This is a genomic window from Leptospira wolbachii serovar Codice str. CDC, assembly GCF_000332515.2.
In the GTDB taxonomy this organism is placed as follows: Bacteria; Spirochaetota; Leptospiria; order Leptospirales; family Leptospiraceae; genus Leptospira_A; species Leptospira_A wolbachii.
The window spans coordinates 682,672-740,342 of the sequence record NZ_AOGZ02000014.1; the positions used below are offsets into that span (position 1 = coordinate 682,672).

Below are 57,671 nucleotides of genomic sequence, written 5' to 3' on the forward strand. Positions count from 1 at the left end.
TCCGGATAAAATTGTTATTCACAATATCTCCGATTTTCAAAGGATAGTGAATCAGAAACGTAAACCTACGTAAAAGCTCCCATAGCTCAGGTGGATAGAGCACTAGTTTCCTAAACTGGGGACACAGGTTCGAATCCTGTTGGGGGCATAAGATATGGCGGAAGAACCCGGAACTCTACTTTATTACTTAAAGCGGTCTACAGAATTTCTGGAGAAAAAGGAAATTCCAAACCCACGTGTGGATGCGGAATGGATCCTTTCCGACCTACTAAACCTTCCTCGAATCAAACTCTACTCTCAATTTGAAATGCCTCTAGGCCAAAAAGAAATTGATCTCTACAGGATGAGAATTCTAGAACGAAGCAAACGAAAACCCGTAGCCTATATCACTGGCAAAAAAGGGTTTCATAAATTTGAATACTTGGTAACAGACGATGTCCTTATCCCGAGACCAGAAACAGAAGAACTTGTAGATTACCTTTGGAAAGGGAAGGAAAACTTAACAAGAAACGAAACTGGTGAAATCCAAATTTGGGATTTATGTTCTGGGAGTGGATGCATCGGCCTTAGCCTTGCCCAACTTTTAGAATCTAGTCTTGTGACTCTCTCAGACCTCTCGGAAAAAGCCATCGAAGTGAGCCGTCGCAATGCAGAAAAATACCATCTAACAGAAAAAACGGAATTTTATGTTTCCGATTTAGACTTATCTATCCCTAAAGAACTACAATTTGATTTGATTGTCTCCAATCCTCCTTACATTCCAGAATCAGAAAAACCAGAGATTATGCCCGATGTATTAGAATTTGAGCCTCACTTAGCTCTCTTTATTTCGGATTTTAAAGAATTCCACAAACAATTGTTAACTGCCATAAAAAGAAGGTTAAAACCTGGTGGAAAGTTGATGATAGAAACTCATCCTTTGTATATGGATGATGTGGAATCACTAGCAGAGGAACTTGGTTTTGTTAATTCAAAGAAAATTTTAGACAGTTCCAAAAAGGAACGTTTTTTCTTTGCAGAGGTGCCTCCTCTTTCTTAAAGTTTATTTTTCTTTCTCCGCCAGTTGGACAGAAGATTGGATTTTAAAAAGAAGAAGATATAAATCTTTTTCATTAACGTCACTTAAATCCTTTCGAAACACTTCATCTGCGGAGGATATGATAGGAAGGCCTTTCTCCCAAATCTCTTTTCCCTTTTTAGTAAAACGCAAAATATAGAATCGTTTGTCTTTTACGGATACTTCTCGTTTCACCCATGCTTTTTTGACCCAACCATCCACAAGCCTAGATACTGTGGTTTTGTCTTTTACCAAACGATCACTCAGGTCTTTCTGACTTACCGTTTCCGATTCTACTAAAGGAAGGAGCTGCATCCAATCTTCAAATCGCATCCCGATTCCTTTTTTCGTAAATTCATTCGCTAAAAACCGCCTCATCAGAAGCAAGGTTTCGCTCATATAAATTCCCAAATACGTAGAAAGCCCTTTCACAATTCCACTAACATACTTTTATTTGAGCCCATCAAGTCTTTTTTAGTTGCAAAGCGCAACCATATAGTTGCATATTACAACTACATGTATTTTTAATCCGAGGTTCCAAGAGGTTTATTATGAGTTGGACATACCAAACAATCGAAAGAGAGGGATTTGCCCTCCAAGTGGCAAAAAACAACATAGAGGGCCCTCCTCTATTTTGGATCGGAAGTGCCTTGTATTATCCCCGAGTCATCCCCAGGGAAATGGCGGAAAATTACCAAATCACTATCGTGGACCACAGAGGGTTTGCGAAACGAACCAATCCGCAAAAGGAAACTCGGGAAGATTATTCCTTAGAGAAATTATTAGATGATTTTGCTTTCGTCCAAACAGAATTAAAAATACCAGTCTGTCCCGTAATCGGACATTCGGGCCATGGGTATATGGCTCTTGCTTATGCGGCCGAATTTCCAAACTTGGTATCGAAACTTTGTATGGTCTCCACGGGTCCGAGCCATGGGAGTCACATGTCCGAAGCAGAAGTATATTTCCAAAAAGAAGCATCTGACTTGCGTAAGGCGGCTCATGCTCAAAACCAGGTTCAGTTCCAAAAAAATATAGAAACATCACCGGAAGATTTTTTTATACACTACTGTGTGAGTTTGGAGGCCAAAGGTTTTTACAAAATTCCTTTTCCGTCTAGAGAATTTTGGAAAGGAATTCACACAAACAAACTTGCATTTGATTATCTTTTTGGAGAAGTGTTTCGAGACATTGATGTTTCCGAATACTTTAGAAATGTTTCTGTTCCTGTTTGGATTTGTATGGGCAAAGAAGACTTCCAAGTGGCACCCTATTTCACTTGGGAACCAATCTTAAGTGGGTTTCCGAAAATCAAAATGACAGTTTTGGAAGAATGTAGCCACTTACCTTTTTTAGAAAGACCGGAAAGGTTTTTAGAAGCGATGTCGAGTTCAGATAGGAGGTAATAGCCTATTGTGTCTAGTCATTAGCTAATCAAATATCCATCTGGATCCGCTGCTAAATCAACCCAGCCACATAAAAAAACCCGCCACCTTTTCGGTTAGCGGGTCCTTCCAACAAATCGTTGTAGATCAGAAATTAACCAAGCATGTCTTTGACTTCGTTTCTTTCTTCTTTTAACTCATTGTGAGTGATATCAAATTTTTCCTTACCGAAAGCATTGATTTCAAGACCAGTTACGATCTCTACTTTTTTGCCATCAGACTTCAGTGGGTATCCAAAGATTAGTCCTTTGTCCACACCATACTCACCATTGGAATGGCAAGCGGCACTGAACCAGTCACCCGCTTTTGTAGGAGTCACAATGTTATGCACTGTGTCCACTACCGCATTTGCTGCAGAAGCCGCAGAAGATGCCCCGCGTGCAGCGATGATGGCTGCTCCTCTTTTTTGAACGGTAGAGATGAAATCACCCTTTAACCAGTCGTGGTCAGAGATCACATCAGTGGCTACTTTTCCTTTGATTTTTGCATTGTAAAAGTCAGGGTATTGAGTGGCAGAATGGTTTCCCCAAATGGCTACATTGGAAACATCTTTTACAAGAACTCCCGCTTTTTGGGCAAGTTGTGTTTTAGCACGGTTTTCATCAAGACCAGTCATCGCAAACCATCTGTCAGACGGAACACCTTTTGCATTGTTCATTGCAATGAGTGCATTTGTATTACATGGGTTACCAACAACGAGAACTCTTACGTCGCTTGCAGCATTCTTCTCGATTGCTTTTCCTTGTGTTGTAAAAATTCCACCATTGATTTTTAGAAGATCCCCTCTTTCCATTCCTGCTTTTCTCGGAACAGAACCAACAAGAAGTGCCCAGTTAATGTCACGAAACGCCTCATCAATGTTAGAAGAAACAGATACTTTTTCCAAAAGAGGGAAAGCACAGTCGTCCAATTCCATAATGACACCTTTAGCAGCAGGAAGGGCTTGTTCTAATTCCAATAATTGGAGTTCCACTGCAGTGTCAGGTCCAAACATTTGTCCTGAAGCGATACGAAATAGTAGTGCGTATCCGATTTGTCCGGCAGCACCAGTAACAGCAACTTTTACTTTTTTGCTCATATAATTTTCCTTTAAATTTATAATCTATTATTGTTTTAGTTCTTTTTGGATGATCTCATCAAAGTTTTCGAAAGGCAATGCTCCCGAAATGAAAATTCCATTGATAAAGAATGCTGGAGTTCCACTCACACCCACTTTTTGCCCATCTTGAATGTCCGCATCAATTTCTGCTTTTAGATTACTTGCATTTTTCATACAAGCTTGGTATTTGTCTTTGGGCATTCCTGCTTTTACGATGAGTGCATCTACATTCGCTTTTGCTAAGTTCCCGCTGTTTTCAAAAAGTATATTAAACACATCCCAATACTTTCCTTCCGAAATAGTGCAATTAGCAGCCATGTGGGCATACATTGCATCTTGGTGGAAAGGAAGCGGAAAGTCACGGAAAACCCAACGGATTTGGCCTTTGTATTTTTCACGAAGTTTTTGATTCACATCTTGGCTTCTTTTACAGAAAGGACACTCAAAATCAGAGAATTCTACAATGGTGATTTTTGCATCTTTAGGGCCAATGGAAGGGTTATTTTTTTCCTCCACAGTAACTCTTACTGCTTCTGCTTCTTTGATCAAAAACTCAACAGGGTATTTTGTAACGATGTCGCGGTAAACATTGCGGCTATGTTCTTGTTCTTGTTGGTTTTTTAAAAATCCAATAATTTTGTCCTTCGTCTCATTTAAAGATTTTCCACCTAATTGGTCTTTGTTGGACACATAGACATTCATAATATCTTCTTCTGATGGTTCTCTAGGAGTAAATCCTTGGGTCAATACTTCGGATGGTTTTATGTTTTTGTCTTTGGCAATGAGTTCAAATAGTTTGTCTTGAGCAAATTCACCAAGCGTGTTTTTGATAAGTGCCTTGTATTCCGATTGGAATTTAGAATAGGCAATGGGAGAAGTTTCTTTCACATCACTCAAGTCATATTTTTTTCCACCGATACTCACTGCATCTTGGGTAATGTATTCCCGAACAAAGGAAGGAATACTGACAATAAAGAGAAGGGCGAAAACGAGGTTAGTCGCAAGGACGATTTTGGAGATGGGGTTTTCCATCCACTTTTTAAAAATATTTTCCATCCCTGCCAGCTTCCCGGCCATAAAGCGAGCAATCAAACGGAAAAATCTGAAAAAAAATATCGATTTTCGCTAAAGCCTACCTCGAAATATCCGAAAATCTGAGGGAGGGAAAAGGATATTTTTTCTCAAAGAGCTGATCCTGAACACGGAGGTTTGGGAAAAATGAACACAATTAACATTCAAGGAAACTCGCACGTTTCGGTCCCCCCCACGATACCAACCCAAACTGGGAAACAATCGGAGGAAGGTAATGATTCGCTTTTCGAAAAGTCGCAAAATCTGCGGGCAACAAAAAAGGTAGAAGCGGAAAGAGAGGCAAAGTTAAAGCCGGAAGATTTGGTATTAAAACCAACTCCTGCTTCTCTGGAAGAAAAACTAAACCAAATCATTTCACCCGAAGAAGTGAAAGACTTACTTTCTCTCGTGACACGAACTCCCCTACCTTCCCCCAAAAGTCATAAGGTAGATACCAAAAGGTAAGTTTGTTCCTTAGCATTGCCATTCTTGACAGCTTTATCCTAGTTCTTAGCGGAGTATTGACCATTTCCGTTTTGGGACTAGGACTTGTTGTATACAATCAATTCATCCATCCTGTCATCTCAAGGAAAGAATCCGATCGGTTCATCCCCGTTCAAACGGGCGACAAATAAGCCGGTTTGCCACCTTTCAAATTGGATGTAAAACTGGGCAACTGGCAACCCGGTGTAATGCGATCTCGGAAGACCATCTTATCTTCCAATTCAAAAAAAGTCGTGATAGTGAAGATTATACCATTACTGTTTTAAAGAACGGACCCACTTTCTACAAACCACCGCGGATGGAACATTACGGAAAGATGGAATCTAAAGAAACCTTCGAATCCTATGAAGTCATTGGCCACCCTGCCGAATTTCGCATCTCCGATAAAATTGCCAAAGAACGGATGGTAAACTATATCGAAGTCTCTCTCACCTCCTCCTTTTATTTTAATAGGTCAGGAAAGGAACGAATGAAATTTACATTTGAAGTGGGAAAAATCCATCCGGGGATCAACAGGAAGGCAAGATTTCGTGGAGATGTATATGGATTTGGAAAAGAAGAAGGGGCCGAAGAAGATTAAACAAGAAACTATTTTGTTTGGATGCGAACTCCGAGTCCATCGGGTTTGACACGTTTGAATGTATATGCAATGTTTGCTGCGCCCATCACTTGAGATACCATCTTTTCCAATTCCGTTTGTTTGGTTTTCACTGACTTCCTTTCCAAAAATACAAGTAAACTTGGACCAGAACCAGACAAACAATACCCAATCCCTGCTTGTTTAAAACGATCCGCTAACGGATACAAAGGCGAAGACTTCGGAATTCTGTAGGGAGTGTGCATTTTATCTTCTAAACCAACGAGTAAATCACCAAACTTACGTTTGTCTAAAAAATGCATCCAAGCACCAATGCGAGATAAATTAAAAATGACATCGGCTGTTGCGTAGGTTTTCGGAAGTGCTTTCCTTGATTCCTCAGTTGAAACATGAAACTCTGGTGTTAGAACAAAAATAGCAACAGAAGAAGGAAATTTTTTACGGAAATATCTCAGCTTTTCACCAAACGTAGAATAGGCGAAAACAAATCCACCTAGATAAGCCGGCAAAGTATTATCAGGATGGCCTTCAAATTCCGCTAAATACTGAGTAAATGTTGGCTCTGTTGGTACTGTGGTTGGTTCCAATCTTTTGTGAACTTCCCTTGCCAAAGAGAGGCCCGCAACAATGGCAGATGCACTAGAACCAAGTCCCCCTTTTAAGGGTAAGGATAAACTCATTTTGCAATGGTAAGGAGGTGCAGTTCTGCTAGGTAAAAACTTTTCGAAATAGGAAAGATAAGACTGATAAACCAGATCTTCTTTTTCAGAAAACGGCAAGGGTTTGCCGTTTTTTAATTCTGTTTTTGATTCAGTAATTTCTTTTGAAAAACTAAATTCAAATTCATTACGAAGATCGAGAGCAAGACCCATAAGGTCAAAACCAGGCCCCAAGTTGGCGGAAGTTCCTGGCACTTGGATAAAAATCTTAGGAAGGCGAATCATCGTTTCGCCCAGGCTCTAAGAACGGTTTCCAAAATCAACCTCTCTTTCTTTCTAAGAATTGTTCCCCAAATCTGTAAGTCTACCTAGAAGACCGGAAGGGATCTTTGCTCTTTATTCGGACCAAAGTTTTTTCAAATCACTAGCAATGTTCTTTTGCATGGCTTCGTTCGTTCCGCCACCAATACTGAGTAAGATGGCATCTCTATGCAACCGTTCCACAGGATATTCTCGGCAATACCCATACCCACCTAAAACTTGGATGGCATTTCTTGAGACTCGCTCCGCCATTTGGGTCGCAACCAGTTTTGCGGAAGCTGCACCCAGAGAGTTTCTTACATCAGGTCCAAGTTCACTGGCCACATGATAAACAAGAGCTCTGGCAGCTTGGTAATCAGCATAAGACTCGGCAACCATCCTTTGGATTTGACCAAACTCCATCAGTTTTTTACCAAAGGCTTCCCTGTGACGGATAGTATAATCACACATGATATCGATACAACGACGAGCAATGCCTAAAGACTGGGCTGCAAGAGTCACACGTTCTATTTCTAAATTCCGCATCATGTGAGTGACCGCACCATTCTCGATACCGAGTAAATTTTCTTCTGGAACTTCCATATCTTCAAAAACTAGTTGGGTGGTAGGTGAAGAACGCATCCCCATCTTCTCTTCTTTTTTCCCGACCGAAAAACCCTTGTAAGACGACTCGATCACAAAAGAGGTCATTTTTTTCCCATTTTTTTCCAGCTTAGTATAGAGAACAAAAACTTGTCCGATGGATCCGTTCGTGATATATTGTTTTACACCGTTGATGACATAACGATCTCCCTTTTTGACAGCATGAGTTGTCATTCCAAGAACATCCGTTCCGGCACCAGGTTCAGTCATCCCCATTCCACCAATCCATTCGCCAGTAATGACCTTACTCAAATAACGGACTCTCTGTGAAGGGTTGGAGCTATAGAAAAAATTATTCACAAAAAGGACTTCGTGGGCCAAATAAGAAAGAGTAAAACCTGGATCAAACCGAGACATCTCTTCATGGATAATGACTGCGGCAAGTGGATCAAGTCCATGCCCACCATCGGCTTCCGGTACTGTAATCCCAAAAATTCCAAGTTCGGAACCCAACCGTTTGAAAAGCATGGTATTGAATGTTTCTTTTTCGTCATTTTCCTTTGCTTGTTCGTCCATCTCCCTTTCCGCAAAAGATGCCACAGACTCTCTAAGTGCCAGATGGTCTTCTGTAGGATTGAATAGATCTAGTGATGATTTTTTTGTCGAAAGCGTACTCATGGAGATAATTTTTTCGTACTTTTACTCAGCCTGTAAACGAAAAAACCAGCACTCATTACATTCTCTCAATTGAAATCGCTACAAAAACGAACAGTTTTTCATTTAAAGTGGCAAACAATAGTGGGAACTTTTATAGATACGCTAACGAGAGTTATTTTGCCTTATCTGCATTGACACAACTTACTTAAAGATAAAACAAAAACTACACGGACCAATAGAACAACTACTTATAACTAGTGATTATCCTATGAGGAAATTCCTATGTAACAAAAAGTAATAATGATTTTAAGGAATCGATTTACAATTTATTGATTCTATACAAACTTCACCATAATATCAGGAATATCTTTCGTCTTATAAACCAAAATTAGAATGAGCACTAACGATACAAACATAGTACCAAGAGAAAAGCTCGCCAAATTTGAGTTAACTGAAGAGTCTTTAAATAGTTTTCGCAAAAACAAAAACATTCCTCTCGATCTCTACAATAAAGATGGGCAAATCCTCATTCATAAAAAAAGGAACCCTTCAGAAGCCGATTTCGGTAAACTTCTTAAGTTTGAGATGCAAGGTGTTTACTTCCTGATCTCGGAGCTTCGAAAAACCAAACCCAATGGTGCTGAAAGTGCCTTTTTAGAACCAGGTCGGACCACTAAACTATTTGATCAGGAAAAAACATCTCGTTTCGCCAAACAATCCCAGGCTCTCATTGAAGATTTACGCAAAACATCCTTCTCTTCTGACCAAGCCGTCTTTGTCCAAAACTCAGTAAACGAACTTCTCACTGACTTCACAAGTAATCCTGACTACGAACTTGGTATCTTTAATATTTTAGAAATCCTTGGTGTTGCTGGCGTTTCCGTAGAATCGGAACTGATGACCAAACGCACAGTAGTTGCCATGGGAATGAAGGTTCGCACAAAAAAAATTGTGAATGAAGGGAAAGAAGAATCGAATAAAAAAGATCATCTAAGTCTTATGATGGCAAGTTATTTGGCAGACGTGGGGTATTCCCGGCTTGATATCAAAAACAATCCCAAACTCACAAAAGAAGAATATGCAGTAGTCCAACAACACCCTATCATCAGTTATTTGATGACCCTACCTGCCCCAGAAATTGATTCTCACGTACGCACACTGATTTTAAACCACCACAGACCTTATCGTGGCAATGGAGTGAACAATAACTTTCCAGATCCAAGATCACTTTTTACGAAACTTATGTCTGTCCGTGACAAGTATAATAAAGAAGTAGGTAAAGAAAGAATCACCCAAGATATCGAACTCCAACTCCACTTACAAGAAAACAATGTCACATCTTCTAGTTTTGAAGAAGATATCGCTATACTCTCACTTGCCAGTGAATACGCATCGCTTACGTCCAACCAACCCTGGAGACCTGCATTCAAATCATCCACCGCATTAAAAATGATTTTGAATGATTCATTTTTCTCTTATAGCAATAAAAATATCAGACATCTCCTCGACTATGTGGGAAGTTCTCTTACTAATAACGAAAACATTGTCAACTTTGGTGATTTTGTGATTACCGCTTCTGTGGATTCTGAAAGACGAGCCCATTTTGATATCTGTATTGTTCTCGATGTCGGCCGTTACCAAACACGCCCCAAACTCCAAAGAATTTGTAGCATCAACCCAGTGTTCCAAAAAGGAAACAAATTCAAAATTGCAGACTTTGATTTACACAGCATCAAAATTGATCGCAGAAAAGCCATTATGGATTTGGCTTTGCAAGCGGGTACCACCCGCGTCATTTATATCATAGACCCAGAATTAAACCCGGCCCTTCACGAAGCGGTTTACAAAATCAATATGGCCTCTTAAGCCACGTTTGGCGAATAAAGATGGATTTTTTGCTCTCTCCCGGATAGAGCTACAAATTCCTTTTTATCCCAACCGGTGGGAGAACCTATTTCTAACCAAACTGCTTCCGAAATTAAAAAAGATACACTCAGATCTTTACAGGCCGACTCAATCCGTGAAGCAGTGTTGACTGTATCGCCAATGACAGTGTATTCCATCCTTTCTTCCGAACCAATGCTCCCACAAAACACTTCCCCCGTGTGAATCCCAATTCCGATTTTAATCTCACTTAAACCTTCTGCGATTCGTTCTTTGTTCCACTGCATAAGTTCATCTAACATGGAATTTGCGGCAAGAACGGCATTTTTTGTATCTTCCCCTTCTGTTTCAGAAGGTGAAGGAGTTCCAAAAGTTGCCATCACCGCATCCCCGATGAATTTATCCAAACTTCCTTTATATTTAAAAATCGCTCGTACCATACGCCGACGAAACTCTGTTAAAAAAATGGAGAGTTCTTCTGGATCCATCGGTTCCGAAAACTGAGTGAACCCTCGGATGTCGCTAAATAGAACTGTTACCTTCTGTCTTTTACCCTTGCCGATGACTTCTGGTTCAGAAACAATTTCAGAAACTAAATCAGGGGAAAAATAACGAGATAAAGTAGTCTTTTGAGATTCCGCTGCCGCAAATTTCAATAACATTCGAAGACTTCGAAAAATTGCATAAGAGACAGCAAAAACTAACGTAAGATAAATGGCTGGTTTGGTAACCAGTGCATCTGCCATAATGATTTGGTCTCCTAAAACATAACGATACCAATCCAAACCACTGATTGCCTGCGAATCCATTAATGCAAAAATAATGAATCCGTAATAACTAATTAAAAAACAAACAAAAGAAAAGTTCGCAAGAGAAAATCTGTATTGGAACAAACTAAGAGACAATGGAAGAAGATAGAACACAACCAAGGGAGATTTGACAAGAAAGTTGGGATTTCCTTCCCCCTTCAAAAGATACCAACTGATAATAGTGATGGTGACAAGAAGGTTATCTATGAATAAACTAATATAATCATATTTTGTTTTCCAATGGCCCTTACTTTTTTTTAAAATTTGAGCATGAAGGAATGTATTGAGAAAGTAAAACCCTAGGGCAACAAAATTGATTAAAAAACCCGACAAAGAATCTGTATTACTCAAATTGGCTACCGCACTGGCAGCTAAGGCCAAACCAATCACATACCGAAATCGGACGGCAAATAATGCCCCCATTTGTTCTTCTTGGAATAAAAGCTCCGACATATACCGAGGGAACTGGTCTCGGATACAATACACAGATCGAATGGCCTGAACAATAGAGTGGAACATAGGCCAACATTCCATCATGGAAAGTTTTACTGGCAAGGGAATTTTCTTTTTGCCAATTAAGAATCCTTAATGTTTCAATGAATGATGTTCCAAAAAGGATTTTTTTTACGATTCGGAAAACTAAGTTCCTTTCTAGCTTTGGATGTGCTCCTCTCCCTTTCCGCCAACCTTTCTTTTTTTTCCCTGTATCTAAACGAAAAAATCCGCCCCACACTGTTTCTCTTTTATTTAAGTTCCGTTTGGGCCCTCTACTTAGCCGATCATTTATGGGACGCAAAAAGAGAAAAAGAACCTCTCTCCGAAAGAGGAGCCTTCTATTTACGATTCCGCTTTGCCATTGTTAGTTCCCTAATTTTATCTTCCTTTGTTTCCCTATTCATTGGAATCTCTTTTGAATTCTCTTTTCTTTGGAATCACCTTCCCTATTTACTTTCCTTTGTTTTATTTTTTGTTTTAATTGTGACGAAACTTTCCCCTATCCCCAAAGAAATTTTGGTATCAGGATTTTATACTCTGGGAGTGCTTCTCCCCTTTTCTTTGTTTGGTGGTTCTGACCCAATAGTTTGGATTTTTTTTCTCCACGTATTTGCCAATGTCCTTCTCACCTACAATACAGACCGCGAGTTTGACGAGCAGCAAAGAACCTTTACCTTAATCCAATACGGGAAACCAAAAACGATAAAAACCTTTGTGCATTGGCTTTTGGGAATTGGGACTTCTTTCCTCCTTTGGGCTTGGATTTTTCAAAACCACTCGGGTGGATTTCTTATCGGGATGGGAATCTCTTATTTCTGGCTCGGTGTTTGTAGTTTGCAAAAAGAGAAAGGTATCGGATTCAAGTCCCTTTGCGAACTTTCCTACCTTCCGATGTTCCTACCCCAGATCATTTTTTTCTTCTCCCTACTTCCTTAAAAATTAGGGTGGGTTTATGTGGTTACTCATCGTACATTTGTTTGCACTTTTCCTTTTTGCCTTCCTCTACTCTTTCCGATTTCGAAAATTAGTGCCAAACCCTAACCTAAATATCCTTTTGCAAATCCAAGCGGCCTCTAAAGACTGGAAATCCACTCCGTATTTGGTCCTCCTTATCGGTTTTGCCCTCTTCCTCCTCCTCCCTCTGACCTTGGGATTTTCCTTTTACCTCCGGACGGATGCAAACGTCGTGGTTGTCATCGTTTGGATCATTTGGGCCTACAATTGGAGTAAATACACGTTCTGGAGAGAATAATGTACTTCCCTTATGACTTCCCTCTCGTTTTCTGGTCTTAGGTAATCCACGATAACGGGGTTAAGGAATGAAAATTGTTGTTCTAGTAAAGCAGGTTCCGGACACGGAAACCAATATCAAGGTCGGTGACAAATCGATCAACGAAGCTGGCGTAAAATGGATCATCTCTCCTTATGATGAATTTGCAATCGAAGAGGGAATCAGAATTCGTGAAAAAAGCGGTGGAGAAGTCATCGCAGTGTCCCTCGGTCCAGACCGTGCAGTCGAAGCTCTTCGCACTGCTTACGCAATGGGTGTGGACAGAGCCGTTCATGTAAAAGTGGATGACTATGTAACTTTTGATTCTACATACACTTCCGAACTTCTAGCAAATCTCATCAAAGCAGAAAACGCAGATGTAGTCATCGGTGGTCGTCAATCAATCGACACTGACAGCTCACAAGTTGTTGTTCAAATTGCAGAGAGATTGAATGTTCCTCACGTAGCTATGGCCCTCAAACTTGAGTTTGACGGAAACAAAGTAACTGCAACAAGAGAAATCGAAGGTGGAACTGAAGTTGTAGAAACTTCTGCTCCTCTAGCAGTAACTGCTCAAAAAGGTTTGAATGAACCAAGATACCCAAGTTTAAAAGGTATCATGTCTGCGAAGAAAAAACCGGTAGATGTTAAAAAACCGGAAGAACTCGGAGCAACAGGATCTAAACTCGAAGTAGTATCTCTTGAACCACCTCCTCCACGTATCGCTGGTCGAAAACTGGAAGCGGCAGATGCACAAGGTTTTGCATCTCAACTTGTAAAAGCTCTTCGCGAAGAAGCGAAGGTCATCTAAGGAGACGAACATGGCTGATGTTTTAGTAGTTGGTGAATTAAAAAACGGCGAACTTAAAAAAATCTCAAAAGAACTTACCTCTGCAGGTCGCAAAATTGCGGACTCCATTGGTGGAAAAGTTCATACAGTAATCATTACTGACAACGTAGATGCGTTTGCTTCCGATTTGAAAGCGGTTGGTGCTGATACAGTCATCGGTGCAAACCTTGGTGAATTTTCTCCAGAAGGTTATGCAAATGGAATTTTTGCAATCATCCAAGAGAAAAAACCAGCAGTGGTATTGATTCCACACTCTGCACAAGGAAAAGAATACTCCGCGAGAGTAGCGATCAAGGCAAATGCTGGTATCGTTGCTGATGCAGTGGGTCTTTCTGTTGACGGTGGCAAAGTGGTAGCGAAGAAACCGATTTACTCTGGAAAAGCGTATGCAAATTTCAAAGTAACTTCTGACATCCAAATCTTTACAGTACGTGCAAACTCCCAAGAAGTAACTCCAAAAGATGGAGCGGGTGCTGTTGAAAAATCTGGTGCTTCCGCTGGTGAAGTAAGAACTAAGTCTCTTTCTAAAGATCTTTCTGGTGGAAACAAAGTACAACTTGCTGATGCTTCTATCATTGTATCTGGCGGACGCGGAATCAAAGGACCAGAAAACTGGCCTATCATCCAAGACCTAGCAGACACACTCGGAGCAGCACTTGGTGCTTCCCGTGCGACTGTAGATGCAGGATGGATTTCTCACTCCCACCAAGTAGGACAAACAGGTAAAACTGTCTCCCCTAACTGTTACATTGCTTGCGGTATCTCTGGAGCCATCCAACACTTAGCGGGTATGGGATCTTCTAAATACATCGTTGCCATCAACAAAGATGGAGACGCTCCTATTTTCAAAGTAGCGACTTACGGTGTAGTAGCTGACCTTTTTGAAGTAGTGCCTGCACTTACTTCTGAGTTCAAAAAAGTATTGGGTTAATTCCCAATACGAACCTTCGTCCTTTGAGGAACTTACTTCCAAAATTTACGATCGTTGTTCTTTTCTTTGTCCAAACGGGTTTCCTTTGGGCAGAGGAAGGAAGAGATCGTCTAAGCGCCGTCATCGGCAAAATGAATTCTCTCGAAAGTTTTCGCGCCTCTGTTACCATCAATGGTGGACTCACCGGTGTCGTTTCTTTCAAAAGCCCAAACCAACTCCATGTTCGCTTCAGTGACGGAAGGATCATATCCTCCAACGGTCGAATTTTGTGGTTTTATAATCCAGACTCATCCATTGCAGGAAAACAGGATTTACGAGGTGTTTCCGGGGGTCTAGGTGGACTTTTGTCTGGTTACGAAAATGTGTCAGTAAGTGGCAGAACTTTTCGTCTTACTTCTAATACCAAGAGGTATAATGAAATTATCTTGGTTGTTTCCGATAACGACCTCCCTCGTGTACTCAAAATGAAACGTTCCGATGAAGAAATTACTGAAGTGGCTTTCTCTGGCATTGCTACAAATATTGGTCTCGGAACTGGACTCTTCAACTTCCAACCTCCCACAAGCTCACAAATTGTTGAGAACCCTCTCAACCAAAAGGAGTAATTGTGACTCCGGTCTCTCGTACAGAAGCACACCGCGTATTTGCCGATTTGTATCGTAAAACACGTACGCCGGAACACCAACAACTGATCGATGAAGCCATTTTAAAATCAAACGACGTCTTTATCCGAATTGATCTCATCCGTAAAGTAGATGAGGATTATGAAGCCAAAAACAAACCTAAAAAAGAAGATGGCCGTGATCGTGGACTTCCCGAAAGAGAACAACCTCGCAGAGAAAATGCAAAACCATACGCAAGCCCAACACCGGATCCAAAACCAAAACGTTCGAGTGATTTAGTCACAATCGATAGTGCTAAACAAAAGCAGAACCCGGCAAAAAAAAGAGTCATCGAACCAAGACAAGGTGGCGGACTGCTTGCTGGTCTTTTTGGTGGTGGTGCGGGTAGTGTAAATAACTCTATCAGCAAATACGGAAGAGATACGGGAACGATAGACATTGGCCTTTTTGGTCGAAACCCCACCATCTCCAACAATGTGGAAAAACTTTTTCGTGGGATGAAAGAAGATGTTCTCATTCCTACCATCCAAGCCCTTCGTGTTTCCGAACAACAAGGTTGGAGGATTTGGACTCCACTGGTTTACAATATCATAAATAACTTTAATAAGTTCTTCAATGCCTTCGCCTCTTTAGATGCACTCATTTTGGACAAAATTTCTGCTGATATCTTTTTGGAACGTTCCCTAAAGATGCAGATGTTTTATGTAAGGTTTCTCCAAAGAAACGACGCAAGTGACATCATCCTATCCAATCTTCCTGACATTGTAAAAATGGATGATAAACTCACACCGAAACTGAGTAAAATTATGGAAGGTGTTGGTTACGCATTAAACCTCGAGAACACAAAACCCAAGTTATCTGAAGCAATCACCGCATTTTATATTGTAGCAAAGAAAAAAATGTTCACTTGGCCTGAGATTGTTGCTGACCTACGAGTGCCCATCATCCAAGAACATAAATTCCAGGCAGCGCGAGAAATCCAAAAGGAAGTTGAGATCACTGTTGCCAAACTCTCCGACGATATCAACACTCGTTCCTTCAAAATGGAAGAGTTACAAAATCTTAGATCTCGTTATTTCTCTATTGATAACAAAGGAAAAATCAGCTTTGATTTTTTGAATGTTGTCGTAGATGATTTTATGGCACACCACATGCCAGAATCGGCAAAAAGCCAAACGGTAAAAAACAGTTATAAATCACAACCACATAGACTTGTATACTTGTTACTCCGTGATTTACAAACCGTATACATTAACTTAATCGAAGGTTATATTCGTCTTGGTGATAAAAATCAAAATCAAGAACTCCTTCTCGTCCAACCGGGACTTTTTCGAAATGAAATTGACCAATTGAATTCCCTCGTTCGAACCATTGACAATTTTAATAAAAAATTCCCCAGTTTCCAATATAGTTTCCAACAGTATGGAATGGACTATAGCACCGGTAATGCGGCCAATGACCAGATTGCGGGAACCATAGTTCAGGCCTTACTCGAAGCTTCCGAGTTTTTTGGAAGTTTTGCAGGTAAACTCAATATCATTGTGGAAAACCATTTGATGGCAAAAGTTACCGAGTCTAAAGGGAAAACAAATGATAAAATTGCATCCACAAAAGACAAAGTCATCGAAGAAGTCAAAATCGCACAAAGATTCATTCCTCATTTTGATAAGTATGTAGTGGCGAAAGAAAGAATCAATGGGATGAAAGTAGAGGATGTTTTTATCCAATTCACCAAATATCTGTATAATTATGCGGTGATTTTCAAAGATCCGACAACAACATCAAAACTAACTGCTCACCGCAAAATCGAACAAGAACTGATCAAATTAAATAAAGAATATGAAAGACTCACTTACTCCAGCTTCCACAAAGAAGCAGGCAGTAACGTTGGAAGTTCAGAATCTTCCGAGAACCAAGAAAGTTCTGAACCTATAGATCTTTCTGAAACAGAAGGAGAAACATGAGAGTCCTTACTGGCTTGCAACCCTCTGGAAAACTTCACTTAGGTAATTATTTTTCTGCGATCAAAAAAATCTTGGATTATCAATCCACAGAAGACTTATTTCTTTTTATTGCCAACCTACATGCTCTCACAACATTCCGATCTAAAGAAGAATTGAGAGATTTTACTTTGGAATGTGCGATCGACTTACTCGCACTAGGTGTAAATCCAAATAAATCTGTGTTTTGGGTACAAAGCGATGTTCCTGAAGTCACAGAACTCACATGGTATTTATCACAATCCATTACGGTATCCCAATTACAATTGGCTCATTCTTTTAAAGACAAAGTAGCCAAAGGATTTGTTCCAGGCGCTGGACTTTTTACTTATCCGGTACTTATGGCCAGTGACATTTTACTTTTTTCTGCTGAAAAAGTTCCTGTAGGGAAGGACCAAAAACAACATCTCGAATTTGCTCGAGACATTGCCGAAAAATTCAATGCGCAATTTGGGCAAACCTTGACAATCCCTGAACCAGATATCGATGAAAACACGGCCACTGTCCCAGGAGTGGATGGTGCAAAGATGTCCAAGTCTTACAAAAACACAATCGACTTCTTTGGAACGGAAAAAGAGATTAAAAAGAAAGTGATGTCAATAGTCAGTGATTCCAAAGCAGTGGAAGAACCCAAAGACCCAGAAACATCTGTTATCTTCCAAATCCACTCACTCTTCCTAACACCCGCAGAAAAATCAGCACAAATGGAAAAATACAAACAAGGTGGGTCCGGATATGGAGATCTAAAAAAAGATCTTTTGGATTCCATCCTCAGTCATTTTGCACCTTACCGAAACAAACGCGAAGAACTCACACAAAACTTAGATTATGTGCACCAAGTTCTAAAAGAAGGAAAAGAAAAAGCAAAATCCGTGGCACAATCAAAACTAGAAGAAGTAAGAAAAACCTTAGGGATCTATCCTTTTTAATTTCTAAAGAACCAAAGTTCACTATTTCCCACCTATTCCTGTATGAAACAGGAGATCTATCTTCTTCCTAGAGCCGATTTTAGTTGGTTTTGTTTGGGAATTTGTGGGACAGCCTTTCTTTTAAAACTAGGAATGAAAGTTCCCGGGTTTCATTCGACACTCATTTTTTTCTTCCTCATACTTCTCATTCTATACACCATCCTACCTAAAACCTTTCCTCGTAACCTTGACAAGAGGGTTTACCTTTCTCTCTTAGCATCGATTTTATTTTTAATATTTGCCAACGTGCATTCAGGCCCACGCCAGAAAATCATCCATCCTCTCTTTCGCTCTTACTTAGAAACCCAACTAAAAGAATCTCCTCTTACCAAGTTTGAATCAAGGATTGTGATGGGTTTTGTGACGGGCTCCACAAAGGAAATTCCAGGAAGTTTCAAAGATATTGCAAAAGAATCAGGGATCCTTCATCTGTTTGCTGCCTCTGGGCTTCATTTAGGAATTTTTATCGGTTCCTTACAATTTTTAGGAAACCTTTGTTTCCGAAAAAGAAAATGGATCTCCCTCATCCTTTCGTTAGGTGTTGGTTTTCTCTATTTGGCGGCATTGGACTTTCCTGTTTCTTTTTTACGAGCTTACCTCTTTGTATTTTTATCCCTTGTGGCATCGTTGTTTTATAGAAAGATTGGGCCGGCCGATTTACTTGCGATCTCTAGCGCATGTATTGCATTTTTTCTTTTTCATGATTTTTTGAGCATTGGATTTCTATTATCCTTTGGTGCTGTGTTTGGAATTTTTTTCCTAAAACCAAGTTTTGACCAAATCCTTCTGCCAAAATCCAAATCCATTTTCAAAGAGAATCTCCACTTAACACTTGCTTGTTCTCTTAGCACTTTTCCTATTTTAGTTTATTACTTCCGATCTTTTTCTTTTGGAGGGATCTGGATCAATTTTCTTTTGGTTCCTATGGCGGGGATTCTTCTTCCCACACTTTATCTTAGTTTCTTTCTCCAGTCCATCCTTCCAGAGTTTTTTGTGGACCAACTTTCGTCTTGGATTTGGGTTCCTGCCTCTTTCGAATTGTCTATCTTCTTAAAACTATTTCATACATTGGCAACTTTTGGTAGAGGGTATAAAACTTGGGCTACTATTCCCATGGCTCTTTGTTTTATTTCGACCCTCCTTACCATTGGGTTCGCACTTTATCCCAAACTTCGTTTCTTAAAATTTCCCTTAGTCAAAACCCCTCTCTACCTTTTACCCACTATCTTTTTGATTGTTTCTTATTTTTTCCCGACGATCCACATCCCCGCACTTCAAACAAAACTCAGAAAAGGAAATCTTTCCATTCGGCACGGAGACCATTTGTATATTTTTGGAACTTGTTATTCCAAAGGATTAACAGAACCCACAGCAGGCCTCCCTCCCCCAAAATTCATTTCCTTTGAATCAGAATCCTGTCTCCGAGGAATTTTAGCCTCAATGAACAAATACCAAATAACAGATGTTTTCTGGCATGGGACAAAGAAGTCCCTAGAGTGGATTTCCAAGTTCCAACTTCCCATAAAACCAAAGGAAACAGAAATCCTTGGGGCAGGGATGAATCCATTATTTTCCATTATCCGGTTTGATGGAAATCCGAAGGAGGTGGGACGGTTTTTAAAACAAACAAAACTGGCAGACAAGTCCAGGACCGACCCCAAATGGAAGGGAGTCCTTCTTTTGGACTTTCCACCTTGGAAAAAAAAGGAAGCGAAAGAATGGATCCAATACCAAAAACTACTTGGGATTTCTACTGCCTGGAAAATGATACTCGTTGAGGAAACTTTTGAAATCCCCATACGCGACCATCTCCAATATACAAACCTTCTTTGAAGCCAAAGGCATTCGAGCGCAAAAGAAATTTGGGCAAAACTTCCTCATCGACCAAAACATAGTCAATTTTATCGTTAACTCCACTGAACCACTGCTAAATGACAAGTCAACTGTCCTTGCTGAAATTGGGATAGGTCTTGGAACTCTAACCTACCCTGTCCTCAGTCTAGACAAAAAAACATATCTTTTTGAAATCGACAACGCTTACATCCAATTAACCAAAGAAGAAATTTTACCTAAGTTTCCAAAAGCCGTACTCTTTGAAGGAGATGCTTTAGAAAATCTATTCTATATCTATAATGAAAAAGTATTTGTATTTGGAAATTTACCTTACCACCTAACTACAGAAATCATAAACACCCTTGTCATCCACTGCCGCCATTTCCAGGGTGGGATTTTTATGGTACAAAAGGAATTTGCCGAACGCCTAGTGAAAGAAACCTCTTCGTTATCTGTTTTTCTTTCTGCATTTTGTGAAGTGAAGTATTTAAAAACCGTCCATAAAAACTGTTTTTTTCCCATTCCCAAAATCCATTCCGCCCTCATCCTACTCAGTCCCAAAAAAGAAACAAAACAGAACCAGTGGAAACTCACAACCGACAGGGATGTGGAGCTCTGGTCGCGAATGCTTCGCACGTTATTTTGGGGAAAACGAAAACAAATCCAAGTAAGTCTCAGAGAATCTCCGTTTTCCGAAGATCCAGACTTTAGGGAAGCGTTAGGGAAAGCCATCCAATCGGCGGGGGTTCCTCCCACGGCAAGGCCGGAAGAATTGAACCGAGAACAATTTCTGACCCTGGGTCAACATTTACTTGACTATTTGTCAAAATGATGTCAAATTTACTCCGCCATGTTCGAGAATTTTACACCTCCGCCCATTGTCACTTATGCCATCCCTGTATTCTTCCTCCTGATTGGGATCGAAGTCTACATTGGTTACCGTAAAAACAAAGCCCTCTACCGGTTGAATGATTCCATTGCGGACCTAAGCACAGGAATTGTTTCGCAAATTTGGGGACTCTTCCAAAAGGGAATCGGACTCTTTGCATACTTCTATATTTATGAGCACTTTCGTTTTTTTGAATTTGCCATGACAAACCCTTGGGCTTGGATCCTTTGCATTGTGGGTCAAGACTTCTGTTATTACTGGTCCCATCGTTTAGCTCACGAAGTGAACATTCTCTGGGCAGGACATGTCATCCACCACCACAGTGAAGAATACAACTTAGTTGTGGCCCTTAGACAAACCGGACTTGGTGGAATCGTTACCTGGATTTTCTACGTTCCTTTGGCCCTCATCGGGTTCCATCCTTGGATGTATCTGGCCAGTGGACAATTGAACCTCATCTACCAATTTTGGGTGCATACAAAAGCCGTGGGTAAAATTGGAAAGATTGGAGAATACATTCTCTCTACTCCTTCCCACCACCGAGTCCACCATGCAATCAATCCCATCTACATTGATAAAAACCATGGTGGAATCTTTATCCTCTTTGATCGGATGTTTGGAACTTTCAGGGAAGAAACAGAACCTTGTGTTTATGGAACAGTCAAACCACTCAAAAGTTTTAATCCAGTTTATGCCAACGTCCATTATTATTGGGAACTTTTGAAACAAGCAGCAAGTGCGCCCTATTTCTTAGATAAAATTCGGGTCTTTTTCAAACCACCGGGTTGGTATCCCAGAGAAGGAACAAAACCTGCGGGATTTTTACCCATTCCGGAAGTGCGTCCTGAGACTTTCCATAAATATGATCCCAAACCACAACCAGAGGTGAGAACCTATACCACCACTTGGTTTGTTTTGGTTCTTCTTTTGTCCTTTTCCTTCCTTCTCTTTGTGGCCAAATTTTCTTTTCTGTCTCAAGTGCTTGTGACTATTTGGGTGACTTTCTCCCTTGTGGCGATCAACGCCCTCATTGAAGGAAAATCTTGGGCGGGGGCGATGGAAATTGGACGTTTACTCTTTGGTTTTCTCGTAATTGCCTACTTTGATGTGGGTTGGGCCTACTATGCCATTGGTATTGTTTGCCTGCTTGTGGCAGGAATCTACCTCTACCGAACGAATGGCCAAAAAGCCCAAGCCGTTTGAACCTAGATCTCACAAAGGAACACCAACTTTCTACCAGAATCTCTTCTGGTAGAAAGGATTGATTCCTATCGGCTGGAATCTGACCGTCAGAAATCCATTTACCCTCAACTAAACCTCGTTCTCTAATCAATTTCCTGAAAGAAAAACGGATGACCTGAAAACCAGTCTCAGTGTTATGTCACATAAATGCCATGTTTGGGGCGGATTTCCAGACCGTTCGCCTTGACCGGACGGGTGACCGTGAGAATTTGGCATTGCACCATAGTTTATGAGGCAAAATGAGATGAAGCGAAACCGTAGTTACTATATCATTCTGGTCTTAATCCTATTCGTAGTGACCTATTCCGCCTATGCGGCCTACCAAAAGCAAAAAAATGGTCCCGTATTTTTGGACAACCATGTCTTCCAACGTTACAATGAACAATGGGGCCTCTGGGTGGACCTAAATGCTGAGAAAAAAAGCCTTCTCGAGAAGGCCTCCGAGTTTGGAATCCTAGCCCAAGAGGTGATGGAGATCAACCAACTGAAGGAAGCAGATCTGGGACGCCTAAAACGCTCCATTTTCTTTCCTTATTCCGCAGAATACATGCGGGGGCTCCAAGAAAGAGAACTCTTTCGTGAAACCGTAGAGTCTCCCATCGACCAATTCATCTGGCCCGTCCTTCCTAATAATAAATCTAGAATTTCTTCGCGGATCGGAAGGCGTTGGAACACCTGGCACACGGGTCTCGACATCGCCATTCCTAAAAAATCCATTGTCCTTGCTGCTGCCGACGGAGTGGTCGAAGAAGCGGGCCGAGGTGGTGACTATGGTCTGGCAGTCAAAATTTACCACCATGACATGAACCACTTCCATACTGTTTACGGACACAACCAAGAGTTACTCGTAAAGCCGGGGGATGAGGTAAGAAAAGGACAAATCATTGCCTTTTCTGGAAACACAGGAAAGTCCACGGGTCCTCATGTCCATTTCGAAGTCCGATTTCATAATGTGTATTTAAATCCTGAAAACTTTCTCACTCCCTACGAAGAAGGAGTTGCCACAAGCATAGTCGGATTTGCAGACTAAGTATTAGTGACTAACCTGACAAAGAACAGTTGGACGGACGAAATTTACGACCGTCTGACAACCATCATACCAAAAAGTCCAGGCATTGCCTGTTTTGATTTTGATAACACCCTCATTCGCAACGATTTTGGTGAAAAAATCATGGAAGAACTCCTCCATGATGGACTTAAATTTGTTCCAAAAGATTTATCTGATTTTTTTCGTGATAAAGAACTTTGGAAAGACCATACGGAAATCAATACAGAGGAAAAAGAACGTTTGATTTGGGAAGAATATTCCTACCAGTTAAAGGAATACGGAATCGAAAGAGGATACCGTTGGACAAGTTTTATCTTCCAAGGAATGGACAAACAGGAATACTACGAAGTGTCCCGCCGTGCTTGGGAGAGAGTGAACATTCTCGATCGTGATTCCGGTGTGTTTCCGCAAGTGGAAATGAAGGACCTCATCGCTTATTTGAACCATCATGATTGGACTGTGTACATTGTGACCGCATCCCCGGAACCGGGAATTGCCGCCATTGCCCACCTTTTTCCTGTGGAAGAATCCAAGGTCATTGGAATGAGACAAGAGTTAGGTGAGAATGGGAAGTTCAGTCACCGACTGATTGAACCTTATACTTACGGAGAAGGAAAAGTAAAAGCCATCGAAGAAAGAGTTGGGGTATATCCAGACCTTGCTTTCGGAGATTCCTTCAATGATTTTCCTATGTTATGCCGTGCCAAACAAATGGCAGTGGCTATCAACCGAGACAATCCAGAGTTTGCCTCTGCCTGTGCCGCCAAAGGGATTTATATCCAACCCTACTTTGTTTACCAACCCGTACCCAGATGAACCGACTTTATTTAGTATCCAATTCCATTGGAAACGATGCCGACATCCCACCGCGCACCAAAACCTTGTTAGAGGAAGCCGACTGGATCCTGGGAGAAGAACAAAGAACTACTTCTACTTTTTTAAAGAAATTAGGAATCTCAAAACCCTTTGATCTTGTGAACGAACATTCCTCGCGTAAAGATATGGATGAAATTGCAATGAAGCTGGCGACCACCAAACGGACCTGCCTCATCTCTGATTCGGGAAGCCCGGGGCTCGAAGATCCAGGCAAATGGCTTGTCCCTCTCGCTTGGGAAATGGGTGTCGAAGTTCGCTCGGCACCTGGGCCCACAGCCCTAATCGCAGCCCTCACTAGTTCTGGGTTTGCCACCTCTCCCTTTCTCTTTTTGGGATTTTTGCCCAGAGAGGAAAAGGAAAGAGAACGAAGCCTGAAACAATACATTGGTCTTGGCATTACCATTGCCTTCTACGAAACAGCATACCGTGCCAAACACTGCCTGGAAACCCTGGCAAAAATCCTTCCCGGAGACCGCCAAGTTTTCCTCGCCCTTGGAATCTCCATGGCAAGTGAAACGAGCTTTCGCGGTTCGGCCAAAGAGGTTCACAAAAATTTCCCACAAGGCCTAAAACTCCCACCTGTCTTTGTCATTGAAGAGAAAAAAGAAAGGTCGAAACGTTAGTTTGTTGACAGTACCTCTGTTATATTGGACGCTTGGACAATGGTAAGTAAAGTAGAGCAACCGACTGACGGAATTGAACAATTGATTTCAGAATCTGGCGATTATATAACAGATGTCGTCAAAGAAAATCTGAAACTCATCCGTCATACGAAAGGTTTTTCTTTGGACAAACTCGCAAACCGATGTGGTGTGAGCCGAGCGATGTTGTCGCAAATCGAACAAGGGAAGTCCGTTCCGACGATTTCTGTTTTGTGGAAAATTGCAAACGGACTCAATGTTCCCTTTTCCGAACTCCTCAAAGAAAAAAACCAAGATGGAATCCATGTCCTCAAAGTAGAAAACTCAAAAGTTCTCTATTCCAATTCCAAAGTCTTTGCAAGCCGTGCGCTTTTTCCTTTTCTTGGAAACCGCAAAACAGAGTTTTATGAACTTATGTTAAAACCTGGTGGACATGAAGTTGCCGAACCACACAAAACAGGAACTACTGAAAACTTAGTTGTTGTTTCCGGCAAACTGCGGTTACGTGTTGGTGAAAAAGTTGTAGAACTAGAACCAAAAGATTCTGTATTTTTTAAAGCCGATGTTTCGCATGAGTATTCCAATCCAACAGACCAAGAAACGCTGATGTATCTTGTTATGGATTATACGGACGAAATAGGTTAAGATTGGAATATAGAGAACTCAAAGTCAATCTACCGAAAGAACTATCTGACAGTTTTTATGAGCTGTTGGATTCGCTCCAATGCGTAGGTTATTATGAAATTTTGTTTGATGGGGAAGCTCCCAAAGAAAAAGACCAAGGTCTCATTAGGGACAATACAAATATTCGAATCTATTTACAAACAGATGAGATCGATAAAGAATTAAAGATCCTTATCTTTTTAAAGATCCATGCACCAAACAATTCGAATGCTGAATCACGAAATATTGAAACTCGTGATTACGAAGAAGCCTATAAAGAATATTACAAACCATTCCCCATTGGCAAAAAACTTTGGGTGATTCCCACATGGGAAAAAAACGAACCAGAGACCATAAAACTTTGGCAACCAAATGGCGGGATTCCTCTGTTTATCAATCCTGGTGTCGCCTTTGGAACGGGCCATCATGAAACCACCAAACTAATATTAGAGCATTTGGATGAGCTGTATGACCTGGGTGAGTTTCCTTTTTTATCCGCTTGCGATGTAGGAACAGGATCAGGCATTCTTTCGATTGGCCTGGCGAAATTTGGAGTCTCTAAAATTTTTGCTTTGGATATTGATCCCAATGCAGTGAAGGCCGCTTGGTCCAACTGGACTGAAAATGAATACCCTAAGGGCTTTCAATTCAGTGTCGAAGAATCGGGAATTGACAATCCTAAGTTATCCAATACAAAATATGATTTGGCGATTGCCAATATCACATACGCAGTATTATCGCAGAACATCCGTCACCTGGCAAAAATAGAAGCACCTCGTATTATTTTTTCAGGAATCATCACAGACAAAAAGGATCAATTCCTTGGTTTATTACAAAGCCACCTACCAGGAAAACTTCTCTACTCTAAAGAATGGAATGAATGGTGGGTTTTGGACTGGTTACGCAATTAGTCCTTATTTAAATACTTTATCAAACTAACTTGATTGCCGCGATCGTTGTATTCAATTCGATTGAATACAGATTTTGTCATAAGAATTCCACGCCCATGTTGTTGGTGTGCTTCATTCATTTCCTCGATCGTTTTTTCCATCTGTTTTTTATGATCGAATCCACGGCCTTCATCGGTGATACGGTAAGCCACATACTCTCTTGTGAAAGAATATTCAATTTTTACTCTCTTTTGGCTATATCTTGGATCTTCTTGTCGTTTTTGTAAAAACTCTAGATAATTGCCTTCTAAAAGAGCCTTGGACTTCTCTTCAAAGCTGATATTCAAATTTCCATGTTCTACCGCATTGATAATAATTTCACGGATCGATGATCTAACTTCCGTTTGCTCCACATTGGAAAGGTACTTTGCAAGTTGCGAGGTGATTTTCTGAGATACGAGTTCTGCATTTCTCAAATAATTATTCATAGAAAGTTCAATTTTTTCTGATTCGATAAGTTGGATGATAGTATCCTCATTTTGGGAAGACATGGTTACAAGTACTTCCCTGGTTTCATCGAAGTCGATGTACTGTAGTCTACAATACATTTCTTTGGGTTCCTTTACATACTTTTGTTCGAATTCCGTTTTGAAATTCACAATAGAACCTGTCATTTTTAGATCGGTAAGTTTATCATTCACATACATGACATTATAGTCAGAACTTTGATCGCGGCCAGTGTATAGGAACTCTGTGATTTTTTTTCCACGTAAATCATCCAACCGAAATCCCATGTGTTTGGAAAGGGCTCTGTTTGCATTGATGATTTCGAAATTTTCGTTCATCATAAGAATGACTTCATCTGAACCTTGGAAAATTTCTCGAAAACGTTTTTCTGACTCTTCAATCTTTAATTTGGCATGAGACAATTCTCTAATATGTTCCCGAAGGCTACGGGTTAGGAAGTTGATTCGATCTGCAAGTCCCAGGGATAACAAAATGGTTTGTAAGGCGGTACCAATTTGGATGGTCCAACGAGTGATTTGATTGTCTGGCAAAAACCCCAAACTCTTCAATGAATACAAAACTACACCCAAAAGAAAAAAAGACCACGAAATTAAATAATAACGTGCTGTTCTCACATTGGTAAAGTATGTGGAAGTACCACTAAAGACCATAATCAGAGCCGATGGAACAGTAAGTAAAATCGAAATGATCATGGCAATTCGATAATGCAAAAAGAAAGTAATCCCAGAGAAGAGAAAGAGAATTCCCGCCCAAACCCACATCAATTTAGAAATCTTTGGCAAATGTTTTTTTAAACTGAGATAGTTGTTGGTAAAAGAGATTCCTGCAATACAGGAAACACAAATAAAGAATGGAAGCGAATAATTTCCCCAGAAAATCCAATTGGGCCAAAGGTATTGAAATGCAAACCCGTTGTTAATTAGGTGGAAGAAAAAAATGGAACTGATAAAAAATAGATAAAAAAGATAACTTTTTTCATAAGTAAAGATATAGATGAAAAAGTTATAGGCGATCATTACAAATAAAATTCCGTAAAATAATCCAAAAATCATCTGCTCTTTGTTTAGTTGGTCATAAAACTCTCGTTCAGTCCAGATGACAAGAGTTAGTGGAACTGTAGACTCGGATTGGATTCGCAAATAATAAATGGAAACAGATCCTGGAAGGGTTTCTAAAGGAAAAACAGGATTTCGATAATCCAGATTCCTTTCCGAAAACGGATGGATATCCCCCAGATTGCGAATCAAAGTTTTGGGTAAAGAGTTTCCGTAAATTTGAACCTCATCCAAAAGAGGAAAATCATACACCAAATTCCAACGAATCAAATCTTCGGTAGGATTTTTTACTTCGAAACGAACCCAAAAAGTAGATTTGGTAAAACCCAAATTGGGGGAAGGGATTTTTCGAAATTGAGAATCTAAGGACCCACTAGTAATACTTTTTTCTGAAAGGGATTGGTCCTTGTCCTCCAAAACAAAGACTTCTTGCCAGATAGGTTTACCTAGGACTTGGGTATGAAGGGAAATCGCAGATTCCGATAACAAAATCCCTGGCAAAAATACGAGAAGGATAAGAAAAAAATATTTTACATGCCGGAAAAACAAAGGTAATGATCTCCCAATTCGCTTAAAAAGACAAAGTTACTAAATTGCATTTTTCTAATTTTTCTAGCCTTTTTTGTTTCTAATGTTAAAATAGGGGAAAGTTCTATGAATCGAAAACGTTTCCTACAAAAGATAAGTGCTGTTACCTTAGGCGCAGGGTTGATCCTCCCTAAAAAATCATTCGGACAAACCACAACAACGACGATAGCGGAAATCAAACCGAAGTTTAGCAGTGGCAAAAAAGCCATTGTTCTTGGCGGTGGACTCTCTGGTCTCTACTCTGCCTATCTATTAAAACAAACTGGTTATGATGTCACCATCATTGAACGCGGGGATAAGTTGGGTGGTCGGATTGCCACCTACGAAAACCCCGAACTTGGAATCTTACAAGATTTAGGTGGTGAGTGGATCGGCGAAGGTCAATCAGATATTAAAAGTCTGGTAAAACAATTAAACTTGGATTTGGTATCTTCCAATATTGCCGAACGTTTTTCACTTCAAAAATCTAATAGTGATCTATTAAAAATTTCAGCCTCTTCCATTGACACCTTAGACAAAGTCATCGATCTGCATAAGTCTTTAGGTAATACACAAAAACAAGGTTTAGATAAAATCAACTTTTCATCTTATGCGCGTTACCAAGGTTTAACAGAAGAAGAAATTCGTTCCATGAACGATCTTTATCGAGTGATCCTCGGAGCCGATCTCAATCAAATCTCCAGCGAATCTGTATTAGATGATCTTTCTGCTCTACAATCGGCTCTCAAACCCAAGTTCCAAGTACGTGGAGGGGCGGAACGAATTATTAAAGAACTCGCAAACTCCCTTCGAAACCAGGAATTGATTTTAGGGGAAACTGTCACAAAAGTCTCTCAACAAAAGAACCAAGTCACTGTAGACTTATCTTCAGGAAGATCTGTGAAAGGAAGTTTGATCATTTGTTCCCTTCCTGCTGCGGCAGTTCTGGATATTAAATGGACACCGGGGCTTCCGAAAGATTTGATTTACTCTGCATTACGGATGCAAACAGGAAAAATTTCCAAAAACTTAAGTTTGGTAAAATCAAAAGAGTCATTATCAAAACTCTTTCTTTCGACTAACACAGCCGCAGAAACTTTGTATGTGTCAGAATCTGCCATTGGATCCACTATAACGGCCGTTACTTCTATTTCTACAGGCGATCGAGCTTCTTTATTTGAAAAAGGAAGTGATCGTCAGAAAAAAAATCTAATGACAGCTTCTCTGGAAGAAGTTGGTGATTTAGAATTGATAGTCGAATCCCCATTTGTATTCCATAGTTTCCAAAAAACCACTGGACGCGCAGGATTTGTTTCCTTATTCCCACCTGGAAGTTTTGGAATTAAAGATGTTTGGGCAGAACCTTTTGAAAGAGTATTTTTTGCAGGAGAACATTTGGCTTTCCATACAGGAAGTATGGACTCAGCTGTTGCCTCCGCAATCCAAGCCGTCAGCAAAACGTAAATCTATTTAATTTTTAATCCGAAGAGAAACCGAAGAAGTTTTATCTTTCGGATTAAAAATTCATACAAGATAAAACTGACACAGATTACAAGAAGGATATGGGAAATAAATTTTAACCATATCCCCCACTCCATATCCCTCACCCAATAAGCATAAAACAATGATATAGGATGGTGGACCAAGTAGATAGGAAGACTAGCTTCAATTATATAGGACCCCAACTTTCCATCTTTGTTTCCAAACGATTGAAATAGCGAAACAAGGAAACTTGTCCATAAAAACGGGGCAAGAACCCATAAAAATATATGTAGAGCCCTCACCCAAACATTCACATACTGAAAGTAAATCCAAAGTGGATCTTCAATTTCCAATTCCTTAAAGACTAAATAAACGAACACAGCCCAAACAAATACAGCCAATATTTTATACCTGGAATGGCCTTTGGGTAAAAGAATACTTCTCCAATGAAAACAAAAAACTCCCGAAAGAAAAAAGGAAAATTGGAATATAAAGGTAAGTTTAAAAATCCCGTAATAGGATTCTCCTTTGGAAACTTGAGTATGGCATAGAAAAACAAAAAGAAAACAAAAACTAACAAGCGCTACATACCTCAAGAATCCTCTTGGAATTTGATCCCAAAGTTTCATCGTAAAAAAAGATTTGGGGATCAAACTATATAAGATACTAAAACAAAACAAATCTACAAGAAACCAAATATGAGAGTGTTGGAAATGATCCTTGGTGAAAAAATAATCGAAAAAGGGAATGATTTCCAACCGAGGAGTTTTGATCTTTTCAGTAAGATAGTATTGGATGGGTGCAAGAAAAAGCAGTCCAAAGATTGTAGGAATAAGGACTCGTTTAAACCTTGCTTCCAAATAAAAACTTCTCCCTTTTTTTTCCCAAACCATTGCAGAAAAAAAACCGGAAATCATGTAAAACATGGGCATCCGATAACTATGGATCCAATAACAAAAATAAGAAAGAACCTCACTACGATCCTCGTCCTGGATGGCGTATTTGATATCCGTGGCATAAACAATGGCTGCATGGAATACAATTCCGAGTAAAAGGGCAAAGGATCTTAAATTGTCTAGGTAAACGAGTCTTCCCATTCCTCCATCTTTTTCTTGACGAAGAGAAAAAAACAGATTTTTTTAAACTATGACGGATACACCTTCCGATTCGTTTTTTTCCGATGTTAGCGATGAAGAAATTGCTCGGGAAAGAAGGAAAGCCAAAGAACTAAAAAACAGCGCCTGGTGGAAAAACAAACGTTCTTCTGGAATCTGCCATTATTGTGGGAAAAAATTCAAAGTAGAAGAAATCACAATGGACCACCTAATTCCCCTTATTCGAGGTGGAAAGTCTGTGAAAGGTAATTTAGTTCCCGCTTGTAAAGAGTGTAATTTTAAGAAAAAACATAGTCTTCCTTTTGAGAAGGAGTTCTTTTCCTAATGGACATGAAAGATTTGGGATTCCAAGGGGATGACTTTCTTCCCAGTCGGGCCACCGAAGAAATCGATCTCGTAGACGAGAAGGGAAACAGTTACCAATGGGAAGTGTTTTACTCCTTTTCACAAATGGGAAATGACTACCTTGTTTTCCTACCCGCCACAGAACAAGAGTTCCAGTTTGTCAATGTAGAGATAGATGATCCAGATTCCGATGTTCCCGGATACATTGTGATGCGAATTGGTCAAGACGAGTCTGGGGAAGAAATCTTAGAAGAGATCTTAGATGAGGATGAACTAGAAGAAATTCGCGAATATGTAGAGGATGAAATTGGTCTTTTGGGACAATTTCTTAACCGGGAGGAATGACAAGAGTTTCCCCTTTACTTACCACTTCCGATTTCTGATTGGTCCAAACAATTTTCATTTTTACAGCCTTAAGCCGTTCCACTTTTTCCACAACCTCCACCAAACAAGTGATTGTATCTCCAAAATAAACAGGTTTTCTAAATTTGGTTGTGGTTTCTAAAGCAACAGTCCCAAGACCAGGTAACTTCATTCCAAGAACGGGTGCGAGCAGTGATGCGGCAAGCCCCCCATGTGCAATCCTTGTTCCAAAACTTGTAGTTTTTGCATATTCTTCATCTACATGCAGAGGATTAAAATCACCACTGATACCAGCAAACAAATACACATCAGTTTCAGTGATTGTTTTTGTAAAGGATGCGGAATCTCCAATTTGGATTTCTAAAAAACTTTTACCCTTTTGATACATTCAAATCGTCCTTAGGAATTACTTTTTTGGGTGAGAAGGCAAAATGATAGAACACACCTTCGTTGGGCGAGGATGAACACTCCACCTCACGACCGTTCATCTGACTGCATAGGGAAAATATAACGGATAATCCGATGGATTCTGCCTTTCGATAATTCAGTTCCGGTGGAAAACCAACACCATTGTCCCTGTATTTTAATTCGTAATTGAATTTATCAGTAACTATAAAATCTATTTTAATCAAAGCATCTGTTTTACCACCAACAAAAGCATGTCGAAAACTATTAGTTAACATTTCCGTGATCATAAGCCCCATCGGAATCGCATCCACGATGTTAAATTCTAATTGTTGAATATCCAATTCAATGAGGATATCTGTCCTCATATACATAAGTTTTATGTTTTCCACAAGACTTGTGATATAGTCTACAGAGCTTAGGCCTGATAAGTTTTTGCTACTATATAGTTTTTCGTGAACGAGTGCAATCGCTTTGATACGAACAATACTCTGTTCTAAAATATCAGCCGTTTCTGGGGGAGAAGAATAAACTTGAAGTTGTAAAAAAGAAATAACAACGGCCAAGTTATTTTTCACACGGTGGTGAACTTCTGTGAGTAAGGTTTCGTTTTCTCGCAAAGATTGTTCGAGTTTGGATTGGTTTTCCATATAACTAGTCATATCCGTTATGACTGCCACTGCCTTATTGGCACTTCCCTCTTTGGTTGGAATGAAGAGTCGATGTTCCAAAGCCCATTTAATTTTACCATCCAACCTACGGATTCGATACAAAAGACCTGTGTGGTTTTCTCGCAGTTGGTTCATCCAGATATTGGTCATTCGTTCTCTATCGGATTCGTGGACACGTTCGATTAAAAGTTCAGGATGTGTGTGAATATCCTTTGTTGGAATATCAAAAAGCCTGGAGACTTGTTCACTTAAAAAATCAATTTTCCAAGTATCTAAATTGAATACGATGACAGCGTCTTCAATTCGTTCCAAAATGACTTGGAAAAGTTGGTCAGACTCGATTTTTTCAAATAACACACGTTTTTGTCTTTGTAATTCTCGAACCAAAAGAACAAAAATAATCACTGCAGATACAGTTACAAATCCCCATCCTTTAAGACTTTGAATTTCACGGATATCCTCGGGTGATTGGAAAATAAGAGAGATTGTATAATCTGAAAAATATATCCAGACATAGCCGAATAACAAATAGAAAAATGCTATTCGGCCAGCCGCTTTCATTGATTACAAAAGTTCCTGAAGAGATTGGAAGCGAGTATGCACTATTTCTTCAATAGAATTCCCCAATTGGGAATAATGTTCCCACAATCGGGTGAGTTCGGAAGGAACATAGTTTGAAAGTCTACTGAAGGACATAAGATACTTCCCCACAAGATAATACGAAAGTAACTTTCGATCCATCAATTTTTCATCGAGAGAATAGTATTCTGAAGATTTATGTGTATCGATTTCCGACAAAGAAAGAATTACAAAAATGGACAAAACGTCTGCAAAGGCAAATTCAACCGATTGTAACTTTTTACGATTAGGTTCTGTATCCATAGCAAGGATAATATCGAAGAGTACATTTTGAATTTTATCGGTGAGTGTTGACTCTTTTTCCAATTTTGCGAATTCTTTTTGAAACTTCTCTTTTCCTGAATATAAGGAAGAAATGATAGACCTTTGGATTTCGCTTGTTCCTCCACCGATAGTTCCCAACTTCACATCTCGGTAAAATCGTTCTACGGAATACTCTTTCATGTATCCATAACCACCAAAGAGTTGGACAGAATCCTTGGCCACATCCTCTGCAATTTCTGAAGTAATGAGTTTTCCCAGACTGCTTTCCAGGGGTGAGGGAACACCACGATCTTTTCGTTCTGCCACCCAATAAATTAACCTTCTGGCAGCTTGGATGTAGACCCAGTTCCGAACCAAAATATCACGCATCCCATAAAAACTAGAAATGGGTTTTCCAAATTGCACTCTTTCGTTGGCATAACGAAGGCCTTTACGAAAACAAAATTCCATGGCACCCGCAAGACCCGCAACAAATACAGTGCGTTCCCATTCCAAGGTTTCTTTACCAATTCGCATAAATCCCGTATTCATGGGACCAAGCAGATTTTCTTTGGGAATGACCATATCTTCAAACACGAGTTCTGCGGTCATAGAAGTATGGTGTCCTAATTTTTTTAAGATCTTACTTACTTTAAAACCAGGTGTATTACTTTCTACGATGAAAGCAGAGATCCCCATTGGCCCTCTTCCTTTTTCGGAAGTTCTCGCCATAACAACAAACACCTGTCCTACGGGACCATTGGTGATGTACATTTTTGTTCCGTTTAATTTCCATCCTCCTTCTACCTCTTCTGCTTTTGTTAATAGCGAGGCGGCATCAGATCCGGAAGCAGGTTCTGTTAACGCAAATCCTGCCATCCATTCCCCTGTAGAAAGTTTAGGAAGGTATTTGGATTTTTGTTCTTTGGTTCCTTGGAAAATAATAGGCATAGTGCCTATTACTAAATGGGCAACCCAGGAAAGTCCCATTCCCCCATCCAAACTTCCTGATGCAAACGCATCTGTTGCAATCGAACATTGTAAACAACTAGCACCTTCCCCACCATATTCCGATGGGATCGTGAGTCCAGTGAGACCAGCTTTGCTAAATTCTTTCCATAAATCGTCTGACCAAATTTCTTTTTCGTCCCTTTCTTCTGCAGAGGGAAATACTTTGTCTTCCGAAAATTGGAATACTGTATTGTAAAAACTTCTTTCCTCCTCATTCAGATAGGGATTCAGTTTCGGGTGTATCATTGGTAAATTCCTTCAATTTGTTTTGAGAATACATCCGAAATGACATTTCGTTTCATTTTTAAAGTTCGTGTCATTTCGGTATCGGGATCAAAGGGACGAGGAACCACATAATAATTATTAGCTGGTATCATCTCAAAACCTTTGAATCCGTTTTCGCGAGAAATAATGCGTGAAATTTCTGCTCGGTACAATTCCCGAACCTTGGGATGAAGATTCCATTCCCCTGCTTTTTCCTTGGAAATTCCTGGAATTTTTGCTTCTACTGCTTCAAAATTTGGAACAATGAGTGCACCAAGTGTTTTTTTATCATGACCTACCACCATCACTTGGTCAATGAAGGGAGAAGTAAGAAGTTTGTCTTCTATAGGGATAGGTTCGACGTTTTCTCCACCAATCAGAGCAATGGTATCTTTCGAACGACCAGCAAATACCAGTTCGTTCCTGTGGGAGATAAACATAAGGTCTCCCGTATCAAAAAATCCTTCTGAATCAAAAACCACTTGGTTTAGTTCAGGACGTTTGTAATAACCTTTTAAGATTTGTTTGGATTTGATCCAAAGAGTTCCCTTGGCACCAACAGAGGTCACCACCTTACCTGTGTCATCTTTCAAACGGATTTGATAACCATCAATGGGAATCCCCACAGTACCTTTGGTTGGTTTGGTATTGGAACGAATGGAAACAACCGCAGAAGTTTCGGTCATCCCATACCCTTCTAAAACTTTCAGTCCAATCGCGGACAAAAATTCATCTACAACACTGGGAAGGGCCGATCCTGCCGATATACAAATACGAATTCTACCACCTAACGCTTTATGGATGGCAGAAAATATTTTGATGCTTAGTAGTTTTAATGGAGACAGTAGTGCCAAAATAACAAGGGCATAGGTTCTTTTGACAAGAGAAACCGAGAGATTGGCTTTTTGGATTTCGAATTCAAATCCAAAACATATTGCATAGTAATGGGCCCAAGTAGACCCTACTTTCAAAAAGAAATGGAATAATTTTTCTTTAAACCCACCTTCTTTGGCAACTTTGGCGATAATCCCATTATAAACCGATTCCCAAATCCGAGGGACGGAAGGAAAAATCGTTGGACGAAAGTCCCTTAGATCATCTTTTAAAGAAGACATATTCGAAACTAAAAAATCAAGCCCAAGAAAAACTCCTGCATATTCAATGGCTCTTTCAAATGCATGCCAAGGAGGAAGTAAACTCACGGCATTATCGTTCGAATTCATATCCAAACGGGAAATGGTATTTTGAATGGCGGTGATCCAACCTTTTTGAGACAACATCACACCTTTGGGATTACCAGTAGTTCCAGAGGTATAAATCAAAGTAGCCAGAGCATCAGGATCTGTTTGTTTGATCCTTTCCTCTAACGTCTGTTTACCGTTATGATTCCATCTATCTTTCCCTCTTTTTACGATGGAAAGAATCGAATTTTCCCCTTCAAACAATTCCCCTTGGTCTGTTTCTAAAATAAAAATTTGTTTTAAATGGGGAAGTTCACCTAACAAATCATCGATTCGTTTTTTATCTTTTGGTTTCTGGACCACAAGGTATTTGGCTTCCGAATGGTTTAAGATATAAAGAATCTCTTCCCGAACAATGTCTGTCCCCCTGGGAACCACGACTGCCCCAGAAGTGAGGATGGCCATATCAGTACGAAGCCAATTGACAGTGGCATCACAGAAAAATCCAATCCGGTCTCCCACTTCGACACCGAGATCGATAAAACCCAAAGTCAAGTGGTCGACAAACTGTTTCAAATCTCCAAAACTGATCCCAGGGAATTCGCTGGCCGATTTTCTCTTGCGAAAGGAAACTTTGTTCGGGAGAGTTTCTGCGACGTGGGCCAATGCTTGGTAGAGGTTTTCGTAGTTTTGGATCATGGGGTTTGCCTTTTCATATAGAATCTTTACAGAAATGTAGGATGGATAAAAAACCACTGTTCGTTTTTTGCAAGTTTTTTCTTTTTTTTGACAAACTTTTCAGAAAGGTAGGGCATAACTATGTTCTTTTGGATACATGATGGGCGCATTTTGCCTAATCCGCCGGCCACTTATGCGGATCGGGTCCACAAAATCCATCCGGGGGGGAAATCTGCCCCCATTTCTAGTGAAGGAGAGGAATCCTCTCCTCCCTCCACAGCCTCTTTTTTACACCGTTCCCCCGGAGATGTGTATAAAGAATCCGCCGGCCAAACCGAAAAAACGGTCTACTTCCTGCATGAGATCATGTCGACTCCTGCGATCACACAAAAGTCCACAGAAACGATTGCCAACTGTTTGGATTTTATGTTGGAAAAAGGAATCCGCCATCTCCCGATCACCGATGAATCCGGCTCCCTTGTGGGTTTTGTTTCTGATCGGGACATTCTCGAAAAAAGTAAATCCTATGAAAGAGATTGGCCTGTTTCCGACATCATGATCAAACGCGTATTAGTTGGCTCTCCGGGATCGGAAATTAGAGGGGTCACCCAAGTCCTATTAGAAGAAAGAATTGGATGTATTCCTGTGGTAAATGACGATAATCAACCTATTGGTATGATCACAAGGTCGGATTTACTTCGTTTGTTACTGAAGTATCCAAATTTGAATATCATCGCTTAAGGGAGTTGTATGGCCTGGGATTTACTGGTTCTTATTTTATATTTTCTCATCGTTTTTTATTTTGGATTTCATTTTGCTAAGAATAACGAGAAAGAAGAAGACTTCTATCTCGCTAAAAAAGAGATCCACTGGATCTTTCTTTTATTGTCCCTTGTCGCAACAGAAACCTCTAGTTTAACTTTTTTAAGCATTCCCTCCTTATCTTTCAAAGGGGACTACCGGTTTCTAGAAATTGCAATCGGATATGTGATCGGAAGAACTATCGTTGCTTTGTATCTATTGCCATCTTATTTTTCGGGAAATACCATTTCCGTTTACGAGTATGTAGGAAATCGTTTTGGGAAATCTCCACAAAAAACAATCTCATTTGTATTTACTATTTCCAGACTACTCGGAGATGGAATCCGGTTGTATGTCAGTTCTTTACCGATCGCCTTTCTTTTAGAAAGGATGGGCCTAAACCTTTCGCCTGATATTTTAGGAATGATTGCACTAACAACACTCAGCATCGTCACCATCATCTACTCTGTTGTTGGTGGATTTCGTGCGATTGTATTTACTGATGTGCTCCAATGGTTTATTTATATCTTTGGTGGATTTTTTGCTTTGGGACTACTCCTCTATAAACTGAATATTCCGATTGCAACGGGAGTTACCGAACTTCATAACCTCGGCAAATGGAATTTATTTATTTTCGACTATCTTCCGTCAGGTGATAATAGTTATTTCATCGTATTTGCATTGATTGGTGGTGCTTTTATTTCGATTGGCTCTCATGGGACAGACCTAATGCTTGTTCAGCGAGTAATCGCTACAAAAAATTTAGTTTCTGGCCAAAAAATTCTTATTGGAAGTGGGATTGTTGTCCTCTTTCAATTTATCTTATTTCTCCTCATTGGATCTCTTCTTTATCTTTTTTATGCCGGACAAACCATGGCACCAGACAAAGTGTTTAGCCAATTCATAGTGAATGAAGTTCCCTCTCCACTCCTAGGGATCCTAATCGCAGCCATCCTTGCCAGTGCCATGTCCACCCTGAGCTCTACCATCAATTCTCTCTCTCACCTGGGCCCGCGATTGGGGGATGGACCGATGGTTTAGTCCCCGTTTCCTTTCGCTTTTTTTTGGAGTCACTCTTTTTGTTTCAAGCCTCGTTCCCTATTTTCTCATCCAAACCTGGGAAAAAGGGCTATTAGAGATGGGGCTCACCATATTTTCCTACACACTTGGGCCGTCGATTGCGGTTTTCTTTTTAGCTAAAGGGAAGGCAGATTTACCAGTATCCGGCCTTGCTTTTTCAGGATTTTTTCTCATAAGCATTCTTCTTACGGTTGCTCTTGGCCTGGGTTTCCAAATTGCCTTTACCCTTCTCATTCCTATCGGTTTTGGAATCCAAATCTTTCTTGTACAAATTTCTCGTGTTTTGTTTAAAAAAAATTGACAGGAATGTATGCGTATGGTCGTCTAAAAGTTAACCATGAAATCATCTGCTAACATTCAGTTACTACTCCTCCTCGAACTTTTATAGATCGAGGGAGAACGTGCTGTGTGACAAAGCCCACTCCCAACCGGGAAGTGGGCTTTTTTTATTTTTGGTCCTCCTTCCGGTGGTAGTGGCAGCGGATTCGGAGGAACTATGAAACCAAACCAAATTAAAATCCAAGACGTTACCTTACGGGACGGAAACCAAGCTTTACGTAGACCCTGGACCTTAGAGGAAAAAATCGAAGTCTTTGATTTGCTTGTCGAATTGAATGTCGATGGAATCGAAGTGGGTTTTCCCTCTTCCAATGAAACAGAGTTTGTGGCAAGTAAGACTCTCGCCAAACGAGCACCAGTCGGAATTCCCATCGCAGGATTGTCGAGAGCCAACGAAACAGAAATTGCGAGAACTTGGGAAGCCATCCAATATGCAAACAAACCCCGAATGCATATCGTTTATCCCGTCAGTGATTTTTCCATCCGCCATGTTTTGAAAATTTCTGAAAGTGAAGTGATTCAAAAAATTCAAAACTCTGTTTCCTTTGCCAGATCCATCGTCGGACCTGATGTAGAAATTCAATTCTCCGGGGAACATTTTGGAGATGCTATTGAAAACTTTGCTTTTACTAAAGATGCGTTTCTTACAGCGATTGATGCCGGTGCCAATATCATCAACTTACCTAATACAGTGGAACGATACCGGCCCATGGTATTTGTAAATATGGTGAAGGATATGAAAGACTTTATTGGTAATAGGGCCAAAGTTTCTGTGCATACCCACAATGATTTAGGAATGGCAACTGCCACTTCTGTGGAATGTGCTTATGTGGGTGCTGAACAAATTGAAGTGGCTTTGAATGGACTTGGAGAAAGAGCAGGTAATACTAACTTGTATGAAACTGCTATCGCCTTACACCAAAATGGTGAATCTTTGGGAATTAACTTCCAAAGAATTTATCCCACTGCCAAACGAATTGCAGAGATGACAGGCATTCCGATTGGAGAAAAGGCACCAATTATTGGCGAAGATATCTTTTCACATCGCTCAGGTATCCATCAGGATGGTGTTGCCAAGACCATAAAACAAACCAAAGGTGCTTACCGAACTTTTTCTCCCGAATTTGTTGGTAGAAATGATTCCGAAACTATCTCCTTTACCAACCAATCGGGACATCGTGCCATTCAATTTTTATTGGAAAAACGAGGGATCGCCGTTCCAAACGAAGAAATCCATAGATTGTTTGAAAAAGCCAAGGCGATTTCTTCCAAAGAGAACAATCGAGAAATCACCGAAGCAGAGTTAGTGGATTTAGCGAGTCGTTTCATGGTTGCCTCCTGAACACGGAGGCCTTTCGTCCAGAGAATCTTTTATGTGATTCCACTCGAATCATTGACAAAACTTTGTCAATCTGCCATAATTTCGTTTGGTTTTTCTGGAGGTATTCATGGCAGACACTCTCATCAAACAGGCGAGAATTTTTGACGGTAGCACAAATCCATCTTTTGTCGGTGATGTGAGAATTAGGGATGGGGTGGTTCAATCCATCTCTAAATCAGAACTTAGCCCTAACTCTGGGGAAACGGTGGTCGATGCTAAAGGCCTTTGGCTAACCCCTGGGTTTATAGACTTTCATACTCATTACGATGCTGAGATCGAAATGGCACCAGATCTATCAGAGTCGGTTCGCCACGGGATTACAACCATCTCCCTAGGAAGTTGCTCTTTAAGTTTAGCCATCGGTGACCCAACTGATTTGGCTGATATGTTTAGTCGTGTGGAAGCCATTCCAAGAAAGAATGTTTTATCCATCCTTGAGAGTAAAAAAAATTGGAACTCTGCCTCTGAATATAAAAAACATTTAAACAATATGCCACTCGGACCCAACGTAACTTCGTTTGCAGGTCACTCTGCCATTCGTGCTCACGTGATGGGCCTCGAACGATCTCTTACCAAAGGAGAAGTTCCCACAAAACAAGAGTTAGAAAAAATGAACAAACACCTGGAAGAAGCATTGGACGCAGGTTTTATGGGTCTTTCTATCAATACTCTTGTTTGGGATAAAATGGATGGATCTAGATTTAGATCACGCCCTCTTCCCTCTACTTTTGCAAATTGGAGTGAATACCAATACCTCAACAAAACATTGAGAAAAAGAGGAAAGGTCTTCCAAGGTGTTCCCAATGTTTCGACAAAAATTAATGTTCTTATGTTCTTAAAGGAAGCCTTTGGTCTCTTTCGTAAACCTCTAAAAACCACAATCATTTCGTTAATGGATGTTAAATTTGATCCAGGTTTGTATAAATTACTCGGGGTCATTGGTCGCATCACAAACACAATCTTTAAGTCGGACTTTAAGTTCCAAGCACTTCCTGAACCTTTTGATTTGTATGCCGATGGAATGGATGTAGTTGTCTTTGAAGAATTTGCAGCTGGAGCTAAGGCAAATCATATTGAAGATGAGTTGGAAAGAAAACAATTAATGAAGGATCCAACTTACCGTTCCTGGTTCAAACGCCAATGGACTAATTGGTTTTTGCCTCGTGTTTTCCATAGAAACTTTCGCGAAACAAAGATTGTGGACGCTCCCGACAAATCTTTAATTGGAAAATCCATCGATGATGTTGCCAAAGAAAGAGGAGTTCATTCCGTCACTGCTTTCTTAGATTTAGTTGCCGAACACGGAAACAAAGTTCGCTGGTATACAGTAATGGCAAACCATAGAAAGGAACCTCTACAAAAAATCGTTTCCTATCCAGACATCCTTATCGGATTCTCTGATGCCGGTGCTCACTTACGTGGAATGGCTCATTACAACTTTCCTCTTCGTATGTTAAAATTAGTAAGAGATGCTGAGTTGGAACAAAAACCATTTATGACTTTAGAAAGGGCAGTCAATCGTCTAACAGGAGAAATTGGAGATTGGTTTGGTATCGATGCAGGTTATATCAAAGAAGGAAAAAGAGCCGATTTAGTTTTGATTGATCCAACCAAACTCGACGACTCACTCGCAAAAGACATAGAAGCTCCCATGCCTTTTATGGAAGACTTCAAACGTTGGGTCAGACGTAACGATGACACAATCAAAAAAGTCTACATCAACGGCAAACTTGCCATTGATCAGGGAAAACCAGTCAATTCCTTAGGAAAAGAAAAAGGTTATGGTAGCTTTTTAGAATCGAGAATCGGCACTTAAAAAAGATTTGCGGTTGGATACTGAGTGAGCTAATCTCAGTATCCAACATGAAAATTGCAAAAGAAATACTCAGTCCCCTACTACTTCTTAGCCTTTCTCTATTTTTAATCCAATGTTCCTCTTCCAAAACAATGGAAAGGGAAAGGCCCATGAGTCGGTATTCTGGGGGGGCAGAAGATTATACACCTTCCGTTTCTGCGCCATCACCTAAAACAGAAAATACACCCAGTGAATTAAAAATCCAAAAAAGAATGATGGTGTATTCCGTGAACGTCAATTTACAATCAAAAGAAATTGAATCCAAAGTCACAGAAATCATTAAACTTGCTGAGACTTATGGAGGTTATGCGCTGCAGTATAGTTCCAACGGAGTAGTTCAACTAAAGATTCCTGCGGAGAAATTAAAGCAGTTTTTATTCACCCTAAAAAACCAATCGCAAAACTATTCTGAAGATGTCTCTGCAAAAGATGTAACAGAAGATTATACCGATACAGAAATTCGGATGGAGAATGCACTGAAAATGCGTGTTCGACTTTTAGATATTTTAAAAACGGCAAAAACTGTGGAAGAAATCTTAAAAGTAGAAGCAGAACTAAATAAAGTTTCAGAATCCATCGAAAGATGGGAAGGAAGATTAAAATACTTATCGAGCGCCGTGCAACTATCTTCTGTCCAAGTGCAGGTTCTTCAAAAATGGGAACCGGTAGTCCAAAAAGAATACAAACCAGGACCTTTAGGTTATCCTTTTTACTACCTCTATCTCGGACTTGGAAAAGTAAAAGATGGTCTTATATGGATGTTTGTCCAAGAAATTCCTAAAGAAAAAACAGAAATCCCTGATTGAGTAAAATTCAAATTTTTCCGCTAAACTGAAAAGGGCGCTTAATAAAGATTATCCTTTTATTAAGCGCTCAGCAGATGCGATCATCTGCGATTTCATTCGTTCAATCACCTTTCGATCTTTGGTTAGGGCATACAACCGGAGGCCACCAAGATAACTCATATACAACTCATAACTTAAAGATTTAACAAGTTCTTGGCGCAAATTTGGCGCAAATTTCAAAATGCAGGTTTCTACCGTATCCAATACATGGTGGACGGCTTTGTTTCTGTAGGAATCAAATTGACTCAAGTGCGAAATCTCACCTGAAAAAAGAGCTATCGGGCAATCTTTCCTGGAAGTGTTCCTCTGGTTTCTGACAATAAAATTGACCCATTTCTCGATGAAGTCAGACATTCCATTTGCTTTTGCCAATACCTTTAACATAACAACTCTTTGTTGTTCAGAAAGATAGTTTAGATATTCAAATCCAATATCATCTTTTGATTTAAAATGATCATACAGAGTTTTTTTATAAGCTCCGGCCTTATCTAAGATCTCTGCAATTCCTGTTGCTTGGAAACCTTTTTCACGAAACAACGCAAAGGAACTTTCTAAAATTTTTTGTTTGGGTTTCAAAATGAATATCCTCCTATTGTTTCTTGAAATTATTTTTAATTAGAATCATTGTTACTGTACCGCAGGACCGCATTTCCAATTTTGTCTTTGATCTCAGACCGCCAAACCAATTTTCCTTCTTTTACCTGAATCCGAAGAGATCCATAGTTTTCCTCTCGAAATGCAGACCCAAGTTTGTATTCTGAATCATATTCCAATGGCAAAAATGGCAAAGGCAAATTGAGAGAACTCGAAGTAACTTCAATTAACTTTCGACTTTCCGATAATGGATATTCGTATATTTCTGCAATATGTCTGTCCCCCGAAAGAATGACTAAGTCGGAAGTTTTCGCAGAACTTAAAAGTCGGAAAAGACGATCTCTTTCTTTGGGGAAGTTTCCCCATTTCTCAAACGGTTGTTCTATGGGAATGACTTGGATTCCAGAAACAAAAACGAGTAAGTCAGAGGGTTTGTCCAATTCTTCTGCCAACCACTTCCACTGTTCTTCACCAAGAATTGTGGCCTCCTCTGCTTCATTCGGACGGTATTGGCTTTTCCCTGTAAAATAAGACCAAAACTTCCTTTTTAGAGGAGAGCGAAAAAACCTAGTGTCCGGAATCACAATATGAATTTTTTTCTCTTTCAACTTAAGCCAATAGGAATGAAAAATCCCCTTTCCCTCTTTGGTTCCAAAACTTTGCCCTTGGGGCATTAAAGATCCCACTTGAGAAATAAAAATTTCGCGGCTCTTTTCTTTATCTAAATATTCGCCACCACTATCATTGATTCCGTAATCATGATCATCCCAGGTCGCAAGGATTTGTGACTGAGAACGAATGGCCTTCCACTCGGGCCGAGCGAATTGTTTTTGGTAAGCGGGAATCTTTTCTGTAGCAACCAAACTATCTGCGTATATATTATCACCTAACAAAAGGATGAGGTCGAAAGGTTCCTTTTCCCACTGAGTTAAAACAGGACTTTCTTTGTCTTAGTGAAGACAAGATCCAAAACCGATATGTAAACTTTCTGTATCCTTTCCCTCAATCGGGAATTGAAACAAAACCACAAACAGGAGTGATAAAAAAAAGGAAAAAAACGGAGAATATAGTTTCATAGAGGATTCACTAAAAATTTCAGAAAATGCTTCTAAATTTTGTGGATTTTTTTTCTTTTCGTCAATCGGAAATCACTTAGCTGCTCTCATATTGAACCTATATGGTGACATCGGATTCGAATACCGACTGTTATTTCGAATTACTTCTTTACTATAGATATTACGATAGGTATAGGTACGCAGATGCCAAGGTTGGTCCCAGCGCTGATAGGAACTGCTATAAAGTATTACATCTTGGTAATAACTTTCGTTCACATGCAATGAATATGCATAACCAACAATCTGCCAATTCACAGGGAAAAAATCTCCCGCCACTTCCACTTCTGTTTCCCGATACATATCCCGACCGGATCGCCTATCCCCGATGGCACAAGGTTCCATCCGACTGGGAACCGGCCCTTCCATAAGAACCAGGCACTCTGAATTGTATCCATGTTTTTCAGCATAGGTCAATTGTTGGTGAGGCCGATATTGATATGTTTGATAAAATCCCTTCAAATACGTTTTTTTATCTACAGCCGTACATTGGGGGAATAACAATAATCCAAACAAAATAATTAGGATTAACAACCGCGATAGAATGATTTTATGAACATAAAGAATCATATACGGTCTCACCGCGAATACTGAATCGAAGGGATTTTTCCCGGAAGACTTTGTTGCATGGATTGGCGTAGAATATTTTCCTTTAAGGAACGCAGAAGTAACAAAATCCCAACTAGATGTTTCATACGAACATCCTAGTGCTAAACTAACAGAAATGCTATGGGAGGTTCCCGCAATTGCGGAAACTACCTAGAACCAAAGGAAACTTTCGTGAAAAATCTTACGAAAGAATCCTTTTTATACAACTAACTTAAATTTTTCGAAGATTGATGCGGTAGGGAGTGATATTTGAAGTTACAGCTCTTCCTTGGCACTGGTAATCGGAAGGATTCACAAGTCCTGTCGATTGCAAAGAATAAGACTTCCCCACTTCCAAAACAACTTGTTTAGCACCCGTTGCCGATGAAACAAAGAGTTCGGTATTTCCCTCTTTTAACGACACAAGAAAATCAAATCGACTCGAATTACAACTGGAAGATGTAAGGGTTTGTTTTCCTGAAGATCCGGTCACTTCATAGGTCCCACTGGTTTGGACCGTGATCGACCCACTAACAGACTGGATACTACAGATAGAAATGGAGCCATTGACATTAAATGGTGAATTTGCATTTTCATTGGTCAGGTATTGGCAGGAAGGAGTGACTAAAATGGAAAGCACAACCGCATCGGCCAAGGGATCTCCCGTGAGTTTTGTGCCAGGGATAAGGCCATCCTCTTTCTGATTCGAACAACTCCAAAAAAGGAGGGACAGGATAGGGAAACACACCAAATATTTTAACATACAAAAACCTACTTATTGTTTTCTAAGTGGGTTCAAATTCTGATTGTTTGGTTCTCATTTTTAAGAAAAGGGGCGCCTCGAATCTGTTTGGTGTATAAGGATTTTTTTTCCAAACGACCGCGCTTTTCGCTCCAATCTTTCCCATCCGTATACCAACAAAGATTTCCTCCTGATTCGGAAAGGATTTCCGCTGCAATCGCTGGCGCAATGAATTCCTTTTTACATTTAAATTCTGACTGCTCAATTCCATCTCAAACAATAAACATAATATATTTCAGTTTGCAAAAGTTTTGTTTAAAACGGAAGTAGGAAGAAAGAGGCTATCGTATGAAATTAAATAAAGAATGGCATAAAGAACATAAAATGCCCAAAAATGCTTCCTTTGAAGAACGTGTCCATTGGCATCTCGAACACCAAAAACATTGTAAGTGTGCCCCCATTCCTAAAAAGCTCGCAGAACAAATGAAGGAAAAGGGAATCAAAACATAGGGCACTTTTCTAATTCCAATTATACTCATGAATCTTTGGTATCAAGGATTTAGAGAATTCAATAAGTCCTTGCTCTCTTTAGCTAACACTCATAATATCAGTGGAATCGGAAATTTTGAGGAAAAAAAATTACCATGCCCGCAAAAAATTTACAAACATCGACTAAGATTCGCTTACTTTCTCCTCCTCATTTTTAGTTTCCTCTTTTTTTGTAAACTTCCCGAACTAAACAATCATTCCGACTGGATAAACTTTTTCCACCATCTTTCCATTAGGTTGGGTTCTCGAATTTTGACAATTTGTCCAAATTTAGGAGTGAGTAAATCGATTTTATAGATCTCAGCCTGTTTTTCTAGAGATTCAGCTGGTTCATACCAACTATGCAGTGATAGGTTAAACATTCCCCAGTGTACGGGCACTAGCCTTTTCCCTTTTAAATCAAGATGAGCCTTTGCTGTTTGTTCTGGTAAAACATGCACCGCTTCCCACATCGGGTTGTACTGACCATTTTCAATGAATGTTAAATCAAAAGGTCCAAACTTATCACCTATGTTTTTAAAGTGAACATCATAACCAGAGTCCCCGCTAAAATAAAATCGTTCTTTTTGTCCGATTACAGTCCAAGAAGACCACAATGTTTTATTACCATTCATACCCCGCCTTCCTGAAAAATGTTGGGCCGGAGTACAAACAATTTTTATTTTACCGACCTCAATGGGTTCCCACCAGTCAAGCTCTGTTAGACGATCCTCTGGAACACCCCATTCTTTTAAATGAGATATAACTCCCAAAGGAGTAATAAATTTTGTATTTGTGTTTTTAAAAAACTCAATGGTTGGCATATCGAGATGATCATAATGGTCATGAGATATAATGATATAATCAATGGGAGGTAATTCTTCCAATTTGACAACGGCATCTTGAAACCGTTTCACCATAAAACTAAAAGGCGCGGCCGATTCTGAAAATACAGGATCAAAAAATAATATTTTTCCTTCGATATTCACAAGAAAGGTAGAATGACCAAACCATATAAATTTGATGCTTTCATCTGGTTTTAAAAACTCAGCAAAATCCGGTTTTTCTTCAGGAAGTTTCACATCTGGTTTTTGGTTTTTATCACCACCAAAAAAGAATTTAAAAGCTAGAGAAAAGAAGTTTTGGCCTTCTCGCATTTTTTCCAGAACGTCAGGTCTGCGATTTACAAACTGTTCCCGAGTTTTGTCAAAGTGCGTTGAGGATTTGATTTTCTCAAGGTGGGCTCCATGAGGATCTTTTCCGAAAGCTTTGCAATGGAATTGTACAAATGAAAATAAGATCAGTAAAGAAAGGGCTAAATTTTTCAATAGATTCCTGCCGAAAGGTTGTCTTTTTAGACTGGCCAGCACCACAAAATCTCTGAATTGTTTCGTAATTTATTCGATTCCAGCTTATTGGAAATTCTTTTTCGGGCATTTTTCACTTTTCCAAGGTAACCGATTTTCCCTCTGTTTTTTGTGCCAGAAACCAGTTTTCGTCATTCTGTTGAAACTTTCAAATAGTTGCATTTTTAAGTAACCTTAGCAACTGTTTGTTTATGAGAAACATAATTATTCTAATATTCTACTTTTTTGTTTTTGCAAAGTCGGTAAAATCGCAAGAAAAAATTGAAGAAGTCACTCCAGAAACAAAAGAACGGTCCCCCCAAACTGTTGGCAAAAGTGGAGACAGATATGGAGTGTTTAACCTTAGAAAAAAAAATGGCCCCAACTATATATCTCTCTATCCAGGTGTAACCTATGGTTTTTCTGAAATGATCATCAAATCACAGTTAGGTAGGGCAGATATGGCCGCAGATCTAAGCATAGAAAAAAACATAGATTTTCTAATGGATTTAAAATCTGTTGATTTTCAGATTTCTGAAAACTTCGGATTCACTATCCTTGGAAGAGCCAAACCTTTTCTCATTTCAAGGCAAAGATACGAAGGAGATTTATCATTTTTTGAATCAAGTTCTAATTCATCATCAGGCTCAAGCTCCAGCAGCTCAGGAAGTTCTGGATCCGGATCAGGATCCAGTTCTGCAGACACACAAATTTCCAATGAAGATATAGGAACTAGAGTATCAGGCAATTATACATTTATCGCCCCGGCTTTTTATATTGGCAAAGAAGGAATAGACCACGTAAGAATTGGTTTAGGTGTAGGTGGAGGTCGGATTCGTTTTTCAGGGAATGCAAATTTTCAAAACAGTTTTTTGGATATTTTGCCTTTGTCCTTCGGGAACAGACCAGGCGCTTTTGACAACTATGCAAACTTAGTGGGTAGAGTATCATTACTCAATGAACAGAATTTTACAGGTGACCCTGTTCGTTCCTTTCTGTTGGCAAATTTAGGCCAAGGTGAGAATTTACAAAACCTAGGTTTGTATATGGCGGCTAAGGGAGAAATTGATTTAAAAAACATAAATCACAATCAATTTTTTATTTCTTATTTAATGTTTCGAGATGCTTCCCTTATCGAATTATTGACCATCTCATCGATCAGCCGAGGTACAGTCTCCGCAAAACAAACGTATTTTGTTCCTGTTGTTCTATTTGTCGAGTATCCTACAAGTTTTGTAAATTTTCGACTAACGGTAATGTATTCCTCATTTAAAGCAGGAAACAATCATCACAGCTTTAATAGTTTAGAAATTGCTGCCTATTTACCAATAGATTTATAAAAAATTTATAAATCGTATACAATACTCAATACGAAACAATTTCTATCGAAAAAGGATTGGTTCCAGCAGTTACAGGAAATCCCGCCATAGGCCAAAGAGATCCATCGTCGCCTATGGTAAATCCAGAGACACTCCCACCTTCCGTATTGGAGGAATATAAAAACTTTCCTTTTGGGTCGATACTAAGACCAATGGGACTAAACCCCGACACAAAGGGAGACCCGCTTACAGGTGTTAATGCTCCATTGGTTAGCTGTATGGAATATGCAGAAATTGTTCCTTGGCCAGTGCCACTATTGGCAACATAGACAAAACGATTGAGTGGGTCCACGATGGCATACCCTGGCGCCACCCCTGCGGAAATACTCGTTTGGATGGTTAGAGCACCGGAGTTTTTATCTCTCAGAAACGGGAATACATCTTGTGAAAAATAATTGGCTCCATAAACAAACTGATCATTCGCAGAAATGGCAATGGAAAGATTATTCACATTGGTCTGGTAAAAATTTACAGAAGTTAGATTCCCATTCGCTGCATCTAGGTGAAACGCTTGCACACCAGCCATGTCTCCAGGCGCACTCGTGAGACCTGCATACAAATGTCTACCTTTAGAATCAAAAACCATTCGTCCCACAGCACCAGAAATGGGATTTGCCGTAACTGCAACAGGTGTTAAGCTAGAAAGGTTTCCTGAAGAATCAATCGCCATCCGATGGATTTCCTTCTGGCCTTCTGAACTGGCAAATAAGTATTTTCCATTGGGATCTAATGCCAAAGAATACGGAGTGGAAGAAAGAACCAAATCAGGATGGTTTAAAGATAGAGTTCCGTTCTCTGGATTGAGATTGAGTATGGAAACGGAAGTATTACCGATGTTGGCAACATACACTATGGTTCCAGTGGCATTGGTGACAGAATAACGAGGACGGTTTGTCAATTGAAACGGTGACCCAGTCACTTGTGAAATAGCACCAGTGTTTGGATCAATCTGAAACACATTGATGCTACTCGTTGCCGTGGACAATCCAACATTCGTAACGAGGATAAAACGAGGAATTTTGATTCGTGGGTTTCTAACGTGGGCGCCACAGAAATCTGTGTATTCACTAGCTCCTACAAGGACAACCAAGGTTTGTAGATAGGCAGAGGAATCGGGATCGCAGGCAGAATTAAATTCAGAACGCTGGCATTGAAAAAAAAACGCCATCATAAGCCCAATAGAAAGGATCTTTCTCAAGTTGTGTATCGATTGATCACGTATCAATCCTAAATTATCCTTTTTCACTATGCAGATATCCCTTTCTCATCCAAAGATCACAAACTTAATTCATGTTTCCTTTGAAAAATATCAACTTATTTTAACGCTACTGAAACTCGTATTTCAACTAATTTACATTATAAAGTAAAAGATTGGGTTCGGTCTGATTTCATTAGATTTCGATTGATTTCAAACATAACTTTTAGAATCTTTCTGATAAAGAACATAACTTCCGGAAAAGTAAATCAATGAATCAATTAACAGCGTGGTTAAAATCGATCCAATTTTTGTTGGGGTTACAAAGTACAGAGGAAACTCTGCCTGCTGTTAGGGAGATATCGCTTCCCATTCGTAATGGAAATTTACGTGCGGACTGTTATATTCCAAAATCAAAATCACTTGGTACCATCGTTACGATCAATGGACTCGCACCGCTGGGAAACCGTGATCCGAGATTTATCATCCTCAATAAAACTCTTAATAAGATTGGTTATACAGTTGTGAGTCCATTCTTTGATGAAATCTGCGATTATAAAATTTCTTTACGTAACATTGACGACATTAAAGATTCGATTCTTTTTATCTCAGATCAAAAAGATTTATGCCCCTCTGGGAAAGTGTCCATTTTTGCTCCTTCTTTTTCGGGATCATTGAGTCTCATTGCAGTAAGCGACAAACAAATTGCCAACCGAATCAATTCCGTTTGTACAATCGGAGCCTTTGCCAACGTAGATGATATAATTGGAAATTTATTCGCAGACCAGAATTTGGATGAATATGGCCGAATGATTCTTCTACTCAATTTTCTTCCCCTATCCATTGGAGAAAACAAAAGTTTATTCAAAGCCATCAAACTTGCTATTTTGGACAATTATTTCAAATACAAAGACAATCTATTCGAACCTCATTATTCAAAAATGAAAAAAACAGATCGCGACTTTTTTGAAAACTTGAAATATGATAAAAATTTCCGAATGAAACATTGGGAAATCATTCTGAAGAAAAGCGGGAAAGATCGTGAATTGTTGTCGGCTTTATCGGTAACAAACCACATAAATTCCCTCAACCTACCCATTTTATTGATTCATGGATTAAAAGATGATGTAGTGCCAGCTAACGAGTCTTCCATGTTGCATAAAAAACTGGTAGCTCGTGGTGTAGAATGCAAACTTTGTATTACAAATCTTATCTCACATGGAGACACTGGATTTAGTTTAAAAACTTTATTAGAGGTACCTAAACTCATAACATCCTTTTCGTTCTTTTTTCGAAAAGCGTATGATGGGAAGTGAAAAAGATTTCAGAAATTTCCACTGTTTAACTGATCTACAAGAACAAATCAATTGCACTTTTAATAATTTCCAAAGCTTGTTTCATCTCGGCTTCCCGGATCACAAGGGGTGGTGCAAACCGAACTGTATTTTTATGAGTTTCTTTGGCCAAAATCCCCAGTTTCATTAGCTCAATACAAAGTTTTTTTGCATCTACTATCTCCATGAATTGAACCGCATTTAAAAGACCTTTTCCCCGAACCGATTGCACTAGTGGGTGATTCCAAGATTTTATCGTATCTCTAAATAATGCCCCCATTGTTTCAGAATTCTCTGACATCCCCTCCTCTAAAATTGTTTTCACAGCGGTCATTGCCACTTCGCAAGCAAGTGGATTTCCACCAAAGGTAGAGCCATGTTCACCAGGTTTTAAAAGTAATAGAATTTCATCGGAACCTAACACGCAGGAAATGGGCATCATTCCACCCGAAAGAGCTTTACCGAGAAGTAACAAATCAGGTTTTATTGCAGAATGATCGGAACATAGAAGTTTTCCTGTTCTACCCAAACCAGTTTGTATTTCGTCAACAATCAATAGTACATTATGTAATTCGCATATTCTTTTTGCTTCTCTTAGATAATTTTCATGAGGAACAATGACACCAGCTTCGCCTTGAATCGCCTCTACCATAAAAGCAGCCACATTCGGATCAGAAGTTGCCTTTTCCAAAGTTTTCAAGTCATTGTAGGGAATGATTTCGTATCCAGAAAGAAAAGGACCAAAATCATTTTTACTTTTCGGATCTGTAGACGAAGAGATGGCGGCAATCGTTCTACCCCAAAAATTCCCTTCACAGAATATGATTTTTGCCTGGTTGTGTGGAATTTTTTTCTTTTGGTATCCCCATTTCCTAGCTAGTTTAACAGCTGTTTCTCCTGCCTCCACCCCCGTATTCATTGGCAATACTCTATCGTATCCAAATGTAGAACACATGAACTCAGTAAATAGCGAAAGTTTGTTGTTATGGAAGGCTCGGGAAGTAAGCGTAAGGATGGATGATTGTCTTTGGAAAACTTCCACAATTTTTGGATGGCAGTGACCTTGATTCACAGCACTGTATGCAGAAAGAAAATCATAATACTTTTTTCCTTCTATATCCCAAAGATAAATACCTTCACCTTTTACCAATACAACCGGTAACGGAGAATAATTAAAGGCTCCAAACTTAGATTCTTTTTCAATTAGTAAATCCGTTAAATTTCCCATTGGGAAATAAAAACATCTAAGTTATTGTTTACAACTCCTTTCATATCTTATATTCTCATTTTTTAAAAGAATCTAGAGTTTTAGGATCAAATTTGGTTGTTACATTATGTTTACAAAACAAATGCAATATGATGATACGGAAATCCTTCGTATTGCGAAAAATATAGATTCGAATAATGGGTCTTTGTTTCAAAGATGCGTATTTTTTATTACCTCCAGAATCATTCATTTTGGATTTCAATATCCCAAATTAAAGTTACAGATTTTTAAATTTATTGATGTCCTCCCCTCTCTCAAAACAAAAAACATTTATTCGTATTTTAAAATTTATATTTTCGATGAAGATACGGAGATACCGATTTTTTTAAAATCTTCGATTCATTTTTTTATCAATACTTTATCCCTAAACTTTCTTATTTCTTTTATGATATCAAAAGCTGTAAAAGTTTTTGCCAAATTGTTTATCCTGACTAATTCAGCAAAAAACTTACAACCAATAGGTGCGTCCGCAAGGCCCCGCACTTATGACGTATTAGGCGAAATTGCAGTATCGCCCAAAGAAGCTAAAGAATATCTAAGGCAATATACGGAACTCATAGAAATTTTGCCAGAAGTGCCCGTAAATATCGACCCTAAACTACGCACCAATATTTCTATCAAATGTTCAGGGATCGAAACAAGATTATATCCAGAATCAGAAGAGATGAGTATCCTTTTTTTAAAAGAAGTTCTTCGCCCCATTCTTCATTTGGCGATGCAGAAAGGAATCGGAATCAATTTGGATATGGAACAATACGATCTAAAATCAATCATTACACAAACAGCGATGAATTTGTTTTTGGAAGAGGAATTCAAATCCTACCCTCATTTTGGTATTGTTGTACAAGCTTATTTAAAATCTTCCAAAGATGAATTAATTTCTTGGAAAGAATATGCAAAGTTCCGGGGAGTTCCCGTCACCATTCGACTTGTGAAGGGAGCTTACTTAGAATATGAACGTATCAAAGCAGAAGAACGTGGCTGGGTTTCTCCTGTTTTTGATACCAAAAGAGAAACAGATATAAATTTTGAAGAAAATGTTTTATATCTTTTGGAATCGACTCCTTACCTTCGACCTGCATTTGGAACACATAATCTTCGATCGCTTTCCTTTATTCTATATCATGCTAAAAATAAATCCATTTTGGATTTTGAAATTCAAATGTTATATGGAATGGCCGGAAAATACAAAGCTGGATTAGAGTCGATGGGAATTATTATAAGAGAATATTCTCCCATTGGATCTTTACTTCCTGGAATGGCATACTTGATTCGTAGATTATTAGAGAATACCTCCAACCAAGGTTTTTTATATCAAATGAGTCTTGGAAAAAACTTAGAATCCTTGATCATCAATCCAAAAAAGGAAACAGTCAATGGAATTTAGAAATGAAACCATTCGTGATTTTTCAGTGAATACAGAAAGAACCGCCTTAAGTTCTGTATTAAATTCTATTAAGAATTCACTTCCTTTCGAGGTTCCCATTTCCGTCGGTGGTATGGAGAAATTTTCGGCAAATCGTTTTGTTCACAAAAACCCTTGGTCACCAGATCTCGTGGTGTCAAAGGTTTCTCTTGCTAAAACCAATGACTTACAGGAAGCCATTGAAATTTCCAAAGTTAATTGGAATAAGTGGCAAGAGCTGCCACAAGAAATACGTTCGAACATATTGCTAAAAGTCGCAGAAAAATTAGTTAGTAAAAAAGATTTTATTATCTCTGTTTGTGTTTGGGAAACAGGAAAACATATTACGGAAGCAGAAATTGAATTTGCAGAAGCCGTCGACTTTTGCCGTTACTATGCAATGATTGCTATCAATCAACTTCTTCCGAAAAATGTAAACTTGTTAGGTGAAGACAATTTATACTACTACAAACCAAAGGGAATCGTAGGTTGTATCTCTCCTTGGAATTTTCCCATGGCCATATTTACTGGAATGTGTGCAGGCCCCATTGTAACAGGAAACATAGTCATTGCCAAACCAGCAGAAGAAACATCCGCTACAGCTTATGAAATCACAAAATGTTTTTGGGAGGCCGGTGTTCCGAAAGAAATTTTCCATTTTTTACCGGGACTTGGTTCCGAAATCGGGGAAGCCATTGTCACTCACCCGGAAGTTTCTGTAATCAATTTTACAGGTTCCAGGGATATCGGTCTTTCCATTCTTCAAAAAGCTTCCTTTGTTTCTCCCGGACAACGTATCATTAAAAAAGTTATCTGTGAGTTAGGTGGAAAAAATGCAATGATAGTTGATGCAGACGCCGACCTGGACGTTGCGATCCAATGCATACTTTCTTCTGCGTTCGGATTCCAAGGTCAAAAATGCAGTGCCCTCTCTCGACTTTTCGTACATAACGATTGTTATGATAAATTAAAGGAAAGATTAATCGCAGCCATGGATGGATTATTGATTGGCTCACCCTTGGATTTTGAAAATCGAGTTGGACCTGTAATTCATGAAGAAAGTTATCAGCGACTTTTGAACTTACAAAAGGAGAATGAGAGTTTTTTAGCAACAAAAACTTCCTTAATTCCAGATAACGGATATTATATTGCACCAAGTTTGTATGAACCACAACTCGATTCCTCCATGTGGACCTCGGAAATCTTTGGACCTTTACTTTCGATGCTAAAGATTTCGAGTTTTTCTATGGGAATCAAATACGCAAATGATTCTGACTACGCACTTACTTGTGGAGTTATCTCAAGGAATCCAAAACATCTGTTGCAGGCAAAATTGGAAATAGAAGCGGGAAACCTATACGTCAACCGTGGGATCACTGGGGCCGTAGTCAACAGACAACCATTTGGTGGAGGAAAACTATCTGGAACCGGAGCTAAAGCTGGCGGACCAGACTATTTACATCTTTTTGTAGATGGAAAAACCTACACCGAGAATACAATGCGCCAAGGTTTCTCAAGAGACACTATCCAATGAGAAACAATAGGATCTTTTGACTTTTTTTACTTTTCCGAACTTGATATTCTTTCTTGGTGTCCCGGATAGACAAACTTAGGTTTATGTGTTTCAGCCAATCCTTTTAAAAAGTCCAAACTTTTCCGATTGAGTTTGCGGTCCGTTGTAAAAGCACCTGGTGTGACTCCTTCTTTCCATCCCCATCTGGTATGACAAGAATCCCCAAGTATCAAGTGCCCGCCTTCTTTTGAGCGAATGTAAAATGCTAAACTTCCCGGTGTATGTCCCGGTACGGAAAGAATATAAAAACTCTGATCTGCAAAAAAATCAAGGACGACAATTTCATTTGGACTTTTACCAAAATCAAATTGAATTAAGTTTGGATTTTCTCCTAACAAACGATTGGTGGATCCTTGCACAAAAATGTTAATGAAATACTTGCTAGTTACCTCACCCGGCCCCACATAAAAAGGAATCGACCTGTCCATCTCATAGGAACCAAGAGTATGATCTAAATGCAGATGAGTAAAAAACACTCCCTTTAAATCTATTTTATTTTTTTTCAAATAGGTGTTAGTCGTTTCATACACTTTAAGTTTATCAAAATGCATTTGCGATTCCACGATGGAGCTGACAAGGCGCCCATCCTTTCCATTAGGGAAGTTTTCTCCCATTCCAGAATCGATCATAAAACTTCCGTATTTTGGGTGTTTGATGAGATAAAAATAAATAGAAATAGGCTCGAGTCGATCCTTCAAACCTGCTGCTTTGGCTTTTGGATCATCCAAGTCTAAAAGCCCAGCAAGAGAGGCTTCCCAATCGGCGACTTTGACCACTTGGAATTCAACCTCAACTTTTGGTTTGGGAGACAACGGGATGGTTTCAGTAGAACTATTAGAAACATAAGGAGTTACTTTATGTGAAGTTACCTGACAGGAAAGTCCGCAAACAAAAAGAATAAACAAAACACTAAAGTTTGCTCTAATAAACATCAAACAACCACCTTCTTTAAAACTCAGTCGATCGGATCCATTTGAATAGTCACTCTAAAATTGAAGACTGTGTTCCACCTTTTGTAACATAGATCTTAAAACTACCAAAGAATATTCCACTCACCAATACAAAGATTTGGATTTTTTTTTGAGATTTAGAAACAAAATGGGAAATAATTTATTGCATAACTGACTTGTTTAGTATTAGATAAATCACTCTTTAGAGCAAAGCCAAAATGCGAAAATTCAATCTTAATATATTACCTTTGTTTTTTTGTGTTTCTTGTTTTTATCATCCGTTATGGAGGCCCTATTTTTTCCCAGAAAAGGATCAGTTTTCCAAACTCCATTTACAACTTGCTGCGGCCTTATTCCTCATACAACCTAGGATCTATTCTCTTTCCAAAACTTCGGGAGTCGAAGGTGAAACGATAGTCATCGAAGGGGTGAACTTTTCCGCAGAAGCTTTAGAAAACAAAGTGTTCTTTGCTGGTCCTGTAGAAGCAGCCATCGATGCCGCAAGCCAAACGAGTGTCACAGTTCGCGTTCCCTACGGTGCAAAATCCGGAGCCATTACAATCCAAAACAACCAAGGTTCTTCGCAGAGCTTAGATACATTTATCGTATATCGCTATTTCATCAGTTTCTCTGCTGGCACCAATACAGAACTATACTCCCTCAATATGAATACTGGCGAGATAGTTGCGACACCAGGATCACCTTATCCACTGGCATCCAATTCTGCCAAGTTTTCAGCAAATGGAAAATTTGCTTATTCCGGTGGATTCGGAATCACCAATATCTCTAGTTATGCGGTAAATCCAACCAATGGATTTCTGTCTTCTCTAAATACCAATGCAGGCACCACAACAATCGATCCTGTATTCTTTGCCTTTCACCCATCAAGCAGATTTTTATATGTA

57 protein-coding genes and 1 tRNA gene (2 of these 58 only partly in view) are annotated in these 57,671 nt (G+C 39.6%); 38 read left to right on the forward strand and 20 right to left on the reverse strand.

What is annotated here, in order from left to right; genetic code table 11:
• The 3 genes from LEP1GSC195_RS08685 to prmC form a co-directional block, all read left to right on the forward strand.
• On the forward strand, positions 1–73 hold the end of the coding sequence (locus LEP1GSC195_RS08685; RefSeq protein ID WP_015681348.1) for a Crp/Fnr family transcriptional regulator. Its footprint begins 560 nt before the window's first position; the window shows 73 of its 633 coding nt (coding positions 561–633); its start codon lies beyond the left edge, outside the window; it ends in the stop codon at positions 71–73.
• Positions 74–75: 2 nt separating this feature from the next.
• Positions 76–148: transfer RNA gene (locus LEP1GSC195_RS08690), tRNA-Arg, on the forward strand.
• Between the two features lie 6 nt (positions 149–154).
• The gene (gene prmC, locus LEP1GSC195_RS08695) at positions 155–1,039 is read left to right on the forward strand and encodes a peptide chain release factor N(5)-glutamine methyltransferase (RefSeq protein WP_015682306.1); all 885 of its coding nucleotides are present in this window, start codon (positions 155–157) and stop codon (positions 1,037–1,039) included.
• Positions 1,040–1,042: 3 nt separating this feature from the next.
• Here the strand turns inward: prmC and LEP1GSC195_RS08700 are convergent, their stop codons facing one another.
• Entirely contained in the window at positions 1,043–1,456 is a 414-nt protein-coding gene (locus LEP1GSC195_RS08700; RefSeq protein ID WP_015681708.1) for a MarR family winged helix-turn-helix transcriptional regulator, read from the reverse strand.
• 152 nt (positions 1,457–1,608) lie between these two features.
• Between LEP1GSC195_RS08700 and LEP1GSC195_RS08705 the strand changes: the two genes are divergently transcribed.
• Positions 1,609–2,463: an alpha/beta fold hydrolase gene (locus LEP1GSC195_RS08705; RefSeq protein ID WP_015681589.1), complete on the forward strand. Its 855-nt coding sequence runs from the start codon at positions 1,609–1,611 to the stop codon at positions 2,461–2,463.
• 133 nt (positions 2,464–2,596) lie between these two features.
• Here LEP1GSC195_RS08705 and LEP1GSC195_RS08710 read toward each other — a convergent pair whose 3' ends face one another.
• Positions 2,597–3,580, reverse strand: coding sequence for a malate dehydrogenase (locus LEP1GSC195_RS08710; protein WP_015680985.1), 984 nt, complete (start codon positions 3,578–3,580; stop codon positions 2,597–2,599).
• Positions 3,581–3,607: 27 nt separating this feature from the next.
• Complete coding sequence (locus tag LEP1GSC195_RS08715) at positions 3,608–4,657, reverse strand: DsbA family protein (RefSeq protein WP_015682410.1); 1,050 nt, start codon at positions 4,655–4,657, stop codon at positions 3,608–3,610.
• 162 nt (positions 4,658–4,819) lie between these two features.
• On the opposite strand from LEP1GSC195_RS08715, the gene LEP1GSC195_RS08720 reads away from it, so the two are divergent.
• The 3 genes from LEP1GSC195_RS08720 (at position 4,820) to LEP1GSC195_RS19985 (ending at position 5,756) form a co-directional block, all read left to right on the forward strand.
• Complete coding sequence (locus LEP1GSC195_RS08720; protein WP_015681873.1) at positions 4,820–5,137, forward strand: hypothetical protein; 318 nt, start codon at positions 4,820–4,822, stop codon at positions 5,135–5,137.
• A gap of 2 nt (positions 5,138–5,139) precedes the next feature.
• Positions 5,140–5,307, forward strand: coding sequence for a hypothetical protein (locus tag LEP1GSC195_RS19980; RefSeq protein WP_232227741.1), 168 nt, complete (start codon positions 5,140–5,142; stop codon positions 5,305–5,307).
• A 185-nt stretch (positions 5,308–5,492) separates the two neighbouring features.
• Positions 5,493–5,756, forward strand: coding sequence for a hypothetical protein (locus LEP1GSC195_RS19985; RefSeq protein ID WP_232227742.1), 264 nt, complete (start codon positions 5,493–5,495; stop codon positions 5,754–5,756).
• Positions 5,757–5,764: 8 nt separating this feature from the next.
• Here the strand turns inward: LEP1GSC195_RS19985 and thrB are convergent, their stop codons facing one another.
• Positions 5,765–6,718, reverse strand: coding sequence for a homoserine kinase (gene thrB / locus LEP1GSC195_RS08730; protein ID WP_015681077.1), 954 nt, complete (start codon positions 6,716–6,718; stop codon positions 5,765–5,767).
• A 111-nt stretch (positions 6,719–6,829) separates the two neighbouring features.
• On the reverse strand, positions 6,830–8,014 hold the full coding sequence (locus tag LEP1GSC195_RS08735) for an acyl-CoA dehydrogenase family protein (protein ID WP_015680600.1): 1,185 nt from the start codon (positions 8,012–8,014) through the stop codon (positions 6,830–6,832).
• Positions 8,015–8,386: 372 nt separating this feature from the next.
• Here LEP1GSC195_RS08735 and LEP1GSC195_RS08740 point away from each other — a divergent pair, with 372 nt between their 5' ends.
• Entirely contained in the window at positions 8,387–9,859 is a 1,473-nt protein-coding gene (locus tag LEP1GSC195_RS08740; RefSeq protein ID WP_015682210.1) for an HD-GYP domain-containing protein, read from the forward strand.
• Here LEP1GSC195_RS08740 and LEP1GSC195_RS08745 read toward each other — a convergent pair.
• The gene (locus tag LEP1GSC195_RS08745; protein WP_015682738.1) at positions 9,856–11,205 is read right to left on the reverse strand and encodes an adenylate/guanylate cyclase domain-containing protein; all 1,350 of its coding nucleotides are present in this window, start codon (positions 11,203–11,205) and stop codon (positions 9,856–9,858) included. The two genes, LEP1GSC195_RS08740 and LEP1GSC195_RS08745, sit on opposite strands and share 4 nt — an antisense overlap.
• Before the next feature lie 81 nt (positions 11,206–11,286).
• Between LEP1GSC195_RS08745 and LEP1GSC195_RS08750 the strand changes: the two genes are divergently transcribed.
• The 15 genes from LEP1GSC195_RS08750 to LEP1GSC195_RS08820 all read left to right on the forward strand — a co-directional run bounded on the left by LEP1GSC195_RS08750 (position 11,287) and on the right by LEP1GSC195_RS08820 (position 25,926).
• Entirely contained in the window at positions 11,287–12,117 is an 831-nt protein-coding gene (locus tag LEP1GSC195_RS08750; RefSeq protein ID WP_232227744.1) for a hypothetical protein, read from the forward strand.
• Positions 12,118–12,133: 16 nt separating this feature from the next.
• Positions 12,134–12,433, forward strand: coding sequence for an LIC10362 family protein (locus LEP1GSC195_RS08755; protein WP_015680784.1), 300 nt, complete (start codon positions 12,134–12,136; stop codon positions 12,431–12,433).
• Positions 12,434–12,500: 67 nt separating this feature from the next.
• On the forward strand, positions 12,501–13,262 hold the full coding sequence (locus tag LEP1GSC195_RS08760) for an electron transfer flavoprotein subunit beta/FixA family protein (protein ID WP_015681523.1): 762 nt from the start codon (positions 12,501–12,503) through the stop codon (positions 13,260–13,262).
• Positions 13,263–13,272: 10 nt separating this feature from the next.
• Positions 13,273–14,232 carry an electron transfer flavoprotein subunit alpha/FixB family protein gene (locus LEP1GSC195_RS08765; RefSeq protein WP_015680830.1) on the forward strand — a complete coding sequence of 320 codons (960 nt, stop codon included), beginning with the start codon at positions 13,273–13,275 and terminating at the stop codon, positions 14,230–14,232.
• A gap of 23 nt (positions 14,233–14,255) precedes the next feature.
• Positions 14,256–14,837, forward strand: coding sequence for a LolA family protein (locus LEP1GSC195_RS08770; RefSeq protein ID WP_015681202.1), 582 nt, complete (start codon positions 14,256–14,258; stop codon positions 14,835–14,837).
• Between the two features lie 2 nt (positions 14,838–14,839).
• A complete protein-coding gene (locus tag LEP1GSC195_RS08775) occupies positions 14,840–16,819 on the forward strand; it encodes a hypothetical protein (protein WP_015680505.1) in 1,980 nt (659 codons plus the stop codon).
• On the forward strand, positions 16,816–17,784 hold the full coding sequence (gene trpS, locus LEP1GSC195_RS08780; RefSeq protein WP_015682498.1) for a tryptophan--tRNA ligase: 969 nt from the start codon (positions 16,816–16,818) through the stop codon (positions 17,782–17,784). The genes LEP1GSC195_RS08775 and trpS overlap by 4 nt, the downstream gene beginning before the upstream one ends.
• A 42-nt stretch (positions 17,785–17,826) precedes the next feature.
• Positions 17,827–19,656, forward strand: a complete 1,830-nt coding sequence (locus LEP1GSC195_RS08785) for a ComEC/Rec2 family competence protein (protein WP_015681852.1) — start codon at positions 17,827–17,829, stop codon at positions 19,654–19,656.
• Positions 19,610–20,488, forward strand: coding sequence for a 16S rRNA (adenine(1518)-N(6)/adenine(1519)-N(6))-dimethyltransferase RsmA (gene rsmA / locus LEP1GSC195_RS08790; RefSeq protein WP_015680856.1), 879 nt, complete (start codon positions 19,610–19,612; stop codon positions 20,486–20,488). Before LEP1GSC195_RS08785 ends, rsmA begins: the two co-directional genes overlap by 47 nt.
• 18 nt (positions 20,489–20,506) lie before the next feature.
• Positions 20,507–21,748: a sterol desaturase family protein gene (locus tag LEP1GSC195_RS08795; protein WP_015682685.1), complete on the forward strand. Its 1,242-nt coding sequence runs from the start codon at positions 20,507–20,509 to the stop codon at positions 21,746–21,748.
• 283 nt (positions 21,749–22,031) lie between these two features.
• Entirely contained in the window at positions 22,032–22,817 is a 786-nt protein-coding gene (locus LEP1GSC195_RS08800) for a M23 family metallopeptidase (RefSeq protein ID WP_015681917.1), read from the forward strand.
• A 6-nt stretch (positions 22,818–22,823) separates the two neighbouring features.
• Positions 22,824–23,651: an HAD family hydrolase gene (locus LEP1GSC195_RS08805; RefSeq protein ID WP_015681393.1), complete on the forward strand. Its 828-nt coding sequence runs from the start codon at positions 22,824–22,826 to the stop codon at positions 23,649–23,651.
• The gene (gene rsmI / locus LEP1GSC195_RS08810) at positions 23,648–24,334 is read left to right on the forward strand and encodes a 16S rRNA (cytidine(1402)-2'-O)-methyltransferase (RefSeq protein WP_015681706.1); all 687 of its coding nucleotides are present in this window, start codon (positions 23,648–23,650) and stop codon (positions 24,332–24,334) included. Before LEP1GSC195_RS08805 ends, rsmI begins: the two co-directional genes overlap by 4 nt.
• Before the next feature lie 39 nt (positions 24,335–24,373).
• Positions 24,374–24,997 carry a helix-turn-helix domain-containing protein gene (locus LEP1GSC195_RS08815; protein WP_040507030.1) on the forward strand — a complete coding sequence of 208 codons (624 nt, stop codon included), beginning with the start codon at positions 24,374–24,376 and terminating at the stop codon, positions 24,995–24,997.
• A gap of 2 nt (positions 24,998–24,999) precedes the next feature.
• A complete protein-coding gene (locus LEP1GSC195_RS08820) occupies positions 25,000–25,926 on the forward strand; it encodes a 50S ribosomal protein L11 methyltransferase (RefSeq protein ID WP_015682334.1) in 927 nt (308 codons plus the stop codon).
• Here the strand turns inward: LEP1GSC195_RS08820 and LEP1GSC195_RS08825 are convergent.
• Positions 25,923–28,037: a 7TM diverse intracellular signaling domain-containing protein gene (locus LEP1GSC195_RS08825; protein WP_015681649.1), complete on the reverse strand. Its 2,115-nt coding sequence runs from the start codon at positions 28,035–28,037 to the stop codon at positions 25,923–25,925. The two genes, LEP1GSC195_RS08820 and LEP1GSC195_RS08825, sit on opposite strands and share 4 nt — an antisense overlap.
• A 105-nt stretch (positions 28,038–28,142) precedes the next feature.
• Here LEP1GSC195_RS08825 and LEP1GSC195_RS08830 point away from each other — a divergent pair, with 105 nt between their 5' ends.
• Complete coding sequence (locus LEP1GSC195_RS08830; protein WP_015680930.1) at positions 28,143–29,519, forward strand: flavin monoamine oxidase family protein; 1,377 nt, start codon at positions 28,143–28,145, stop codon at positions 29,517–29,519.
• Positions 29,520–29,521: 2 nt separating this feature from the next.
• Here the strand turns inward: LEP1GSC195_RS08830 and LEP1GSC195_RS08835 are convergent, their stop codons facing one another.
• Positions 29,522–30,634: an acyltransferase family protein gene (locus tag LEP1GSC195_RS08835; protein WP_015681630.1), complete on the reverse strand. Its 1,113-nt coding sequence runs from the start codon at positions 30,632–30,634 to the stop codon at positions 29,522–29,524.
• 49 nt (positions 30,635–30,683) lie between these two features.
• Between LEP1GSC195_RS08835 and LEP1GSC195_RS08840 the strand changes: the two genes are divergently transcribed.
• Both LEP1GSC195_RS08840 and LEP1GSC195_RS08845 read left to right on the forward strand, forming a co-directional pair.
• A complete protein-coding gene (locus tag LEP1GSC195_RS08840; protein WP_015681959.1) occupies positions 30,684–30,977 on the forward strand; it encodes an HNH endonuclease in 294 nt (97 codons plus the stop codon).
• Positions 30,977–31,342, forward strand: a complete 366-nt coding sequence (locus tag LEP1GSC195_RS08845; protein ID WP_015681267.1) for a DUF1292 domain-containing protein — start codon at positions 30,977–30,979, stop codon at positions 31,340–31,342. Before LEP1GSC195_RS08840 ends, LEP1GSC195_RS08845 begins: the two co-directional genes overlap by 1 nt.
• Here the strand turns inward: LEP1GSC195_RS08845 and LEP1GSC195_RS08850 are convergent.
• Genes LEP1GSC195_RS08850 through LEP1GSC195_RS08865 form a run of 4 tightly spaced genes read right to left on the reverse strand, consistent with a single transcriptional unit; the run spans position 31,326 to position 36,473 of the window.
• Positions 31,326–31,748, reverse strand: a complete 423-nt coding sequence (locus LEP1GSC195_RS08850) for a MaoC family dehydratase (RefSeq protein ID WP_015680711.1) — start codon at positions 31,746–31,748, stop codon at positions 31,326–31,328. The genes LEP1GSC195_RS08845 and LEP1GSC195_RS08850 overlap by 17 nt on opposite strands.
• Positions 31,732–32,997, reverse strand: coding sequence for a sensor histidine kinase (locus LEP1GSC195_RS08855; RefSeq protein WP_015681765.1), 1,266 nt, complete (start codon positions 32,995–32,997; stop codon positions 31,732–31,734). The genes LEP1GSC195_RS08850 and LEP1GSC195_RS08855 overlap by 17 nt, the downstream gene beginning before the upstream one ends.
• Before the next feature lie 3 nt (positions 32,998–33,000).
• Complete coding sequence (locus tag LEP1GSC195_RS08860) at positions 33,001–34,575, reverse strand: acyl-CoA dehydrogenase family protein (RefSeq protein ID WP_015680940.1); 1,575 nt, start codon at positions 34,573–34,575, stop codon at positions 33,001–33,003.
• Complete coding sequence (locus tag LEP1GSC195_RS08865) at positions 34,572–36,473, reverse strand: AMP-dependent synthetase/ligase (protein WP_015682342.1); 1,902 nt, start codon at positions 36,471–36,473, stop codon at positions 34,572–34,574. Before LEP1GSC195_RS08865 ends, LEP1GSC195_RS08860 begins: the two co-directional genes overlap by 4 nt.
• A 120-nt stretch (positions 36,474–36,593) precedes the next feature.
• Between LEP1GSC195_RS08865 and LEP1GSC195_RS08870 the strand changes: the two genes are divergently transcribed.
• The 6 genes from LEP1GSC195_RS08870 to LEP1GSC195_RS08890 all read left to right on the forward strand — a co-directional run bounded on the left by LEP1GSC195_RS08870 (position 36,594) and on the right by LEP1GSC195_RS08890 (position 42,714).
• Positions 36,594–37,193 carry a CBS domain-containing protein gene (locus LEP1GSC195_RS08870; protein ID WP_015680542.1) on the forward strand — a complete coding sequence of 200 codons (600 nt, stop codon included), beginning with the start codon at positions 36,594–36,596 and terminating at the stop codon, positions 37,191–37,193.
• Positions 37,194–37,202: 9 nt separating this feature from the next.
• Positions 37,203–38,294 carry a sodium:solute symporter family transporter gene (locus LEP1GSC195_RS08875; RefSeq protein WP_015682396.1) on the forward strand — a complete coding sequence of 364 codons (1,092 nt, stop codon included), beginning with the start codon at positions 37,203–37,205 and terminating at the stop codon, positions 38,292–38,294.
• Positions 38,278–38,634, forward strand: a complete 357-nt coding sequence (locus LEP1GSC195_RS19990; RefSeq protein ID WP_015682625.1) for a hypothetical protein — start codon at positions 38,278–38,280, stop codon at positions 38,632–38,634. Before LEP1GSC195_RS08875 ends, LEP1GSC195_RS19990 begins: the two co-directional genes overlap by 17 nt.
• Before the next feature lie 195 nt (positions 38,635–38,829).
• Positions 38,830–40,014: a 2-isopropylmalate synthase LeuA2 gene (gene leuA2 / locus LEP1GSC195_RS08880; protein ID WP_015681430.1), complete on the forward strand. Its 1,185-nt coding sequence runs from the start codon at positions 38,830–38,832 to the stop codon at positions 40,012–40,014.
• 106 nt (positions 40,015–40,120) lie between these two features.
• On the forward strand, positions 40,121–41,869 hold the full coding sequence (locus tag LEP1GSC195_RS08885; protein WP_015680805.1) for an N-acyl-D-amino-acid deacylase family protein: 1,749 nt from the start codon (positions 40,121–40,123) through the stop codon (positions 41,867–41,869).
• A 149-nt stretch (positions 41,870–42,018) separates the two neighbouring features.
• Positions 42,019–42,714, forward strand: a complete 696-nt coding sequence (locus LEP1GSC195_RS08890; RefSeq protein ID WP_408605937.1) for a DUF4349 domain-containing protein — start codon at positions 42,019–42,021, stop codon at positions 42,712–42,714.
• A gap of 48 nt (positions 42,715–42,762) precedes the next feature.
• Here LEP1GSC195_RS08890 and LEP1GSC195_RS08895 read toward each other — a convergent pair whose 3' ends face one another.
• The 4 genes from LEP1GSC195_RS08895 to LEP1GSC195_RS08910 all read right to left on the reverse strand — a co-directional run bounded on the left by LEP1GSC195_RS08895 (position 42,763) and on the right by LEP1GSC195_RS08910 (position 45,810).
• The gene (locus LEP1GSC195_RS08895) at positions 42,763–43,329 is read right to left on the reverse strand and encodes a TetR/AcrR family transcriptional regulator (RefSeq protein ID WP_015681701.1); all 567 of its coding nucleotides are present in this window, start codon (positions 43,327–43,329) and stop codon (positions 42,763–42,765) included.
• A 35-nt stretch (positions 43,330–43,364) separates the two neighbouring features.
• Positions 43,365–44,240 carry an alkaline phosphatase D family protein gene (locus tag LEP1GSC195_RS08900; protein ID WP_015682778.1) on the reverse strand — a complete coding sequence of 292 codons (876 nt, stop codon included), beginning with the start codon at positions 44,238–44,240 and terminating at the stop codon, positions 43,365–43,367.
• Positions 44,241–44,495: 255 nt separating this feature from the next.
• Positions 44,496–45,029, reverse strand: a complete 534-nt coding sequence (locus LEP1GSC195_RS08905) for a hypothetical protein (RefSeq protein ID WP_015680845.1) — start codon at positions 45,027–45,029, stop codon at positions 44,496–44,498.
• Positions 45,030–45,279: 250 nt separating this feature from the next.
• Positions 45,280–45,810: a hypothetical protein gene (locus tag LEP1GSC195_RS08910; protein WP_015681170.1), complete on the reverse strand. Its 531-nt coding sequence runs from the start codon at positions 45,808–45,810 to the stop codon at positions 45,280–45,282.
• 327 nt (positions 45,811–46,137) lie between these two features.
• On the opposite strand from LEP1GSC195_RS08910, the gene LEP1GSC195_RS19840 reads away from it, so the two are divergent.
• Complete coding sequence (locus LEP1GSC195_RS19840; protein ID WP_015680506.1) at positions 46,138–46,299, forward strand: hypothetical protein; 162 nt, start codon at positions 46,138–46,140, stop codon at positions 46,297–46,299.
• 233 nt (positions 46,300–46,532) lie between these two features.
• Here the strand turns inward: LEP1GSC195_RS19840 and LEP1GSC195_RS08915 are convergent, their stop codons facing one another.
• On the reverse strand, positions 46,533–47,645 hold the full coding sequence (locus tag LEP1GSC195_RS08915) for an MBL fold metallo-hydrolase (protein WP_015681137.1): 1,113 nt from the start codon (positions 47,643–47,645) through the stop codon (positions 46,533–46,535).
• A gap of 230 nt (positions 47,646–47,875) precedes the next feature.
• Here LEP1GSC195_RS08915 and LEP1GSC195_RS08920 point away from each other — a divergent pair, with 230 nt between their 5' ends.
• The gene (locus LEP1GSC195_RS08920; protein ID WP_015682775.1) at positions 47,876–49,003 is read left to right on the forward strand and encodes a hypothetical protein; all 1,128 of its coding nucleotides are present in this window, start codon (positions 47,876–47,878) and stop codon (positions 49,001–49,003) included.
• Positions 49,004–49,028: 25 nt separating this feature from the next.
• Here the strand turns inward: LEP1GSC195_RS08920 and LEP1GSC195_RS08925 are convergent, their stop codons facing one another.
• Positions 49,029–50,267: a lactonase family protein gene (locus LEP1GSC195_RS08925; RefSeq protein ID WP_232227747.1), complete on the reverse strand. Its 1,239-nt coding sequence runs from the start codon at positions 50,265–50,267 to the stop codon at positions 49,029–49,031.
• 242 nt (positions 50,268–50,509) lie between these two features.
• Between LEP1GSC195_RS08925 and LEP1GSC195_RS08930 the strand changes: the two genes are divergently transcribed.
• Positions 50,510–51,553 carry an alpha/beta hydrolase family protein gene (locus LEP1GSC195_RS08930; RefSeq protein ID WP_015681690.1) on the forward strand — a complete coding sequence of 348 codons (1,044 nt, stop codon included), beginning with the start codon at positions 50,510–50,512 and terminating at the stop codon, positions 51,551–51,553.
• 34 nt (positions 51,554–51,587) lie between these two features.
• On the opposite strand, the gene rocD is transcribed toward LEP1GSC195_RS08930, so the two are convergent.
• Positions 51,588–52,799, reverse strand: coding sequence for an ornithine--oxo-acid transaminase (gene rocD, locus LEP1GSC195_RS08935; protein WP_015682784.1), 1,212 nt, complete (start codon positions 52,797–52,799; stop codon positions 51,588–51,590).
• A gap of 106 nt (positions 52,800–52,905) precedes the next feature.
• On the opposite strand from rocD, the gene LEP1GSC195_RS08940 reads away from it, so the two are divergent.
• On the forward strand, positions 52,906–54,225 hold the full coding sequence (locus tag LEP1GSC195_RS08940) for a proline dehydrogenase family protein (protein ID WP_015681169.1): 1,320 nt from the start codon (positions 52,906–52,908) through the stop codon (positions 54,223–54,225).
• Positions 54,215–55,777: an aldehyde dehydrogenase family protein gene (locus LEP1GSC195_RS08945; RefSeq protein WP_015681469.1), complete on the forward strand. Its 1,563-nt coding sequence runs from the start codon at positions 54,215–54,217 to the stop codon at positions 55,775–55,777. The genes LEP1GSC195_RS08940 and LEP1GSC195_RS08945 overlap by 11 nt, the downstream gene beginning before the upstream one ends.
• A 26-nt stretch (positions 55,778–55,803) precedes the next feature.
• Here the strand turns inward: LEP1GSC195_RS08945 and LEP1GSC195_RS08950 are convergent, their stop codons facing one another.
• On the reverse strand, positions 55,804–56,748 hold the full coding sequence (locus LEP1GSC195_RS08950) for an MBL fold metallo-hydrolase (RefSeq protein ID WP_015680815.1): 945 nt from the start codon (positions 56,746–56,748) through the stop codon (positions 55,804–55,806).
• A 236-nt stretch (positions 56,749–56,984) separates the two neighbouring features.
• On the opposite strand from LEP1GSC195_RS08950, the gene LEP1GSC195_RS08955 reads away from it, so the two are divergent.
• Positions 56,985–57,671 carry the 5' portion of a beta-propeller fold lactonase family protein gene (locus tag LEP1GSC195_RS08955; protein WP_015681793.1) on the forward strand. The gene runs 714 nt beyond the window's last position, so 687 of the gene's 1,401 nt are visible here — the first part of the coding sequence; the start codon lies at positions 56,985–56,987; its stop codon lies off the right edge, out of view.

Coding starts and splice junctions, on each gene's coding strand:
- prmC (WP_015682306.1), top strand. CDS start 155: ATGGCGGAAGAACCCGGAACTCTACTTTATTACTTAAAGCGGTCTACA.
- LEP1GSC195_RS08700 (WP_015681708.1), bottom strand. CDS start 1,456: ATGAGCGAAACCTTGCTTCTGATGAGGCGGTTTTTAGCGAATGAATTT.
- LEP1GSC195_RS08705 (WP_015681589.1), top strand. CDS start 1,609: ATGAGTTGGACATACCAAACAATCGAAAGAGAGGGATTTGCCCTCCAA.
- LEP1GSC195_RS08710 (WP_015680985.1), bottom strand. CDS start 3,580: ATGAGCAAAAAAGTAAAAGTTGCTGTTACTGGTGCTGCCGGACAAATC.
- LEP1GSC195_RS08715 (WP_015682410.1), bottom strand. CDS start 4,657: ATGGAAAATATTTTTAAAAAGTGGATGGAAAACCCCATCTCCAAAATC.
- LEP1GSC195_RS08720 (WP_015681873.1), top strand. CDS start 4,820: ATGAACACAATTAACATTCAAGGAAACTCGCACGTTTCGGTCCCCCCC.
- LEP1GSC195_RS19985 (WP_232227742.1), top strand. CDS start 5,493: ATGGAATCTAAAGAAACCTTCGAATCCTATGAAGTCATTGGCCACCCT.
- thrB (WP_015681077.1), bottom strand. CDS start 6,718: ATGATTCGCCTTCCTAAGATTTTTATCCAAGTGCCAGGAACTTCCGCC.
- LEP1GSC195_RS08735 (WP_015680600.1), bottom strand. CDS start 8,014: ATGAGTACGCTTTCGACAAAAAAATCATCACTAGATCTATTCAATCCT.
- LEP1GSC195_RS08740 (WP_015682210.1), top strand. CDS start 8,387: ATGAGCACTAACGATACAAACATAGTACCAAGAGAAAAGCTCGCCAAA.
- LEP1GSC195_RS08745 (WP_015682738.1), bottom strand. CDS start 11,205: ATGTTCCACTCTATTGTTCAGGCCATTCGATCTGTGTATTGTATCCGA.
- LEP1GSC195_RS08750 (WP_232227744.1), top strand. CDS start 11,287: ATGATGTTCCAAAAAGGATTTTTTTTACGATTCGGAAAACTAAGTTCC.
- LEP1GSC195_RS08755 (WP_015680784.1), top strand. CDS start 12,134: ATGTGGTTACTCATCGTACATTTGTTTGCACTTTTCCTTTTTGCCTTC.
- LEP1GSC195_RS08760 (WP_015681523.1), top strand. CDS start 12,501: ATGAAAATTGTTGTTCTAGTAAAGCAGGTTCCGGACACGGAAACCAAT.
- LEP1GSC195_RS08765 (WP_015680830.1), top strand. CDS start 13,273: ATGGCTGATGTTTTAGTAGTTGGTGAATTAAAAAACGGCGAACTTAAA.
- trpS (WP_015682498.1), top strand. CDS start 16,816: ATGAGAGTCCTTACTGGCTTGCAACCCTCTGGAAAACTTCACTTAGGT.
- LEP1GSC195_RS08785 (WP_015681852.1), top strand. CDS start 17,827: ATGAAACAGGAGATCTATCTTCTTCCTAGAGCCGATTTTAGTTGGTTT.
- LEP1GSC195_RS08795 (WP_015682685.1), top strand. CDS start 20,507: ATGTTCGAGAATTTTACACCTCCGCCCATTGTCACTTATGCCATCCCT.
- LEP1GSC195_RS08800 (WP_015681917.1), top strand. CDS start 22,032: ATGAAGCGAAACCGTAGTTACTATATCATTCTGGTCTTAATCCTATTC.
- rsmI (WP_015681706.1), top strand. CDS start 23,648: ATGAACCGACTTTATTTAGTATCCAATTCCATTGGAAACGATGCCGAC.
- LEP1GSC195_RS08815 (WP_040507030.1), top strand. CDS start 24,374: ATGGTAAGTAAAGTAGAGCAACCGACTGACGGAATTGAACAATTGATT.
- LEP1GSC195_RS08830 (WP_015680930.1), top strand. CDS start 28,143: ATGAATCGAAAACGTTTCCTACAAAAGATAAGTGCTGTTACCTTAGGC.
- LEP1GSC195_RS08835 (WP_015681630.1), bottom strand. CDS start 30,634: ATGGGAAGACTCGTTTACCTAGACAATTTAAGATCCTTTGCCCTTTTA.
- LEP1GSC195_RS08840 (WP_015681959.1), top strand. CDS start 30,684: ATGACGGATACACCTTCCGATTCGTTTTTTTCCGATGTTAGCGATGAA.
- LEP1GSC195_RS08845 (WP_015681267.1), top strand. CDS start 30,977: ATGGACATGAAAGATTTGGGATTCCAAGGGGATGACTTTCTTCCCAGT.
- LEP1GSC195_RS08850 (WP_015680711.1), bottom strand. CDS start 31,748: ATGTATCAAAAGGGTAAAAGTTTTTTAGAAATCCAAATTGGAGATTCC.
- LEP1GSC195_RS08855 (WP_015681765.1), bottom strand. CDS start 32,997: ATGAAAGCGGCTGGCCGAATAGCATTTTTCTATTTGTTATTCGGCTAT.
- LEP1GSC195_RS08860 (WP_015680940.1), bottom strand. CDS start 34,575: ATGATACACCCGAAACTGAATCCCTATCTGAATGAGGAGGAAAGAAGT.
- LEP1GSC195_RS08865 (WP_015682342.1), bottom strand. CDS start 36,473: ATGATCCAAAACTACGAAAACCTCTACCAAGCATTGGCCCACGTCGCA.
- LEP1GSC195_RS08870 (WP_015680542.1), top strand. CDS start 36,594: ATGTTCTTTTGGATACATGATGGGCGCATTTTGCCTAATCCGCCGGCC.
- LEP1GSC195_RS08875 (WP_015682396.1), top strand. CDS start 37,203: ATGGCCTGGGATTTACTGGTTCTTATTTTATATTTTCTCATCGTTTTT.
- LEP1GSC195_RS19990 (WP_015682625.1), top strand. CDS start 38,278: ATGGACCGATGGTTTAGTCCCCGTTTCCTTTCGCTTTTTTTTGGAGTC.
- leuA2 (WP_015681430.1), top strand. CDS start 38,830: ATGAAACCAAACCAAATTAAAATCCAAGACGTTACCTTACGGGACGGA.
- LEP1GSC195_RS08885 (WP_015680805.1), top strand. CDS start 40,121: ATGGCAGACACTCTCATCAAACAGGCGAGAATTTTTGACGGTAGCACA.
- LEP1GSC195_RS08890 (WP_408605937.1), top strand. CDS start 42,019: ATGAGTCGGTATTCTGGGGGGGCAGAAGATTATACACCTTCCGTTTCT.
- LEP1GSC195_RS08905 (WP_015680845.1), bottom strand. CDS start 45,029: ATGATTCTTTATGTTCATAAAATCATTCTATCGCGGTTGTTAATCCTA.
- LEP1GSC195_RS08910 (WP_015681170.1), bottom strand. CDS start 45,810: ATGTTAAAATATTTGGTGTGTTTCCCTATCCTGTCCCTCCTTTTTTGG.
- LEP1GSC195_RS19840 (WP_015680506.1), top strand. CDS start 46,138: ATGAAATTAAATAAAGAATGGCATAAAGAACATAAAATGCCCAAAAAT.
- LEP1GSC195_RS08920 (WP_015682775.1), top strand. CDS start 47,876: ATGAGAAACATAATTATTCTAATATTCTACTTTTTTGTTTTTGCAAAG.
- LEP1GSC195_RS08930 (WP_015681690.1), top strand. CDS start 50,510: ATGAATCAATTAACAGCGTGGTTAAAATCGATCCAATTTTTGTTGGGG.
- rocD (WP_015682784.1), bottom strand. CDS start 52,799: ATGGGAAATTTAACGGATTTACTAATTGAAAAAGAATCTAAGTTTGGA.
- LEP1GSC195_RS08940 (WP_015681169.1), top strand. CDS start 52,906: ATGTTTACAAAACAAATGCAATATGATGATACGGAAATCCTTCGTATT.
- LEP1GSC195_RS08945 (WP_015681469.1), top strand. CDS start 54,215: ATGGAATTTAGAAATGAAACCATTCGTGATTTTTCAGTGAATACAGAA.
- LEP1GSC195_RS08950 (WP_015680815.1), bottom strand. CDS start 56,748: ATGTTTATTAGAGCAAACTTTAGTGTTTTGTTTATTCTTTTTGTTTGC.